At 40.2% G+C, this 57,671-nt stretch carries 49 protein-coding genes and 2 riboswitches (1 of these 51 running past the window's edge); of the genes, 31 read left to right on the top strand and 18 right to left on the bottom strand.

The window, feature by feature from the left end:
* The 12 genes from AAEZ18_RS01445 to adk all read left to right on the top strand — a co-directional run.
* On the top strand, window positions 1-192 hold a 192-nt coding region (locus AAEZ18_RS01445; protein ID WP_502935377.1), incomplete at its 5' end, for an HvfA family oxazolone/thioamide-modified RiPP metallophore.
* A 93-nt stretch (window positions 193-285) separates the two neighbouring features.
* Entirely contained in the window at window positions 286-1,143 is an 858-nt protein-coding gene (locus tag AAEZ18_RS01450; RefSeq protein ID WP_440589481.1) for an HvfB family MNIO-type RiPP peptide maturase, read from the top strand.
* A gap of 45 nt (window positions 1,144-1,188) precedes the next feature.
* Entirely contained in the window at window positions 1,189-1,941 is a 753-nt protein-coding gene (locus AAEZ18_RS01455) for an HvfC family RiPP maturation protein (RefSeq protein ID WP_011327882.1), read from the top strand.
* A gap of 72 nt (window positions 1,942-2,013) precedes the next feature.
* Window positions 2,014-2,136, top strand: a complete 123-nt coding sequence (locus tag AAEZ18_RS01460; protein WP_011327883.1) for a hypothetical protein — start codon at window positions 2,014-2,016, stop codon at window positions 2,134-2,136.
* Window positions 2,137-2,299: 163 nt separating this feature from the next.
* Window positions 2,300-2,845, top strand: a complete 546-nt coding sequence (gene apt / locus AAEZ18_RS01465; RefSeq protein WP_011327884.1) for an adenine phosphoribosyltransferase — start codon at window positions 2,300-2,302, stop codon at window positions 2,843-2,845.
* Window positions 2,846-2,848: 3 nt separating this feature from the next.
* Complete coding sequence (dnaX, locus tag AAEZ18_RS01470) at window positions 2,849-5,383, top strand: DNA polymerase III subunit gamma/tau (protein WP_089368031.1); 2,535 nt, start codon at window positions 2,849-2,851, stop codon at window positions 5,381-5,383.
* Between the two features lie 63 nt (window positions 5,384-5,446).
* Window positions 5,447-5,773: a YbaB/EbfC family nucleoid-associated protein gene (locus AAEZ18_RS01475; RefSeq protein WP_011327886.1), complete on the top strand. Its 327-nt coding sequence runs from the start codon at window positions 5,447-5,449 to the stop codon at window positions 5,771-5,773.
* Between the two features lie 6 nt (window positions 5,774-5,779).
* Window positions 5,780-6,388 (top strand): recombination mediator RecR, encoded by a 609-nt coding sequence (gene recR / locus AAEZ18_RS01480; RefSeq protein WP_011327887.1) that lies wholly within the window; start codon window positions 5,780-5,782, stop codon window positions 6,386-6,388.
* A gap of 980 nt (window positions 6,389-7,368) precedes the next feature.
* Window positions 7,369-8,538, top strand: coding sequence for an alginate export family protein (locus AAEZ18_RS01485; protein WP_089368032.1), 1,170 nt, complete (start codon window positions 7,369-7,371; stop codon window positions 8,536-8,538).
* A gap of 197 nt (window positions 8,539-8,735) precedes the next feature.
* Window positions 8,736-9,449, top strand: a complete 714-nt coding sequence (locus tag AAEZ18_RS01490) for an RluA family pseudouridine synthase (protein WP_011327890.1) — start codon at window positions 8,736-8,738, stop codon at window positions 9,447-9,449.
* Window positions 9,450-9,559: 110 nt separating this feature from the next.
* On the top strand, window positions 9,560-11,473 hold the full coding sequence (htpG, locus tag AAEZ18_RS01495) for a molecular chaperone HtpG (RefSeq protein WP_086993345.1): 1,914 nt from the start codon (window positions 9,560-9,562) through the stop codon (window positions 11,471-11,473).
* Between the two features lie 164 nt (window positions 11,474-11,637).
* Complete coding sequence (adk, locus tag AAEZ18_RS01500; protein ID WP_011327892.1) at window positions 11,638-12,282, top strand: adenylate kinase; 645 nt, start codon at window positions 11,638-11,640, stop codon at window positions 12,280-12,282.
* A gap of 73 nt (window positions 12,283-12,355) precedes the next feature.
* Here adk and tpx read toward each other — a convergent pair whose 3' ends face one another.
* Entirely contained in the window at window positions 12,356-12,937 is a 582-nt protein-coding gene (gene tpx / locus AAEZ18_RS01505; protein WP_011327893.1) for a thiol peroxidase, read from the bottom strand.
* Window positions 12,938-13,163: 226 nt separating this feature from the next.
* On the opposite strand from tpx, the gene AAEZ18_RS01510 reads away from it, so the two are divergent.
* Entirely contained in the window at window positions 13,164-14,168 is a 1,005-nt protein-coding gene (locus AAEZ18_RS01510; RefSeq protein WP_011327894.1) for a response regulator, read from the top strand.
* Between the two features lie 5 nt (window positions 14,169-14,173).
* Window positions 14,174-15,145: a sensor domain-containing diguanylate cyclase gene (locus AAEZ18_RS01515; RefSeq protein ID WP_011327895.1), complete on the top strand. Its 972-nt coding sequence runs from the start codon at window positions 14,174-14,176 to the stop codon at window positions 15,143-15,145.
* Window positions 15,146-15,223: 78 nt separating this feature from the next.
* Here the strand turns inward: AAEZ18_RS01515 and AAEZ18_RS01520 are convergent, their stop codons facing one another.
* The 4 genes from AAEZ18_RS01520 to AAEZ18_RS01535 form a co-directional block, all read right to left on the bottom strand.
* Window positions 15,224-16,738: a SpoVR family protein gene (locus AAEZ18_RS01520; RefSeq protein ID WP_041454394.1), complete on the bottom strand. Its 1,515-nt coding sequence runs from the start codon at window positions 16,736-16,738 to the stop codon at window positions 15,224-15,226.
* 19 nt (window positions 16,739-16,757) lie between these two features.
* Window positions 16,758-18,041, bottom strand: coding sequence for a YeaH/YhbH family protein (locus tag AAEZ18_RS01525; RefSeq protein ID WP_089368102.1), 1,284 nt, complete (start codon window positions 18,039-18,041; stop codon window positions 16,758-16,760).
* 30 nt (window positions 18,042-18,071) lie between these two features.
* Entirely contained in the window at window positions 18,072-19,994 is a 1,923-nt protein-coding gene (locus tag AAEZ18_RS01530) for a PrkA family serine protein kinase (protein ID WP_011327898.1), read from the bottom strand.
* 210 nt (window positions 19,995-20,204) lie between these two features.
* Window positions 20,205-20,786 (bottom strand): superoxide dismutase, encoded by a 582-nt coding sequence (locus AAEZ18_RS01535; protein ID WP_011327899.1) that lies wholly within the window; start codon window positions 20,784-20,786, stop codon window positions 20,205-20,207.
* 267 nt (window positions 20,787-21,053) lie between these two features.
* Between AAEZ18_RS01535 and AAEZ18_RS01540 the strand changes: the two genes are divergently transcribed.
* Window positions 21,054-21,392 (top strand): Grx4 family monothiol glutaredoxin, encoded by a 339-nt coding sequence (locus AAEZ18_RS01540; RefSeq protein ID WP_004335359.1) that lies wholly within the window; start codon window positions 21,054-21,056, stop codon window positions 21,390-21,392.
* A gap of 688 nt (window positions 21,393-22,080) precedes the next feature.
* Here AAEZ18_RS01540 and recN read toward each other — a convergent pair.
* From recN to nadK, 3 genes are all read right to left on the bottom strand, one after another.
* Window positions 22,081-23,754 (bottom strand): DNA repair protein RecN, encoded by a 1,674-nt coding sequence (gene recN, locus AAEZ18_RS01545; protein ID WP_089368104.1) that lies wholly within the window; start codon window positions 23,752-23,754, stop codon window positions 22,081-22,083.
* Between the two features lie 75 nt (window positions 23,755-23,829).
* On the bottom strand, window positions 23,830-24,387 hold the full coding sequence (locus tag AAEZ18_RS01550) for a hypothetical protein (protein ID WP_089368105.1): 558 nt from the start codon (window positions 24,385-24,387) through the stop codon (window positions 23,830-23,832).
* A gap of 77 nt (window positions 24,388-24,464) precedes the next feature.
* Window positions 24,465-25,349 carry an NAD(+) kinase gene (gene nadK, locus AAEZ18_RS01555; protein WP_086993357.1) on the bottom strand — a complete coding sequence of 295 codons (885 nt, stop codon included), beginning with the start codon at window positions 25,347-25,349 and terminating at the stop codon, window positions 24,465-24,467.
* A 167-nt stretch (window positions 25,350-25,516) separates the two neighbouring features.
* Here nadK and AAEZ18_RS01560 point away from each other — a divergent pair, with 167 nt between their 5' ends.
* The gene (locus AAEZ18_RS01560) at window positions 25,517-26,482 is read left to right on the top strand and encodes an HrcA family transcriptional regulator (protein ID WP_041454395.1); all 966 of its coding nucleotides are present in this window, start codon (window positions 25,517-25,519) and stop codon (window positions 26,480-26,482) included.
* 57 nt (window positions 26,483-26,539) lie between these two features.
* A complete protein-coding gene (gene grpE, locus AAEZ18_RS01565) occupies window positions 26,540-27,151 on the top strand; it encodes a nucleotide exchange factor GrpE (RefSeq protein ID WP_011327905.1) in 612 nt (203 codons plus the stop codon).
* A 27-nt stretch (window positions 27,152-27,178) separates the two neighbouring features.
* On the opposite strand, the gene AAEZ18_RS01570 is transcribed toward grpE, so the two are convergent.
* On the bottom strand, window positions 27,179-28,381 hold the full coding sequence (locus AAEZ18_RS01570; protein WP_089368106.1) for a Bcr/CflA family efflux MFS transporter: 1,203 nt from the start codon (window positions 28,379-28,381) through the stop codon (window positions 27,179-27,181).
* Window positions 28,382-28,782: 401 nt separating this feature from the next.
* Between AAEZ18_RS01570 and AAEZ18_RS01575 the strand changes: the two genes are divergently transcribed.
* Window positions 28,783-29,580, top strand: a complete 798-nt coding sequence (locus AAEZ18_RS01575) for a M48 family metallopeptidase (RefSeq protein WP_011327907.1) — start codon at window positions 28,783-28,785, stop codon at window positions 29,578-29,580.
* Between the two features lie 124 nt (window positions 29,581-29,704).
* Here the strand turns inward: AAEZ18_RS01575 and AAEZ18_RS01580 are convergent, their stop codons facing one another.
* Window positions 29,705-30,493 carry a nucleoside-binding protein gene (locus AAEZ18_RS01580; RefSeq protein ID WP_086993405.1) on the bottom strand — a complete coding sequence of 263 codons (789 nt, stop codon included), beginning with the start codon at window positions 30,491-30,493 and terminating at the stop codon, window positions 29,705-29,707.
* Window positions 30,494-30,609: 116 nt separating this feature from the next.
* Window positions 30,610-31,923, bottom strand: coding sequence for a Na+/H+ antiporter NhaC family protein (locus tag AAEZ18_RS01585; RefSeq protein ID WP_011327909.1), 1,314 nt, complete (start codon window positions 31,921-31,923; stop codon window positions 30,610-30,612).
* Window positions 31,924-32,231: 308 nt separating this feature from the next.
* Between AAEZ18_RS01585 and dapB the strand changes: the two genes are divergently transcribed.
* The 7 genes from dapB (at window position 32,232) to ribB (ending at window position 41,988) form a co-directional block, all read left to right on the top strand.
* The gene (dapB, locus tag AAEZ18_RS01590) at window positions 32,232-33,035 is read left to right on the top strand and encodes a 4-hydroxy-tetrahydrodipicolinate reductase (RefSeq protein WP_011327910.1); all 804 of its coding nucleotides are present in this window, start codon (window positions 32,232-32,234) and stop codon (window positions 33,033-33,035) included.
* 360 nt (window positions 33,036-33,395) lie between these two features.
* Complete coding sequence (gene carA, locus AAEZ18_RS01595; RefSeq protein ID WP_041454397.1) at window positions 33,396-34,532, top strand: glutamine-hydrolyzing carbamoyl-phosphate synthase small subunit; 1,137 nt, start codon at window positions 33,396-33,398, stop codon at window positions 34,530-34,532.
* 16 nt (window positions 34,533-34,548) lie between these two features.
* Entirely contained in the window at window positions 34,549-37,767 is a 3,219-nt protein-coding gene (carB, locus tag AAEZ18_RS01600; protein ID WP_179806695.1) for a carbamoyl-phosphate synthase large subunit, read from the top strand.
* Window positions 37,768-37,820: 53 nt separating this feature from the next.
* Window positions 37,821-38,297, top strand: a complete 477-nt coding sequence (gene greA / locus AAEZ18_RS01605) for a transcription elongation factor GreA (RefSeq protein ID WP_011327913.1) — start codon at window positions 37,821-37,823, stop codon at window positions 38,295-38,297.
* Between the two features lie 522 nt (window positions 38,298-38,819).
* Window positions 38,820-39,665 carry a magnesium transporter gene (locus AAEZ18_RS01610; RefSeq protein ID WP_011327914.1) on the top strand — a complete coding sequence of 282 codons (846 nt, stop codon included), beginning with the start codon at window positions 38,820-38,822 and terminating at the stop codon, window positions 39,663-39,665.
* A gap of 207 nt (window positions 39,666-39,872) precedes the next feature.
* Window positions 39,873-40,931 (top strand): S66 family peptidase, encoded by a 1,059-nt coding sequence (locus AAEZ18_RS01615; protein WP_089368110.1) that lies wholly within the window; start codon window positions 39,873-39,875, stop codon window positions 40,929-40,931.
* A 64-nt stretch (window positions 40,932-40,995) separates the two neighbouring features.
* A riboswitch (FMN riboswitch) is annotated at window positions 40,996-41,175 on the top strand.
* A 159-nt stretch (window positions 41,176-41,334) separates the two neighbouring features.
* The gene (ribB, locus tag AAEZ18_RS01620; protein WP_179806779.1) at window positions 41,335-41,988 is read left to right on the top strand and encodes a 3,4-dihydroxy-2-butanone-4-phosphate synthase; all 654 of its coding nucleotides are present in this window, start codon (window positions 41,335-41,337) and stop codon (window positions 41,986-41,988) included.
* Between the two features lie 72 nt (window positions 41,989-42,060).
* Here the strand turns inward: ribB and AAEZ18_RS01625 are convergent, their stop codons facing one another.
* Entirely contained in the window at window positions 42,061-42,717 is a 657-nt protein-coding gene (locus tag AAEZ18_RS01625) for a nitroreductase family protein (RefSeq protein WP_086993412.1), read from the bottom strand.
* A gap of 168 nt (window positions 42,718-42,885) precedes the next feature.
* Here AAEZ18_RS01625 and AAEZ18_RS01630 point away from each other — a divergent pair, with 168 nt between their 5' ends.
* Both AAEZ18_RS01630 and AAEZ18_RS01635 read left to right on the top strand, forming a co-directional pair.
* On the top strand, window positions 42,886-43,821 hold the full coding sequence (locus tag AAEZ18_RS01630) for a LysR family transcriptional regulator (protein WP_179806694.1): 936 nt from the start codon (window positions 42,886-42,888) through the stop codon (window positions 43,819-43,821).
* A gap of 120 nt (window positions 43,822-43,941) precedes the next feature.
* On the top strand, window positions 43,942-44,565 hold the full coding sequence (locus AAEZ18_RS01635; RefSeq protein WP_011327920.1) for a LysE family translocator: 624 nt from the start codon (window positions 43,942-43,944) through the stop codon (window positions 44,563-44,565).
* A gap of 62 nt (window positions 44,566-44,627) precedes the next feature.
* On the opposite strand, the gene AAEZ18_RS01640 is transcribed toward AAEZ18_RS01635, so the two are convergent.
* The gene (locus AAEZ18_RS01640) at window positions 44,628-46,298 is read right to left on the bottom strand and encodes a pseudouridine synthase (RefSeq protein ID WP_350551310.1); all 1,671 of its coding nucleotides are present in this window, start codon (window positions 46,296-46,298) and stop codon (window positions 44,628-44,630) included.
* A gap of 312 nt (window positions 46,299-46,610) precedes the next feature.
* Here AAEZ18_RS01640 and AAEZ18_RS01645 point away from each other — a divergent pair, with 312 nt between their 5' ends.
* Complete coding sequence (locus AAEZ18_RS01645; protein WP_011327924.1) at window positions 46,611-46,874, top strand: YkgJ family cysteine cluster protein; 264 nt, start codon at window positions 46,611-46,613, stop codon at window positions 46,872-46,874.
* A 55-nt stretch (window positions 46,875-46,929) separates the two neighbouring features.
* Here the strand turns inward: AAEZ18_RS01645 and AAEZ18_RS01650 are convergent, their stop codons facing one another.
* On the bottom strand, window positions 46,930-48,798 hold the full coding sequence (locus AAEZ18_RS01650; RefSeq protein WP_350551314.1) for a TonB-dependent receptor plug domain-containing protein: 1,869 nt from the start codon (window positions 48,796-48,798) through the stop codon (window positions 46,930-46,932).
* Between the two features lie 164 nt (window positions 48,799-48,962).
* Here AAEZ18_RS01650 and AAEZ18_RS01655 point away from each other — a divergent pair, with 164 nt between their 5' ends.
* Window positions 48,963-49,472, top strand: coding sequence for a peptide-methionine (S)-S-oxide reductase (locus tag AAEZ18_RS01655; protein ID WP_086993420.1), 510 nt, complete (start codon window positions 48,963-48,965; stop codon window positions 49,470-49,472).
* Between the two features lie 148 nt (window positions 49,473-49,620).
* On the opposite strand, the gene AAEZ18_RS01660 is transcribed toward AAEZ18_RS01655, so the two are convergent.
* The 4 genes from AAEZ18_RS01660 to AAEZ18_RS01675 all read right to left on the bottom strand — a co-directional run bounded on the left by AAEZ18_RS01660 (window position 49,621) and on the right by AAEZ18_RS01675 (window position 54,872).
* A complete protein-coding gene (locus tag AAEZ18_RS01660) occupies window positions 49,621-50,166 on the bottom strand; it encodes a DUF4136 domain-containing protein (protein WP_011327927.1) in 546 nt (181 codons plus the stop codon).
* 109 nt (window positions 50,167-50,275) lie between these two features.
* Window positions 50,276-53,050 carry an Mks condensin complex protein MksF gene (locus AAEZ18_RS01665; RefSeq protein ID WP_086993422.1) on the bottom strand — a complete coding sequence of 925 codons (2,775 nt, stop codon included), beginning with the start codon at window positions 53,048-53,050 and terminating at the stop codon, window positions 50,276-50,278.
* Window positions 53,047-53,595, bottom strand: a complete 549-nt coding sequence (locus AAEZ18_RS01670; protein ID WP_058373159.1) for a condensin complex protein MksE — start codon at window positions 53,593-53,595, stop codon at window positions 53,047-53,049. The genes AAEZ18_RS01665 and AAEZ18_RS01670 overlap by 4 nt, the downstream gene beginning before the upstream one ends.
* 5 nt (window positions 53,596-53,600) lie before the next feature.
* Window positions 53,601-54,872, bottom strand: coding sequence for an MksB family condensin complex protein (locus AAEZ18_RS01675; protein WP_086993437.1), 1,272 nt, complete (start codon window positions 54,870-54,872; stop codon window positions 53,601-53,603).
* A 231-nt stretch (window positions 54,873-55,103) separates the two neighbouring features.
* Between AAEZ18_RS01675 and nhaD the strand changes: the two genes are divergently transcribed.
* Entirely contained in the window at window positions 55,104-56,351 is a 1,248-nt protein-coding gene (gene nhaD / locus AAEZ18_RS01680) for a sodium:proton antiporter NhaD (RefSeq protein ID WP_089368114.1), read from the top strand.
* A 132-nt stretch (window positions 56,352-56,483) separates the two neighbouring features.
* A riboswitch (Lysine riboswitch) is annotated at window positions 56,484-56,656 on the top strand.
* Window positions 56,657-56,731: 75 nt separating this feature from the next.
* Window positions 56,732-57,671: the 5' portion of a lysine-sensitive aspartokinase 3 gene (lysC, locus tag AAEZ18_RS01685; protein ID WP_172459232.1), read on the top strand. Its footprint extends 452 nt past the window's final position; only the first 940 of its 1,392 coding nucleotides appear in the window; it begins with the start codon at window positions 56,732-56,734; the stop codon falls past the right edge of the window.

Below are 57,671 nucleotides of genomic sequence, written 5' to 3' on the forward strand. Positions count from 1 at the left end.
GAAGGCAAATGTGGCGAAGCTAAATGCGGCGCAGATGCAAAAGCTAAAAAAGAAGGCAAATGTGGCGAAGCTAAATGTGGCGCAGATGCAAAAGCTAAAAAAGAAGGCAAATGTGGCGAAGCTAAAAGTGACGTAGATGCAAAAGCCAAAAAAGAAGGCAAGTGTGGTGAAGGTAAGTGTGGCGGTCATTAAAATTTATTAAAGTAGAATAACTTTACTTCAGGTTAAATACTTTAATACCATATAGAATAAAGGGCCGGTTGGCCCTTTTTGTTGGGAGTGGTTATGACACAAATTATAAATACTGACTTAGGTATGGTTGGTTTAGGCTTACGCAGAGAAATGCTTGACGAGTTACTAATGCATGTACCTAAACAAGTCGATTTTATGGAAGTTGCTCCAGAAAATTGGCTGAAATTAGGTGGGCGTTTTAAAAAACAATTTAAAGCATTAACCAGTGCTAATAGTTTTGCTTGTCATGGCTTATCGCTCTCAATTGGCTCAACTGCGCCAATTGATATTGAATTTGTAAAATCACTTAAAAAGTTTTTTGATGAACATGATGTAAAAATTTACAGCGAGCACTTAAGTTACTGCTCTGGCACTGGGCATATGTACGATTTAATGCCTATTCCGTTTACTTTAGAAGCGATTGCTCATGTAGTGCCGCGTATCAAACAAGTACAAGATATATTAGGGCGCCAAATTGCTATAGAAAATGTGTCTTATTACGCAGCCCCAGGGCAGAAAATGTCAGAGCTGGCGTTTACTAATGCTATTTTAGAGCAAGCTGATTGTAAGCTGTTACTCGATGTGAATAATATTTATGTGAACTCAGTAAACCATGGTTATGACGCCGAAGCCTTTTTAACCGGATTACCTACACAGCGCATTGCTTACGGCCATGTAGCTGGGCATTACAATGAAGCAGATGATCTAATTGTAGATACTCATGGTGCAGATGTAATTGACCCAGTTTGGCAGTTACTCGATAAAGCGTACCAAACTCACGGTGTATTTTCGACGTTGCTCGAGCGAGATTTTAATATACCGACCATTAATGTATTAACCAAAGAGCTAGATATTATTCATAACCTGCAAGCAAAATACCTTGATAAATCATTAATCAAACAGCGAGCTTAATAAGCATGTCTGAACCTAGAGTGCCTGCAAAAGGAGTATTTAGTTATGAGCTTTATTGAAATACAAAACGAATTTATGGCGCATATTCGCAAACCCAGCCAAAATAAAAAGCCGCAAGGAATTGAAGATAGACGCATGGCGATTTACCGCGATTTATTTTTTAATAATATTGTTGGGTTTATTTCGTCAGGTTTTCCGGTGTTAAAAACCTTATACAGCGATAAACAATGGCAAATGCTTATTCGCCGATTTTTTAGTGAATATGATTGTCACTCACCGTATTTTTTAGATATAGCAGGGGAGTTCATTAATTATTTATCAAGTAATTATGAGATGCAAAAATATGATCCGCCATTTATGCTCGAGCTTGCCCATTATGAATGGATTGAATTAGATGTAGCTATTACACAGCAGGCTGAAAATGAGCAACTCATAGCGTCTGATCAGGTTGCTTCTGCGCGTTTGTACTTATCAAGTACTGCACGTAATTTAAGTTACCAATTTGCGGTGCAAACAATAAGTACACAGTTTCAGCCGCAACAACCATCAGCACAGCCAAATTATTTTGTTGTATATCGCGATGGCGATGATGAAGTTCAATTTTTAACAACTAATGCTATGACAGCCTTGTTATTATCGATTATAAGTGAGCATGATGGTTTGATACTCGATACTATTTGCGAGCAAGTAACCCGCCATGCTGTGCAGTTTAGCGCTGCACAAATTGCCCAAGGCGCACTTGTTACTTTACGTGCCATGGCTGAGCTTGGGATTATAGTGACAAAAAATCAAGCTTAAGCTCTTTATAGATTATTTTACATCGTTTATTATGACGCCCTTATGTGTCGTGCTTAATAAAAGGTTGTAAAAATGTCAGATGATAAAGAATTTAAAGATCCGTTCAATGCAGCGTACTTTTTTGGCTTCGTAGCTATATTTGTAGGTATTGGTTGCTTAAATGCAATTGTTGGCTGGTTTGCTGTGTTATCTTAATTATTTATCTCAAGGCTGTTGTTACCAACAGCCTTATTTATAAAACTTCCCCTCGACTGAAACGGTTAAAACACCTTTTATAATAACGTCAAACTCGCAATCAAAGGTCACTTAAGGTTATAATCAGCTGCTTTGTAATATAAACCATTGAGCAGTTAAAATTATGACTCAAGTAACACCAGCAATTATCAAAAACAGCATAACTACTATTGCTGATTACCCTAAAGCGGGCATTATGTTTCGCGATGTAACTACACTAATGGCAAACCCAGATGCATTTAAAGCGACTATCGATGCTTTTATTGCTGCATATAAAGATCAGGGCTTTACCAAAATTATTGGTACTGAATCACGAGGTTTTATTTTTGGTGCACCCTTGTCTTATGCTTTGGGTATTCCATTTATTCCAGTGCGTAAGCCTGGCAAACTGCCGCGTGAAGTTGTTCGTCAAGACTACCTACTTGAATATGGCGAAGACACATTAGAACTGCATGTAGATGCTATCGTTCCAGGTGACAAAGTATTGCTTGTGGATGACTTACTAGCAACCGGTGGTACTATTGAAGCAACCATTAAATTAGTGCAAAAATTAGGTGGCGAAGCCACTGATGCAGCATTTGTTGTTTCATTACCAGAGCTTGGTGGTGAAAAGCGTATCGCAAAAATGGGTATTAAAATCCTAAAATTGGTTGAATTCGAAGGCGAGTAATCGATGAGTTATCAGGTTCTAGCGAGAAAATGGCGTCCACAAACCTTTCATGAATTGGTTGGACAGTCTCATGTTAAACAAGCGCTGGTTAATGCGCTAACGCAAAATAGACTGCACCACGCTTATTTATTCACTGGAACCCGAGGTGTGGGTAAAACCACAATAGCGCGTATTTTTGCTAAAAGCTTAAATTGTGATGAAGGCATTTCGGCAAATCCGTGTGGTCAATGTAGTAGCTGTAAAGATATAGAAGCAGGACGTTACATTGACCTACTCGAAATAGATGCAGCTTCGCGCACTAAAGTAGAAGATACTCGCGAAATACTCGATAACGTACAATACGCGCCTACACGGGGCCGTTATAAAGTATACCTAATCGATGAAGTTCACATGCTTTCTAAGCACAGCTTTAATGCGCTACTAAAAACGTTGGAAGAGCCGCCTGAGCACGTGAAGTTTTTACTTGCGACTACCGATCCACAAAAGCTACCTGTCACTATATTATCTCGTTGCTTACAATTTAACTTAAATGCGTTATCGCAAAGTGAAATAAAAACTCAGCTTGAACACGTACTGACGTATGAAAAACTGAACTTTGACGACGATGCTTTGCGCATTATTGCCAAATCCGCAGACGGTAGTATGCGAGATGCACTTAGCTTAACCGATCAAGCTATAGCGCAAACTAATGGTGATATTAATAACCAAGCTGTACAAACTATGCTTGGTTTAATGGACACCCATTATAGCCAAAGTTTACTAGCCGCGTTACTTGCCCAAGATGGCGCAGCGCTAATGAAAGAAGTAGCTAATGTTGCTAGCAGAAATCCTAATTATGTGGCCTTACTAGATGATTTAATTGCATTAACGCATTTGACACAGTTAAGCCAATTAGTGCCTGAAGCTGCCGCCCTTGATGAAACAAATGCCGATTACATCACGCATGTTGCTCAAAATACAAATCCACAGCAAATTCAAATTTACTATCAGCTCCTGTTAAACGGTAAAAAAGATCTACAATGGGCGCCAGAGCCTCGTTTAGGCTTTGAAATGATTATGCTGAGGCTGTTAGCGTTTCAGCCAATTGATACACAAAGTCAGCAACCAGTAGCTGTAAATACACAGCCGGTGCAAAGTAATACGACAAAGGCCAGTGCCTTACGTGATATTTTAAATAAAAGTAAACCGCTACCAAGCACAGCTCAAATTAATGATACAACGCAACCACAAATTATTGAGCCAAAACCAGCTGAGGTCGCTAAGCTATCAGAGCCGCAAAACGTAGCGCCCGATCCACTTAATAATAACTCTAGTACAACGCAGCAGGTTTCAACTGCGGTACCAGCAGTTGATCAAGCAGTAGAGCCAACAATTGTGTCGGCTGTGCCAAATGAAGCGGCGAGTGAGCAATTAGTAACTCAGCAACATCAGCATACAAATGACGTTACTGACGAGCAAGCCCAGCGTCAAAGCGAAGATGAAGCCTACTTACAGCAAAGTAATTTAGAGCACTCATTAGCTGCACAGTTTGATGATGTTATTAGTAGTGCGGTTGATCAAGGGTTTAACCCTGCAACAAATACGGCAGCGCAAGCTCAGCAAAGCCAAGCAACAGACACCTCAATTAGCGAACAAGAAGCGCGAGCGCAATCTGCTATTGCACGTATTTTAAGAGATAGAAATATATCGGGTGCGGGTAAGCTCTCAAATGCAAAAGAGACGGAGCAGCAAAATACAGCAAATTTAAGCTCTGCTAACACTCGCCCGAGTCGTTTTACAGCTAATAGCAGTAACAGCAATGAGCAAAATGTTACAACAAATAGCGATGCAATTGATCACAGTAGAGCTAACAATAATGCGCAGCAAACACACGCAGATAATCCGCCGCCGTGGCCTAATGATTTCGCAGGTGAGAGCGAAAAAAAGCCACAGCTCCCACTAGCGGGGAGCCAAAACAAGGCAGCAAGCCAAGCTCAGTTTGAGTCAAAGCCTGAGCGAAAAATAGACTTTAAAGCAAAGCACCAAACAATTACCGAAAATTTAGCCCCTGAGTTACTTGAGCAAATTAACCCGCAAAAAGTACCCGAAGTTGTTGTAGCGCAGCCTAGCATTCCAGCGCCTGATGATTTTCAAAGCCCAATAAGCGAAATTCGCTTTGCGCATCAGCAAGACGAGTGGGCATATTTAATTAAACGCATGGGATTAGGCGGGCGTATGCGCCAGTTTGCGTTGCACTCTATTTTTACTAAGCAAGGCAATAATTTGCATATAGATGTTGATGAATCACAAAAACATTTAGATACGCCCATGCTACGCCAAAGACTTGATGCGGTGTTATCCAGTATTTATGAGCACAATGTAACACTGAGTATTAATTTTGCTAAAGGGGTGATTGATTCGCCTTACTTAATTCAGCAAAAAATTGATGCAGGTCGTCATCAGCAAGCAATAGATGTGATCACCTCAGACGATAATATAGTACAATTTCAGCAGCTATTTAGCGCCGAAATTGACGAAAACAGCATTCAGGCATTGTAATTTATTACAACAGCCCTTATTTAGTAACCTAGTTAATGTATTAAAAAAGAAAGAGAGAAAGTTATGTTTAAAGGTGGAATGGGTAACATGATGAAGCAGGCGCAGCAAATGCAAGATCGCATGCAAAAAGCCCAAGACGAAATTGCAACATTAGAAGTTGTAGGCGAAGCCGGTGCCGGTTTAGTTAAAGTAACTATGCTAGGTAATCACAACGTTCGTCGCGTAGAGCTTGATGAGAGCTTAATGCAAGACGACAAAGACATGATTGAAGACTTACTTGCAGCTGCATGTAACGATGCTGTACGCCGTGTAGCAGACGAAACACAAGAGCGTATGGGTAAAGTAACTGGCGGTATGCAATTACCACCAGGTATGAAAATGCCGTTTTAAGCCTATATGCAACTTTCAGCTAGTTTAACTCAGCTTATAGAAGCATTGCGTTGTCAGCCGGGCATTGGCCCTAAGTCAGCGCAACGAATTGCTTTTCACTTGCTAGAGCGCGACCGTAAAGGGGGCACTCAACTTGGCAATGCACTGACAAAAGCTATGACGGCGGTTGGTCATTGTGAGTCATGTCGCACTTTTTGCGAGCAGTCGCAGTGCGATATTTGTTTAAGTACTAAACGCCAAGACAGCGGCATATTATGTGTTGTTGAATCGCCAAGCGACGTACTTGCTATAGAGCAAACGGGTCAATATTTAGGGTTGTACTTTGTATTAATGGGGCATTTATCGCCTATTGATGGTATTGGCCCTAAAGAAATTGGCCTAGATGTTTTAGAGACAAAGCTGGCTCAAAGCGGTATAAGTGAGGTGATTTTAGCAACCAACCCTACGGTTGAAGGCGAAACCACCGCACATTATATTGCCCAGCTTTGTCATAAATACAAAGTAGGTGCCTCGCGTATTGCCCATGGCATACCGGTAGGTGGTGAGCTTGACTTAGTCGACGGGACAACGTTAATGCATGCCTTTAGTGGCAGACGAGCGGTAACACAAGACTGAACTAGCACGGCTATTTGAATAACTAAATCAGCCCACATAACTTATGTTGTGTCGGCTGATTAATTTTCGCTTTAATTAATAGCATTATAACCGCGTAAGACGCTTAGGATAAATTTTGGTTAAGAGATTTACTCACGTATTGAATCATAGTTATATTTAAGTTTATTATCCGGAGCTCAGGTTACATAGGCTGACTAAGCAACCGCTGAGATTGGACTATAACTAGAGTGACGAACTATACGTTTAATAACTCTCTCTGTTAATAGCAGTGTATCGGTTAACGCGTAATGGTGACGACTTTTCACTTGGGCAATCTGCAAACCTTTAGCAGCAATCATTGCCTCATTAATCTTAGTAAACCCATCAGATTTACCCTGTATATCGCTTGTACGATATACATCGTAACCAAGTAAACTTGTTCCTGCTGCAATACGATCTGCATTTTTATCGATTACTTAACGAGAAAACCCTGTGATCTTTAGCCGCTGGGTAGTTCACTCCATATCCATATCCATATCCATATGCGCTGCTCGCATTAGCCGTGGCTGAAACTAACGCCACAACGATTGCTGCACTTAATAAGCTATCGTTTTTATCATTTTATACCTTAAGGCTCTATTAGGAGTGCTCAGTGTTTAATGCTTTATTGGTAGGTGCTATCTGGGATGTCATTCGCTTTTACTAGCTGAAAACCTCGAGTAATTTACTGTTTGAGTAAGAACTATACGCACAATGGCATTACGTTCTCGTGAGTAGAGTGTAACAGGCTATTTTTTATAATATTGATCTTTTTAATAATCACTTATAATTTCAGCTGTGTTTGCAAAAAAATTAGTGTAAACAACACCGATACCGTAAATAGCTTGGCTGGAATAAATTAATATCCGTTTAGCTACACAATAAAGATAACCAATTATTGTGGTTCTTTAGGTTTAACTGATGAGCTAGCTTAGCTAGTCGTCGCGTGCGGAGAAAGTTAAATGACTCGATATGGTTTGTCTTTACTATTACTTTTACTTAGTAGTTGTGTTTTGGCTGAGGTTGCCGTTGAAGGACGTATTAAGTTTCAACACATTGAAAATAATGAGCTCTCCGATACTGATTTATCAACCAACTTCGCTCGACTGCTACTTAAGGCAGATTTGCCACTTAGTAATAATAGCTTATTTTATCTCGAAACGATTGCTGCGTATGATTCCTCTTTTGCACAAGGAAAATATTCATTTGAGCATAATGAATTTGATCTGCATCAAGGCTATCTGAGTGTTACAAGCCCTAATCATGCTATTAAATTAGGTCGACAAGTTTGGTCAGTTGCAGACCAAAGGTTGTTAGGTAAGCGCGAAGGTACCAACGTAAGAAGACGCTTCGATGGCGTGATGTATCAAAATAACGTCCTTAACCAGCTGCAAATTAATGCATACCATGGCTATGCTGTGGTTAGCAAAGCAGGCGTGTTTGATGATAAACATTTATCTTCTGAAAGAATAACAGGTGTGTACTTGAGCACAGCTGAATTACTGCTGCACAGCATGTGGTACCGCGATACCACGGCAGAAAATAACGAAAGCAGACACACTATTGAAGCCCAATATCGTAAAAAATCAGGCCGTTTTAGTAGCACTTTTCACGTGGCTCATCAAACCAGCATAGTAAAGAGTGAGCATACTAAAGCATGGTTTGCACAGTTTTCTGGGCTGTATTCTTTCGCAAACTTAAAGTTTGGCCCTACTTTAAGTTATGCAACGGGCGGTGAGGCAGGGCATGAAGATGGATATTTTCGATCTTTATATGCAAAAGCGCCGTATTATTCTGAGGCAGGTATATTTTCTACCACAAATATCAAACATATAGGCGCAAAATTGCAAGCTCAACTTACTGATAAATTTGATATTAGTTTGGATATGCGTCGATTATTTAGAGTGAACGAACAGGGCGATATTTTTGGTCCTGGCAGGAGTCTATTTATTGCTAATGAGCAATTAAAAGGCGCTAAAATTGCCGATACTTATAGCTTAACAACACAGTATTTGTATACAAAAAAAATCTCTTTTGAACTGATTACCAGCTATATAAATATGAGTAACAGAGCGAATTTAGAAAAAGATCAAAGCTTTTTTGTTGAAGCGATGCTGCATTTTGCCTATTAAGTCACACTGATTAACCAATTCATGGGTTATTTTACAGCGGCAAATGTTACTATCTGCTTTTAATAAATGGCCCTGTATCAAGTGTTATCCCTAGCAGAGCAGCTAATCAGCGCTCAGCTTTACCGGTGTAATTTACTCACTTTACTTTGAACCAGACACATGCCGCCTAGGTGGCGCTATGTGTTATTAGGAAGACTATGTCTGAATTTCATCACTTAACCCCCTGCGCTATTGATAACTTTGTCGCGCCGCAGTGTGATCAGAGCGTGCAGATTGTTTATCACGATGAAGACATTTTACTGATCAACAAACCCAGTGGTTTGTTGAGTTTGTCGGGTAAAAATCCGCTCAATTGGGATTCTGTGCATTATCGTTTGGTAAATGGGCAAACAGGTATTACGGCTGCGTACCCTGAGGCTAAGTTACCGCATAGGTTAGACTTAGGTACATCAGGCATTATGATTGTGGGATTAAACGCGGCGGCTTCTAAGCACCTAAATAAACAGTTTCAGGCGCGTACAATTAAAAAGCGCTATGTAGCCATGTTACACGGATGGTTAATTGACGACGAAGGGCAAATTAGTGCGTCGATAGCAAAAGATAAACTGCTTTTTCCGCGGGTTAAAATCTGCGAAACCACAGGTAAAACAGCCGTAAGTGAATATAAAGTGCTGCAGCGCCTAACGCAACCACAGCGAACCTTAGTGCAATTTACACCCATTACAGGGCGTACGCACCAATTGCGTATTCACAGCCAGTTTATAGGGCATCCTATTTTAGGGTGCGATTTATATAACAATGCACAAAGCGAGCATATGGCAGCGCGCTTACAGCTTCATGCAAGTGATTTGTATTTTCAGCACCCGGTAAGCAATGAACAAATTCATATGCAATGCGCTGGTACGTTTTAGTTTTAAGACAATATTGGTTAGGACTTTTTTTATTTTTTCCCTTGAAGTTCTAGCAGCTCCCCCCATATTAAGTGCATAACGCAGACACTTTGCAAATTGGAGATATATAAATGACTGCAGCACAAAAAGAAACATTAGGCTTTCAAACAGAAGTAAAACAATTATTAAACTTAATGATTCATTCTCTTTATTCTAATAAAGAAATATTTTTACGTGAACTTGTGTCAAATGCCTCAGATGCAGCAGACAAGTTACGCTTTTTAGCATTATCACAAGGTGATCTGTACCAAGGCGACGCTGACTTACGTGTGCGTATTAGCGCTGACAAAGAAGCTAACACCATTACTATTTCTGATAATGGTATTGGTATGACCCGCGATGAAGTAATAAGCTCTTTAGGGACGATTGCAAAATCGGGTACTGCTGAGTTTTTCAAAAACTTAACTGGCGATCAAAGTAAAGACTCGCAGTTAATTGGTCAGTTTGGTGTTGGTTTTTACTCAGCATTTATCGTGGCAGACTTAGTAACGGTTCGCACCCGTAAAGCTGGCGAAACAACTGCTTACGAGTGGGAGTCTCAAGGCGAAGGCGAGTACACGCTGCAAGAAATTGAAAAAGAAGGCCGTGGTACCGACATTATTCTACATCTTCGCGAAGAAGAAAAAGAGTTTGCTGATGAGTGGCGCCTGCGCAGCATAGTGACTAAATACTCGGATCATATTTCGACCCCAGTACAAATGTACAAAGCAGAAGTGCCAGAGTCTGAAGGGGAAGATGGCGAAAAAATCCCAGCAGTACCAGGTGAGTGGGAAAGTATTAACCGCGCTACTGCACTGTGGACTCGTGATAAGTCAGAGCTTTCAGATGACGAATACAAAGAGTTTTACAAGCACGTAAGCCACGATTGGGAAGATCCACTAAGTTGGGCGCATAACAAGGTAGAAGGTAAAACTGAATACACTAGTTTGTTATACATCCCTAAAAAAGCGCCATTCGACTTATGGAATCGTGATCGCCAAAGTGGTTTAAAACTGTACGTACAACGCGTGTTTATTATGGATGACGCTGAACAATTCATGCCAAGTTATTTACGTTTTGTAAAAGGCTTGTTAGATTCAAACGATTTACCACTTAACGTATCTCGCGAAATTCTACAAGACAACAAAGTAACGCAAGCTATTCGTAAAGGGTGTACATCGCGTATTATTAAAATGCTTGAGCGTATGGCTAAAAACAAAGCGGACGATTACCAAGTATTTTGGAATGAATTTGGTCAAGTGATCAAAGAAGGCCCTGCAGAGGATGCAGCTAATAAAGAAGCAATTTGTAAACTATTACGTTTCTCTTCTACGCATACCGATTCAGCAACGCAAGATGTATCGCTTGAGCAATACGTTGAGCGCATGAATGAAGGCCAAGAAAAAATATACTACGTAGTGGCTGATACGTTTACTGCTGCGAAAAACTCTCCGCATTTAGAGATTTTCCGTAAAAAAGGCATTGAAGTATTACTGCTAAGTGACCGTGTAGATGAGTGGATGATGAGCCACTTAACTGAATTTGCTGATAAGCAACTACAATCAATCACCCGTGGTGATTTAGACTTAGGTAAGCTTGACGACGAAGAGACTAAAAAAGCGCAAGAAGAGTCTGAAAAAGAAGTTGCCGGTTTAGTAGAGCGTATTAAAACTGCGTTAGGTGATGAAGTTAAAGAAGTGCGTTTTACGCATCGTTTAACCGACTCTCCAGCATGTGTTGTTAGCGATGACAACGACATGAGCTCACAAATGCAAAAGCTAATGGAATCGGTTGGTCAAGCCGCTCCTGAAGCAAAACCTGTGTTTGAGCTAAACCCAGAGCATCAACTTGTTAAGCATTTAAATGATGAGCAAGACGAAGATAAGTTTGCACAGTGGTCGCATGTATTACTTGACCAAGCGTTACTTGCAGAGCGTGGCACACTTAAAGACCCTACAGGGTTTGTAACTCGCTTAAATAAACTTATGCTTGAATTAAGCAAATAAGTTTAAAAAATTAAAGATTAAGTTAAAAGGGAACCTAAGTTCCCTTTTTTATACGCTATATGCCCGCTAATGACTTATCAATTAGTATAAGTTGCTTGAGTATCGGCGGCGCTTATGGAAGAATTCAGGCTTCAAAAAACAAACTATTACTAAGGGACAATGATATGCGCATTATTCTTTTGGGCGCGCCGGGTGCAGGTAAAGGCACTCAAGCTCAGTACTTGATGGATAAATACGGTATTCCACAAATTTCGACTGGTGATATGTTACGTGCAGCAATTAAAGAAGGCACTCCACTGGGTCTTGAAGCAAAAAAAGTAATGGATGCAGGCCAGTTAATTTCTGACGATATTATCATTGGTTTAGTAAAAGAGCGTATTACTAAAGCTGATTGCGAAAATGGTTTTTTATTAGACGGTTTCCCGCGCACTATTCCACAAGCTGATGCGATGAAAGAAAATGGCGTAGTGGTTGATCACGTTATTGAATTTGATGTTGCTGATGAAGTGATTGTTGAGCGTATGGGTGGACGTCGTGTTCATCCAGGTTCTGGTCGTGTTTATCACGTTGTTTATAATCCACCAAAAGTGGCAGATAAAGACAACGAAACAGGTGAAGAGCTTATTATTCGTGCAGACGATACTGAAGAAACAGTACGTAAACGCTTAGGTATTTACCATGAGCAAACTATGCCATTGGTTGATTACTACCAAGCAGAAGCTGCTGCGGGTAACACCCAGTATCATAAGCTAGATGGTACACAAGCTGTTGATGCTATTAGCAAACAGTTAGGTGAGCTATTAGGCTAATTTACAGTCCTCTATTAAATAAAAACCGCTAATGTAAAATTTAGCGGTTTTTTTGTGCAGAGTTTAGGTTAATTTAAAGTGCCTTTAGTTTTTCAATCACGCTGGCGTATTCTGGTTCAGTTGCAAGGTTACTCACTAATTGCTTATAAACCACGTTATGGTTTTTATCTAAAATAAGTACAGCGCGTGTTAGTAGCCCCATATCTTTAATTATAAATCCATACTTCTGACCAAAGTCGTGCCATACCGAATCAGAAAGCACAATTACCTTATCTATGTTCTCAGCTTTGCAAAAACGTTTTTGCGCAAAAGGTAAATCGCTACTAATGGTCAACATGGTTATGTTTGGAAATTGTTGTGCTACTTTTTCGTTAAAGTGTTTAGTTTGTAGGCTGCAAATACCGGTATCTAAACTAGGTACTACGCTAATCAAAACGGCTTGGCCTTTATACGCACTCAATGTAACAGGGGTAAAGTTAGCGTCGACCACTTTAAACTCTGGTGCGCTATCACCTACAGCAACTCCCTTACCTAATAAAGTAACAGGTTTACCTTGTGCGGATACTTTGCCAGCATCAAGCGTGTTTTCGGTATAATCGGCAGCAAAGGCCACAGAACTAAATGCACTTAATGCAAAAATTAACGAGCGAAACATAGGGTATTTCCTTTTAGATTCAGGCTGTAATAGCGTTAAGTGTATTATACTGCGAAGTGCTCACCAAGCAGAAGAAGTAGATGCTTTTATTTATTAATCAAAAATTGTAAACAAGGTATACTTTGATATAACATACATATGTAAAAAATATGTATATAAAAAACAATAATTAAACCTTTATTAATGCAGTTTGATACCTATAACAGGGTCAAAATAGAGAGAGAATATGTCAACATCGGTACTAATATGTGATGATTCAAAATTAGCTAGACGCCAATTAGCTCGATCTTTACCAGTGGATTGGGATATTAAAATTGAATTTGCGCATGACGGTGTAGATTGTATAAACCAAATAAAAAAAATACAGCCAGAAATTCTTTTTCTTGATTTAAATATGCCGGAAATGGATGGTTATGAAGTACTCATAGCGATACGAGAGCTTGGTCTTAATGTGCTCACTGTGGTGGTTTCTGGCGATATTCAGCCGGCGGCACATGAGCGCGTATTAGAGCTAGGTGCAATTGATTTTATTCAAAAACCTTGCTCCGCAGAAAAGCTAGCCACTATTATTGAACATCATGGCATTAAAGATAAAGCAATGCGAGAGCGCCTTGCGCACTCGTTAGGTGAGCAGGTAGACCCTGATGTACGAGATATATACCAAGAGCTTACTAACGTGGCCATGGGGCAAGCAGGCGACCTACTCGCAAGGTTACTTAATGTATTTGTTAAGCTGCCCATACCTAATGTTAATATTCTAGAAGTAAATGAGCTTGATATGGCGCTGCGCTCAATTGATAACAGCACCTCAACCTCGGGTATCTGCCAAGGCTTTATAGGCGGCGGTGTATCAGGGGAAGCATTACTACTTTTAAATGACTCGAGCTTTAAAGAAATAGCATCGCTAATGAACTACGACGGTGAGCTCAATGAAAAAGTAGAGCTAGAGCTGTTAATGGATATCAGTAATATACTTATTGGCGCTATTTTAACTGGACTCTCTAAACAACTTGATATGACATTTAGCCAAGGGCATCCCATAGTACTGGGTCAGCATAGAGATGTATCAGAGCTGGTTAAATCTAACAAACCACGTTGGCAACGTACCTTAGCAATCGAGATAAGTTACGGTATTGAAAACCACAATATAAATTGCGATTTGATGTTGTTATTTACCGAAGACTCACTAAAAACTTTGAAGTACAAAGTTGCCTACCTATTAGAAGATTAACGATTATGTCAGCTGATTTAAATATGAATGAAATCCATTGGTTAATGGATATGTTTAATACTGTTGATGTGGGCCTAGTGGTGCTCGACAGAGAATATAAAGTGTGTGTATGGAATGGTTTTATGGAAAATCATTCTGGATTACTGCCAAGCGCAGTTAAACACAAAGACTTATTTGATTTATTTCCCGCAATAGATGAAAAGTGGTTTAGAAGTAAATCTGAATCCGTGTTTGTACTAAAAAACCGCTCGTTTACAATTTGGGAACAGCAACCTTATATCTTTCGTTTTAAAAACTATCGGCCAATTACCGGCAAAGCTGATTATATGTACCAAAATGCCACCTTTATTCCACTAACAAATACCCGTGGTGATGTTGAGCATATATGTATTATTATTTACGATGTAACAGATGTAGCCGTTAATAAAAAAGAACTCGAACAGTTAAATAAAAAGCTTGAGCAAGTTAGTCAAACCGATAGCTTAACGCAGCTAGCTAACCGAGGGCACTGGGAACATACGTTACGCCAAGAGTTTTTGCGTACTAAACGCAGTGGTGGTTGCAGTACTTTATTAATGTTTGATATTGACCACTTTAAAAAAGTGAACGATGAGTACGGCCACAGTTGTGGTGACGAGGCATTGCGTCATATTGCAAAATTACTAAAAGGCACATTGCGCGAAACAGATATAGCAGGGCGCTACGGTGGTGAAGAATTTGCTATCACCTTACTCGATACTGATAAACAAGGTGCGATGATAATAGCCGAGCGTTTACGTGAACTAATTGCGGCAACCCCGGTGGCTTACAAAGATCAGCTAGTGAGTATGACGGTTAGTATTGGCATTGCCTCTTATAGTAATGAATTTAAAAACCATGAACGCTGGATTGAGGCTGCCGATAAAGCACTTTATAATTCAAAACACAATGGTAGGAATAGTATTACTATGTTTGATGATATAAAAAATGACGCCTAAGCGTCATTTTTTATATCGGTTAGTTAACGCGAGTATGCAGCGTTGCTTAATAAATCTATTATCCATAACCTAGATTATTTACTCCGTGGTATGGCGATAATCATCTATTGGACATTGACTAAGAATAGAAACCTCACCGCTACTCGACTCTTGTTCTAGCTTTACTTTAAATCCCCATAAACGGTAAAGATGTTTAAGTACTTCATCGTGTGAGTTAGCGAGCGGAATATTATTGTGCGGCACATAACGTAATGTAAGAGATCTGTCGCCTCTAATATCAACATTATAGATTTGAATATTAGGCTCGTGATTACTTAAATTATATTGCGCCGATAACGCCTCTCTCACTGCTTTATAGCCATTATCATCATGAATAGCACCTATTTCTAAATGAGGGTTATTTGTATGATCAACAATAGTAAATAATTTAAAGTCACGGATCAGTTTAGGTGATAAAAACTGGCTTATAAAACTTTCATCTTTAAAGTTTTGCATAGCAAAGTGCAGCGTGTCGAGCCAATTACTGCCAGCATACTGCGGGAACCAGCGTTTATCTTCCTCTGTTGGCTGCTCACAAATACGGCGAATGTCTACCATCATATTAAAGCCCAGAGCATAAGGGTTTATACCCGAGTAATATTGGCTATTATAAGGTGGTTGATAAATCACATTAGTGTGGCTTTGTAAAAACTCCATCATAAATGAATCAGTCAATTTTCCTTCGTCATATAAGTGATTCAAAATAGTATAATGCCAAAATGTAGCCCAACCTTCATTCATCACCTGGGTTTGTTTTTGCGGATAAAAATATTGCGATATTTTACGTACAATCCGAATGATTTCACGCTGCCATGACTCTAGCAATGGCGCATTTTTTTCAATAAAGTATAAAATATTTTCTTGTGGCTCTTGTGGAAAATGACGCTCATGCTTTTTAGCTTCTTGTTGTTGAGCTGGAATAGTGCGCCACAACTCGTTTACTTGTGATTGTAGATAGTCTTTTCGTTCTTGCTGGCGCTTTTGTTCTTCAAATAATGAAATACGTTGCGGGCGCTTGTATCTGTCTACGCCGTAATTCATTAGCGCATGACAAGAGTCGAGCAGGGTTTCTACCTCAGTAATACCGTATTTTTCTTCGCAGCGGCTAATGTACTTTTTAGCAAACAGTAGGTAATCGATAATTGAGCCGGCGTCGGTCCAGGTTTTAAATAAGTAATTCCCTTTAAAAAAAGAATTATGCCCATAACAAGCATGCGCCATAACCAGTGCTTGCATGGGCAGGGTGTTTTCTTCCATTAAATAGGCAATACATGGATCGGAGTTAATGACGATTTCGTAGGCTAATCCCATTTGACCGCGTTTATAATTTTGCTCAGTTTGAATAAACTTTTTACCGTATGACCAATGGCTATAGCCTATAGGCATACCAACGCTAGAATAGGCATCCATCATCTGCTCAGCGGTGATCACTTCAATTTGATTAGGGTACGTGTCTAAGCGATAGTGCTGTGCAACACGGGCTATTTCATCACGGTACTGGGCCAATAACTCAAAAGTCCAATCTGGGCCATCACTTATATGTTTATCCTTCATATTTACTACCTCGCTTAGGCTATGCAGCCCCTTGCTGCTGACGACCTTTTTTAAATAGCTCTCTAAAAATAGGGTAAATATCCTCAACGCTTTGAATATGTTGTATGGCAAAATTAGCATGGCTTTGGGTTATGTCTTGATACTCGCGCCATAAACTTTGATGCGCCCGTGTGGTTATTTCTATATAGGCAAAATAGCGCACTGCGTTTAATAATTTATTACGCAAAATTTGTCCACATTGCGGTGTGTCGTCTGCCCAGTTATCACCATCAGACGCTTGCGCGGCATACACATTCCATTGTTCAGAGTTGTAGCGCTCTTTAATTATTTCGTCCATGAGTTTAAGGGCACTCGAAACAATCGTGCCGCCGGTCTCTTGGGAGTAAAAAAACTCTTGTTCGTCAACTTCTTTAGCTTGCGTGTGATGGCGAATATATACTACTTCAATGTCTTTATAGCTGCGTGTTAAAAACTGATATAGCAAAATATAAAAGCGCTTAGCCATGTCTTTTGTGGCCTGATCCATAGAGCCAGACACATCCATAATACAAAACATCACGGCTTTGCTGGTAGGGTGAGGGCGCTTTTCGTAATTACGAAAACGTAAGTCGTAATTATCAATAAAAGGCACTGCCTTAATTTGCTTTTTAATTAGTTCAATTTCACTGTTTAACAGCACAATAGCAGCTTTATCAGGATGTGCTTGTGCAAGTAAAATAACTAACTGAGCTTCAAGCTCTGCTAATAAACGCTTTTTACCTGCGCTCATGGCCACGCGCCGTGCTAACGAGCCTTTGAGTGAGCGTACAATATCAATATTACTTGGCATACCATCGCTGCAAAAACCAGCGCGATGAGTTTTCATTTGTACTAGTTTGTCGAGCTGATTTTCTTGCAAGTTTGGCAGCTCTAAATCCTCAAACAATAAATCTAAATATTCATCCTTTGAAATCGAAAATACAAATTCGTCTTGGCCTTCTCCCGAGTCGCTCGCTTCACCGCCTCCTGCGCCACCACCTTGCCCACCTTTAGGGCGCTCTACTTTATCGCCAGTAGAGAACTGATCGTTCCCTGGATGTATTTGTTCTCTATTGCCGCCTTTTCCTTGATGAAATGTAGGTTCGCTAATATCGCGTTGCGGAATAGAAATACTCTCTCCCGAACTTGCGTCGGTGACACTGCGTTTATTAATCGCATCAGAAACCGCCTCTTTAATTTGTTTTTTATAGCGCCTAATAAAGCGCTGGCGATTAAGCGTGCTTTTATTCTTTGCGTTTAATCGCCTATCTATAAAATGCGCCATTAATTACCTCCTAAACTACCAATATGAAGGTTATTGCGATTTTCTAACCCGTAAATACCATTCAGATAACAACCGCACTTGTTTTTGTGTGTAGCCTTTTTCGACCATACGATTAACAAAGTCTTCGTGTTTTTGCTGATCCTCGGCAGAGGTTTTGGTATTAAACGAAATAACGGGTAGCAAATCTTCGGTATTAGAGAACATTTTTTTCTCGATCACGGTGCGCAATTTTTCGTAGCTGGTCCACAGTGGGTTTTTACCATTATGGTGCGCTCGAGCCCTAAGCACAAAGTTTACTATTTCGTTACGAAAATCTTTTGGATTAGAAATACCCGCTGGCTTTTCTATTTTTTCAAGTTCTGCATTAAGGGCATCACGGTCAAATAGTTGGCCAGTATCGGGGTCGCGGTATTCTTGATCTTGAATCCAAAAGTCGGCGTAAATAACATAACGGTCAAAAATATTTTGTCCGTATTCAGAGTACGACTCTAAGTATGCGGTTTGCAGCTCCTTACCAATAAACTCCACATATTGCGGAATTAAATAGCCTTTTAAAAAGCTCAAATAACGCTCTTCGGTATCAGATGCAAACTGCTCACGCTCAATTTGTTGTTCTAACACATAAAATAAATGTACTGGATTCGCAGCAACCTCTAGGGTGTCAAAATTAAATACTCGCGATAAAATTTTAAAAGCAAAACGGGTAGAAAGTCCTGTCATACCTTCATCAACCCCAGCATAATCTCGATACTCTTGATACGATTTAGCTTTAGGGTCGGTGTCTTTTAGGGTTTCGCCGTCATACACTCGCATTTTTGAAAAAAGGCTCGAGTTTTCAGGCTCTTTTAATCGTGATAGCGTTGAAAACTGCGCTAAAATTTTAAGTGTTCCCGGGGCGCATGGCGCGTTGTACAACTCACTGTGTTGAAGTAGCTTATCGTAAATTTTAATTTCTTCGGTAACACGTAAGCAATAAGGAACCTTAACAATATATACCCGGTCTAGGAATGCCTCATTGTTTTTATTGTTTTTAAAAGTTTGCCACTCAGATTCGTTAGAGTGGGCTAGTATCATGCCGTTAAAGGGCAGAGCACTAATACCTTCAGTACCGTTGTAGTTACCCTCTTGGGTGGCTGTTAGCAGAGGATGCAGTACCTTAATAGGCGCTTTAAACATCTCAACAAACTCCATTAAGCCCTGGTTTGCTAAACATAAAGATCCAGAGTAGGCGTAAGCATCGGGATCATTTTGTGCAAAATGTTCTAGTTGGCGAATATCTACTTTACCTACTAATGCCGAAATATCTTGGTTGTTTTCATCCCCAGGCTCAGTTTTGGCAATCCCTATTTGATTTAAAATAGAAGGGTAGCGCTTAACCACTTTAAATTGACTAATGTCGCCATTAAATTCTTTTAAGCGTTTTCCGGCCCAAGGCGACATAATAGTTTTCAAATAGCGTGGTTTAATGCCGTATTCTTGTTCAAGTAATTTAGCATCTTCAATCGGATCGAATAATGACAGCGGGTGGTCGTTTACAGGGGAGCCTTTAATAGAATAAATGGGTACTTGTTGCATCAAGTATTTCAGTTTTTCGGCAATAGATGATTTACCACCACCAACCGGACCCAATAAATAAAGAATTTGTTTACATTCTTCTAGGCCTTGAGAGGCGTGTTTTAAATAAGAAACAATTTGTTCGATGGCATCTTCCATACCATAAAAATCAGCAAAGGCAGGATAGCGTGCTACTACACGATTAGAAAATAATCGACTTAAGCGTGCGTCTGTTGCTGTGTCTATCATTTGTGGCTCGCCAATTGCCATTAGTAGGCGCTCAGGGGCACTTGCGTAGGCAGATTTGTCGGTTTTACAAATATCTAAAAACTCAGCAATACTGTACTCTTCTTCTTGTCCAGCTTCGTATCGTGCTTGGTAATGATCAAAAATCGTCATAAAGACCTCCAAAACCCACTTTAAAAATAGCTTAACTTCTTAAAGTCTAGTCACGATTTTGAATTTTTGTGCAATAAAATTAAAAATTTATATTAAAAATTATGATCTTGACTTTTTAATATAAGAGGTACTTGTACAAGGAGATGGTAATTTACCAAGCATAAAAAAAGACGCCGCAGCGTCTTTTTAAATTTAGCTTTTAAGGGCTAATTAAGCGAAGTTAGCGTTCGCGAATTCCCAGTTAACTAGCGACCAAAAACCTTTAAGGTAATCTGGACGAACGTTACGGTAATCGATGTAGTAAGCGTGTTCCCATAAATCCACAGTTAGGATTGGAGTAACGCCATCATCAGTTAATGGTGTAGCAGCGTTAGAAGTGTTAACTATGTCTAGTGAACCATCAGCTAGTTTAACTAACCAAGTCCAGCTAGAACCAAAGTTATTAACTGCTTTGTCGTTTAATGCTTCTTTAAATGCATCAAAAGAGCCCCATTTAGCATTGATTGCATCAGCAACCGCGCCAGTCGGTGCACCACCGCCATTTGGCGATAAACTGTTCCAGTAGAACGTATGGTTCCAGATTTGTGCAGCGTTGTTAAACACGCCACCGTCTGATGAACATACGATTTCTTCAAGAGATTTGTTTTCAAACTTAGTGCCTGGGATCAAACCATTAAGTTTAACAACATAAGTGTTGTGATGTTTACCATGATGAAACTCAAGAGTTTCTTTTGAAATATGCGGCTCAAGTGCATCAATTGCATATGGTAGTGACGGTAGTTCAAATGCCATTTTTTATCTCCATCTTCTTTTAGTTAATAGTCGATTTAGTAATACGTAATGCCTGTTGGAACAGGCCAGTTATCTATACCAAACGGGAATATAGTGTTACTATAATTGTTGAGTATTCTACTCAAGTTTTAGCAAACAGCAATGCTATTGCTAAAGACTATTTCAATTGCGGCTTTATTTGCCCATTTTAAGTTATAGATCTATGGTCTCACTGAGTTATTTTCAAGGCCTTAGGTATATTAAATTATCGTCATTTTGAGGTTGTAGATGGAAACCATTGATAAAATTAAACAGCAAATTTCAGAAAACCCAATAATCCTTTTCATGAAAGGATCACCTAAGTTGCCTAACTGTGGTTTTTCTTCACAAGCATCGCAAGCGTTAATGTCATGTGGTGAACCATTTGCATATGTTGATATTTTACTTAATCCAGACATTCGTGCTGAGCTTCCTGCTTATGCAAATTGGCCTACATTCCCACAGTTATGGGTAGATGGCGAATTAGTTGGTGGTTGTGATATTATCATCGAAATGTTTCAGCGTGGTGAATTACAACCATTAATTACTGAAACAGCAGCTAAATATAAAGAAGCTGACGCAGAATAATATCTCGATAAGCACGCTTTTTAAGGTGTATTGATACAAAATTTTGCTAAAACAATAAAACCACTTTTATAGTGGTTTTATTGTTTTTTATTAATCGTTTCTTATCGATAAATTAATCATTAAAAACTTACCAGCCAAACCAAATTAGACGTGCGTAAATGCTGCAACATTAGCTTTTAGACTTAAAAAGTTGAGTAGCTCAGCAATAAAATACCTACTAAAAGCCAACATCAAAGCAGCACATTAAAACGCTTTACTACACTGTAAGTTCTTTATTTATTGCTTGAATAAAATGCAGGAACACTTAGTCCATAGAAAAATGATCTAAAGAGGGTCTGCCTTTTGCTTTTGCGCGTTTTAAACCTAAATAACAGGCTAAATTACATAGCAATTGCAATGTAATTATTACCCCACAACTAATAATAAAATTGTTTAAAGTGGCTGTTGTATTATTCATTATAAAAACCAGCGTGACCAATAACTGCCATACCAATGCTGTATTTAAATAGCGCAATAAAATCTGCTTAAAGTGAGTATGTTTAAAGGTACTCAAAATTAGAAAAACAAGGCTAACGATTAACACTAACCAGCCCGAAGTTAAACAAAAGTAGGCAACTGTATTTTGCATTTTAATCCTTAACTCTTAACCCTACTAACCACATATTAAAATAAACGTATAAAAGTAATATTAAGCGTGTGCCATTATTAGCTCTTTAGCATTTGCTTTTGCTGTTTTACTTATATTATCACCCCCTAATAGGCGTGCTATTTCGTTAACTCTGCCATCTTTGTTTAAAGGCTGCATATGGGTAAAAGTTTCTCCATTTGCTATTTCTTTAGCAACAAAAAACTGTTGATGCGCACTGCTGGCTACTTGCGGTAAATGGGTAACACAAATCACTTGGGTAGACTTACCTAATTGACGCAATAACTTACCAACAGCAGAGGCCGTTGGGCCGGAGATCCCCACATCAACTTCATCAAAAATAAGGGTAGGTGTTGTGACTTTTTGCGCAATAATTACCTGAATAGCTAAACTTATACGCGACAGCTCACCACCCGATGCAACCTTTGCTAATGGTTGTAATGGTTGTCCTGGGTTAGTTGATACTAAAAACGATACATTGTCGTAGCCTAAGCTATTTGGTGCGCGTTCTGTTTCTTGAGTTAGGGCAATTTCAAATATACCGTTTTCCATTGACAGGTTTGCCATGCTGTTACTAATTAAGCGGTTTAGTGTATTAGCATACTCACGGCGGCTTTGGCTTAGCTGTTCACTAGCATGTTGATAATGGCTAAGTGTGTTTTCAATTTCAGATTCTAACTGCTCTAAGCGAGAGCTGTTATTGCTAATAGACTCGAGTTCTTGACTAATAGCTTGATGAAACTCAACCAATGCCTGTGGTTTAATATGGTGTTTACGCGCTAAATCCATAGCGCCGCTTAATCTGTTTTCTACCTCCACCAAGCGAGCAGGATCTAAATCGGCCTGCTCAGTGTAACTGCGCACTTCTCGGCTAGCTTCTTCTACTTGTACTGCGGCCTCTGCAAGCAATGTAGCTACACTTGCTAATGTTTCGTCATATTGTGCCAGCTCAGAAAACTGTTGCGCGCTGTGTTGCAATAACGAACAAGCATTTTGCTCATCACTTTCGTATAAATGCTGTAACTCACGCTGACACGTTTCTAAAATCGTTTGGCTATTACTTAACTTGTAATGCTCAGCTTCTATTTGTTCAAACTCACCTTCTTGTAGGGCAAACTCGTTAAGTTCTGCTACTTGGTATTCTAATAGTTGTTTTTGCGCAGCTTGCTGCTGCTGTTGTTGTTGTAAGTGTTTAAATTCTTTTTGTAAATTAGCAAATTGCTTATAGCTTTGGCTAACGCCACTGACCAAATTATGATGTCCGGCATAGGCATCTAGTAGCTGCAGTTGATGCTCGGCTTTTAACAAGTGTTGGTGGGCATGTTGGCCATGAATCGAAATTAAATACTGGCCAAGCTCTTTTAGTTGCGCTGCTGTTACAGCGCTGCCATTAATGTAGCTTTTGCTGCGGCCATTTTTACACACCACGCGGCGCAATAAACATTCGTTATCGGTGTTACTCAACATATTTTGTTCTAAAAAAGCATGAGCGAGGGGTAAATTACTTAAATCAAATTGCGCGCATACTTCCGCTTTATCTGTGTTTGGGCGCACAGCTGAGGCTTCGGCGCGCTCGCCTAAACATAGCGAAAGGGCATCAATAGCAATCGACTTACCCGCACCCGTTTCACCGGTAATTGCGGTCATGCCGTTTTGCCACTCTGTACTTAAATTACTTACAATTGCGAAATTTTTAATTTCTAAACCAATTAACATACTGTTTATCCATCCAGTCAATTGACTGTTAATTTATACAGTGTTTTGGTTTTTTGCAAATTAAATTTTTATGACTTACGCAATTTCTTCATCTTGAATAATTTTAGAATGGCTATTAGTTTCGCTTGTTTCGTCAGCATTATTAATATTATCAGCGAGTTGTTCTATGTCTTCTGTTTTAATATTAACAATAAGGGCGGGTAAAATAGTTTGATAAAAAGTCTTGTTATATAAAATACCTTGCAAGGGAAGTTCCGCTACAAAGTACTGGATATTATCGACTAAATTTTGAGAAACATTGCTTTGATAAGTTTTAATTAACTCGTTCGACAGTATATTAATAAGTAAATCGGCAGTACTTTCTAACTGGTTTAGGTTTTCATCCGTGTGAGCTTGCACCACAAAAAAATTGCTTACAATGGCTTGTATACGTGGCAGGTATTTGGGTCGGATAAGCTTAGCGTCAAGTAACTCATTGAGCTTTAGCTTTAAGCGAGTATTAACTTGTGATACTCGAGCATTAAAAAGCTTTTTTTTCGCTTCGATTGCTTTTTTACGGTTATTTTCAACAATTAAATAACTAGCTAATAATGTAATTAATAATAATAAAGCAAAAAAAACAATATAAGTCATTGCCGCACAATCCTGATTTGGTTAGCTATTTTATAAAAAATATATTTTGCTCTAAAGCACGATACTTAGCAATAAAATTAGTATAAACGACTGCCCCAATTGAGCTTTTGGCGTAATACGTTGTAATAAGAGTAATTTTTAGGATGAATAAGGCGCAGCTTTTTATCGGCTTTTTTAATGACCACCTCATCACCAGGTAAAACGGCGAGTACCACATGGCTGTCGCAGCTAACTTGCAAACTATCGGTGTTCTCAAGGCTTAGTTTTAAGCGTACTTCGTTATCGGCATCAACTACCAGAGGTCGGCTCGATAAAGTATGTGGAAACATAGGCACTAGTGCTATTGCGTTAAGCTCAGGAGTAAGAATAGGGCCGCCCCCCGATAGTGAATAAGCAGTTGAGCCGGTAGGGGTAGATACAATAAGTCCATCAGAGCGCTGAGAAAACACAAAGTCGTTATTTATAAAGGCTTCAAACTCAATCATATGCGCTACTTTGTCGGCATGTAAAACGGCTTCGTTTACAGCCGAGTTTGCACTTTTAAGTTCGTTATGACGATACACTTCTACTTCGAGTAAGAAGCGCTTTTCTTCAACATACTCACCGCTGAGTACCTGCTCTAAACTGGCTTCGAAACCTTCGGGGTTTAAATCGGTTAAAAACCCAAGATTGCCTCGGTTTACACCTATAACGGCTATATTAAAGCGTGCTAATACACGCGCTGCGCCAAGCATATTGCCATCGCCACCTACTACAATGGCTAAATCAGCTTGTTCACCTAAGTCGACCAGTTTAACTAACTTATTTTTTGGTATATCAATAAGTTGGCTTCCTGTGCGTTTTTCTACAATAACTGTAAAACCAAGCGCAAGTAAAAATGTATGCAGGCGCTGCAAGGTTGCCGCCGCATCTGGATGATTTGGTTTACCAATAAGGCCGATAGTGCGAAAAGGAGAATCCATAATAAATACACAGCAAGTTTTAATATTTGTAGAGTAACCTAAAACAGAAGTGTTTGAAAATACAGATCGTTAGCAATACTGCAATGAATTAATCTTGCAGCTCATTAATTTACGTGCCGTGTAGCTAATCACTTGAAATTAAGAAGCTCTGCCCCGATATAAAGCACATGAGACAAGATGCAGTAACCATGAAACTAAACCCACGAGATCAACAAATTTTTGCGGCTGTAATGAGCACGTATTGTAATGGTGAAGGTTTACCTGTGCCATCAACAAAAATTGCCAAGCTAAAAGGTATGGCAGTTTGCTCAGCTACAGTACGTAATGCCATGGCACGTTTAGAGAAAGTGGGCTTGCTCTACTCACCCCACACATCAGCGGGGCGCGTGCCAACAGACTACGGATTTGATTATTGGTTTGAGGAATTTTTTGCACTCGCCGACATAGCTAATTACTGGCAACCTGCGCAAACACAATTAGTTGAATTAGCGCATGGTTTAAGTCAGCGTTATCAGGTGTGTTGTTGTGTTGGTTTGCCACAGGTACGCTCGCAACAAGTATTTAGAGTGGAAGTGCTCGATTTTGATTCCACGGATTGGTTAATCTTATTAATAGACAGAGCAGGGCAAAGTCATAACATTTGTATTAATAAGCCCGATGATGCAAGTGATACTGTGCGTTATCAGTTTGCCACGTGGTTAAATACGGTATTTAGCCAACAAACCTTAATAGAAGGCTTGTACCGTATGCAGGCAATGGCTAATACTGCACCGCGTAACTGTCATGATTCACTAAACCAATGGACGCGTGAACTAAGCCAAAAGCTTGGCTCTGATAATAGTATTGTGGTTGGTGAAAACTATTTGTATAAACAAATAGATTGCGAGCAAAGCCTAAACATTGGGGTGTCTTTTTTAAATTTTGTCGAAGACAAGCTAGTATTTAAAAATGGGGTGTCGGTACTTAATACTGAAAACCTACCTTTTTCAGAGTGTAACGAATTGATTGTGATTAGCTTGCCGTACTTTCAAAATCAAGAATATCAGAGTCGTTTTTGTGTAATTTGTCCAAAATCAGCGCCAATCGAAAAAATAATCCAAGAATTTAAATTAATTGAGACATCTAACTCTTGAATCTTTTAATTCAATCCCCATAATTACCGCAGTTGTAAAGAATTGGAGCACATATTTATGTCTGAGCAGAGACAAAACCCAGAACAAGAAGTAGAACTAAACGAAGACCTAGCAAAAATGGAAGCTGATGTTGAAGCCGCTGTACAAGCAGCAGAAGAACACGCAGAGCAAGAGCAAAGCCCTGAAGCCGAAATTGCAATGTTATATGCAGAGCTTGAAGTAGCAAAGCAAACAATAGCAGATCAAAAAGACGGTGTAGTTCGCGCCGCTGCTGATGTTGAAAACATGCGTCGTCGTGCAGCACAAGATGTAGAAAAAGCACATAAATTTGCACTAGAGAAGTTTGCTAACGAATTACTCCCGGTTATTGATAACTTAGAGCGCGCAATTGAGTTTTCTGATAAAGAAAACGAAACGCTAAAACCTGTGCTAGAAGGTATTAGCATGACGGTAAAAAGCTTTAACGATGCTGTTGCAAAATTTGGCGTTGAAATTGTTAACCCACAGGGTGAGCAGTTTAATCCAGAGTTTCATCAAGCTATGTCAATTCAGCCAAGCAACGATGTATCGCCAAATACAGTATTAGCGGTAATGCAAAAAGGCTACACCTTAAACGGACGTTTATTGCGCCCAGCTATGGTTATGGTATCTAAAGCAGCTGACGCTTAAGTTGTTATTAATGATTTAAAAAATGCCTCAATTTGAGGCATTTTTTTTGCTATTTAAATAGTGAACCAATTGCACTAAAACAGTTAGTATTACAGCACCAAACATCAAGCTTGAAAAAGGCACGGCACTTTTAGCATGTAGTATAGCTAATAGGGGGCCGACCAAAGCACCGCTACCAAAGCGTAACGTACCAATAACTGCGGTTGCTGTGCCTGTATTTGCTTCAAACTTCATTAAAATAAGTGAGTCAGCATTACTGGCTATTATGCCTAAGCTCATCATAAGTGGTGCAATAGCACCAACAATAAAGTAAAGCGACAGCTGCATAATACTAAAAGTAAGTAACGCAGCGCCCGAAAGTAAGCCAAATATTAATCCGTAGTAGAGCATTTTACGAGAGCCAATTCGCGGCACAATACGAGTATTTAAAAAATTCCCAAACATGAGTGCTATAACGTTAAATGCAAACAAAATGCCAAATAACTGCTCTGATACTTTAAATAAGTCTAAATATACAAACGGTACTGAGGTTAAAAAACAAAAAAATCCAAACGATACAAACATAGAGCTTAAAATGTCGGCACGTGCATCTTTGTTACTCAGTATTATTTTATAACTATTAAAAAATAATGGCAGCCCTTTAAGGTCATTTTTAAAAATAGGAATGTCGATTAAATACACATGCACAAAAGCTAAAATAATAAAGCTGTAGGCCGCTAAAATTAAAAAGATGGTAGACCAAACAGAAAACCCTAAAATAAGCGAACCAATTGAAGGTGCAAGTAATGGCGCTACCATCATAATCATCGATACATAAGACATACCTTTGGCGGTGTTTTTTTGGTAAATATGCCTAATTATCCCAGGAACTACCACGGTTGCCGCTGCACCGGTAAATGCCTGTACGGTACGCAAGACCCAAAATGCATATATATCGGTAGTAAAGGCAAGTGCTAATGACGTTATACCAAATAAAGTTAAGCCAATTTTAGCCAATTTACGGCGACCAATTTGATCGGCAATAGGGCCAAAAAATAACATCCCTAATGCATAGCCCGCTAAATAAATACTTAACGATATTTGTACGTTAGGCATACTGGTTTGTAAGTCGTCCGCAATAACTAACATTGCCGGTAAATACATATCAATAGCTAAAGGCGTAATTGCCACAATACTAGCTAGTAAAGGCAATAAAATACGGGTGTTAAAAGACGAAGCCGATGCAGGCATGTATAAACTCAATCATTACTAAACAGGATGTATAGTGTAACAGGGCATGCTGATTGGATAAACTTAGTTTGCCTGCTAAGTTAATTGTAATGGGTAAATAACCTGAGATCCGGATAATAAACCTATCTCGAGCAGCTATTTTCAGCGCTAACTGCGTTGAATTTACTTGCAATAGGCCAGCTATTGACGCGTAAATTTGCCTTATTTTCACTGAAAATCTCTGGCTAGAGAAAATAAAATTAAATATAACTATGATTCAATACGTTAGTAAATCTCTTAACCAGAGTTCAGGTTAAATAAACAACAAAATTTTATTGTTACTTGCTAAAAAGCAATTATTTTAAACTGCGGTGGTATTTGCTATTCTAGCGCTAACAAAAAATATGATTTGAGGGAATATAATGAAAAAACTCGTGATAGCTATATTAGCTACTGCAGTGCTGGCTGGCTGTAAAACATCACCAACAGGGCGCACCCAAATTGCGCTTTATTCTGATCAACAAATGAGTGAAATGGGCACAGCCAGTTTTGCTGAGATGAAAAAAAATCAGCCAATCAATAAAAACCCACAAACTAACGCGTATGTAAATTGTATTGCCGAGCAAGTAGTGGCTGTTTTACCTAAGCAGTACGCTTCGCAAAAATGGGAAGTAGTGGTATTTGAAGACGACTCAGCGAATGCGTTTGCATTGCCAGGCGGTTACATTGGTGTGCATACGGGGCTGCTAAAAGTGGCTACTAACCAAGACCAAGTGGCTACAGTGCTTGGCCATGAAGTGGGGCATGTAATTGCAGAGCATTCGAACGAGCGTGTATCGCAAAGCTCAATGCTACAAACCGGCATGCAAATTGGCGGTGCAGCTCTTGAAATGGGTAATGTTGGGTATCGTAACGAAATTATGCAGGGTTTGGGCTTGGGTGCACAATACGGTGTTGTATTACCGTTTAGTCGTTCGCACGAATCAGAAGCTGACGAAATCGGCTTGGATTTAATGGCGCAAGCTGGTTTTGATCCAAAAGAGTCAGTTACTTTATGGCAAAATATGAGTAAAGCGGGTGGTGGCGCAACACCTGAGTTTTTATCAACTCACCCAGCACCAGCAAGCCGAATTAAAGACTTGCAAGCACAAATGAGCCAAGCTTTAGGTGAGCAAAAAACAGCAAGAGCACAGGGTAAAAACCCACAATGTAAGCTGTAATTTAGTTTAACTACAAATAAAAACCCTGTAAGTAATTTACTTACAGGGTTTTTATATTCAGTGCTAATCTTTATTTATTGAGTAAAGAGCTATTAGGGAGTCCATATAAGACCCTAGTTAAAGCTTAAAAAGTCCACTCAACATGAAGTTGTGGTACCGATTCTGTAACATTAGTGCCAAATTTGTTATGCCAATATTGCCACTCCATCCCTAGCAACAGAGTGTTTTCTTTCATTTCAAGGGCATGGCCTAAATCCCAGGTAATAATAGGCTGCGCTAAAAACCACGCACGCACATCTTGACCAAATTCATTTTCACGCTCAGCAATGTACTCAACATGGCCCTTTACATTAAACTTTTGCGTGCCGATCATAAAAGGGTAATCAAACGCAACATCAAACATCCAGCTATTAGTTTCTATAGGTGCACCACCTTTTGCTACGCCTTCACTGTCATCAATGTAGGCAGTTACCAATGTCTGAAAAAAGTTAAAACCAGGTACATCCCAGCTTAATTTAACACCCGGTAAATATTTCATTACCTTGGCGTCTCCTGCTACGTTAATACCGGCGGTTAAACCAACATCAATTAACGCGCCTGAACCAATCTGTTGGCCGGTAATAGCTGATAGGCTAACGGTTGAATACCATTCGCCATAAAAATCACGGTCTTGAAAACCGTCTTCAAGGTCGTCTTTACTGTAATCAATAAAGAAAAAATTATCGCCGTAATCATAACCAGATGCGTGCTGAATTGAATACACAGCGGTATCTGACTCTTGCTCTGTGAATGGATTTGTTTGCTCGCCATAATTAATGTGTAGAGCAGTACTGCTCCAGTTAGCAGCAATAGCAGAGGTAGATAAAGCGCAAGTGCTTAAACATAAAGCGGGAAGTAATTTTTTTAGTTTCATAATACTAATTAGTGTAACACGCGGGAGCGCTATTATAAGCAAAGGGGAGTGGTTTGTTAATTATTATATTACTGTGTTGTAGCTTAATCACTAAGCTACAACACAGTAACGTTAATTTATGCTTTATTTCTGCGCAGACAAATAACCGCAATAGCACTAAAAGCTAATATAAAACAGTAATAAGAAGAAGTTGATACTTCCCATGGGCTAATTTTAAATGTAGCTCCAAGTAGCAATGCTTGCGCGCCATAAGGCAGTGTCCCTTGCGTTACGCAGGCAAATATATCGAGCAAACTAGCCGAGCGTTTACCAGTAATATTACCATCATCAGCAAGTTTTTTAGCAATTGGGCCGGTAACAATAATAGACACGGTATTATTAGCAATACACATATTGCTGGCCATTACTAACGCCGCTATACCGAGTTGGTCAGCCACTTTTCGATGCCACTTAGCAATCACTTTAGTAATTGCTTGGATTTTTTGCGCTATGTAATCCAGGCCACCATTAAGGCGAATAAACTCAGAAAGACCACCTATAAACATCGACAGCAAAAATATTTCTTGCATGTCGGTAAAGCCTTTATAAATATCTTTTACAAAGCTGGCGCCTTCATAGCTACCAGTAAAGCCCATAAGTGCAGCAAAAACAATACCGCTAAGCAAAACTACAAATACGTTAAAGCCCATTACCGCAAGCACTAAAATAAAGGCATAAGGCAACACTAATAAAATGTCGTAATCTTTGGTTTCAACAACTTGTGCAGCGGGTGTTAAATATAACAACAACGCAATTGTGACAATGGCGGCCGGAATAGCTATTTTAAGGTTTTCTTTAAACTTATCTTTCATTTCACAGCCCTGAGTACGGGTGGCCGCAATAGTGGTATCTGAAATAATCGATAAGTTATCACCAAACATCGCGCCCGATACTATAGTACCGGCCATGAGTGCTGGATCTATGCCGGTTTTAACCGACACTGCATACGCTATAGGGCCAATGGCACCAATAGTTCCCATTGAAGTACCCATGGCGGTGGAAATTACGGCGGCAATTAAAAATAATCCAGGGAGCAATAAAGAAGGTGGAATAATTGACAAACCAGCGTTAACAACCGCATCAACGCCACCTGTGGCACCGGCAACAGCAGAAAACGCACCCGCTAATAAGTAAATTAAACACATGGTAATTATGTTGTTATTACCTACGCCTTTAATAAAGGTTTCGACGCTTTGGTTTATTGAGGTTTTATTTAAAATGAAAGCCAGAATAATGGCGGGTAAAATAGCAACAGGTGCAGGTAATTGATAAAAAGCGTAATCAACCCCTTGTGATTGTAAATATAAGCCTGAGCCTAAAAATATCGCTACAAAGGTAAGTAGGGGAAGCAAAGAAAGTATTGCTTTATTTTTGTTAAATGATGGCTGCATCATATTCCTCGTATTATTGAAAAAAGATCACAGCCAAAAACTCCTCTTTTAGCTGTGTTTAGCGAATCCTCCACTGTACTTAAACTAGGAGACCACTGCGCCCGCAAGCCAAAGACCAAATCGACGCTGAAAAGAAGTTTAAATGTATAGACGGCTAAAGTAAACTGGTATTATTACTTAAATTAAAAGTGTGACCTGACTATTACATGCTATTTAGGTAATATCTAGCCTAGTAAATAGTGTTAATTGACCAATAGTATCTTCGCGCGAGCCACAAGGTGCTGCAAATTAAAATATTAGGTAAGGTAATGACAAAAAATAAAATCGGTGTTTTTGGTGCCAACGGCAGAATGGGCTCAGCCTTATTAGAAGCAGCAAGTACAAAAGAGCATAGTGAACTTGCAGCCGCTTATGTACGCAGTAGTTCACCGTTATTAGGCATTAATGTTAATCAACTCAACAGTGCTGCAGATAAAACAGTAACCTTTAGCGATGAAGCTAATATTACGAATGTTGATGTATTAATTGATTTTACTTTGCCAGCCGGCATGCGCACACATTTACAAACAGCGGTTAAGCAAGGTGTCCCTATGGTAATTGGTACCACCGGGCTAAACGAAGCCGATATGACATTGCTACACGAGGCTGCAAACCATATTCCTATTGTATTTGCGCGCAATTATAGTGTGGGGGTAAATGTATTACTTAATTTAGTGCAAACAGCAGCTACAAAGTTTGGCGATGATATGGATATTGAAATTTTTGAAGCGCATCATCGCCATAAAATAGATGCGCCGTCGGGTACTGCGCTGGCCATTGGCGAAGCCATTGCAGATGCAAAAGGCTGGGATCACGACAAAGTTGCCGTATACGACCGCAGCAAAGTTGAGCAGGCTAAGTCGCAAAATGAAATTGGTTACTCGGTGCTCAGAGGCGGCGACATAGTAGGTGAACACACCGCATACTTCGCAACAATGGGCGAAAGACTCGAATTAACCCATAAAGCAAGCTCAAGAATGACCTTTGCATTAGGTGCTATAAGAGCTGCAGGCTGGTTAATAAATAAACCCGCAGGACTTTATGATATGCAAGATGTGCTAGATTTGAAGTAGTTAACTTGTTCTTTCAGCTGTTTGGGTCTGAATAAAGGTACAAGCAGTTATTTATTATAATTTACTAAATAGCGTTAGATCTAAAAGAAAACTTAATGTAAAATGCAGCCAATTTGCCAAAAATTAATAATCGCGTGTTTCCAATTATACCCAAGTGGCTTGAAAAAAGCAGGGTTCAGTGGGAATAAAGTCGTTTTAAGGCAAGAAAAAATGATTAAGGTTTAAAGCTCGTTATCGGCGTCATTTAACACTGTTTATAAAATAACTTTATCCACAAAAACTCGCTTTAACAATCGCCTGGGTATTGGCGGGGCGTTAAGCATTTTGCTTAGCCTCGTTTTTTACTGTTAGGAGGTTAATTTGACTAAATCCGCTCTGTTAGTCCTAGAAGACGGCACAGTGTTTCGCGGTACTGCAATCGGCGCTGACGGCATGTCAGTAGGTGAAGTAGTATTCAATACGTCTATGACTGGTTATCAAGAAATTTTGACTGACCCATCATACGCGGAACAAATCGTAACTTTGACGTACCCACATATAGGTAATACGGGTACTAATAGCGAAGACGAAGAAGCGAATCAAATATGGGCCAAAGGCCTAGTGATCCGTGATTTGCCACTGCTAGCAAGTAATTTTCGTAGCGAGCAATCGTTAGATGATTACTTAAAACAACGTAATATTTTAGGTATTGCGGACATCGACACCAGAAAACTAACGCGTATTTTGCGTGATAAAGGCGCTCAAAACGGGTGTATTATAGCCGGTGACGAATTAGACGAAAACAAAGCGCTTCAAGCCGCGCAAGCCTTCCCAGGCTTAAAAGGTATGGATTTAGCAAAAGTAGTCTCAACCAAGGAAATGTTTGAGTGGCGCGAATCAAGCTGGACATTAGGCGAAGGTTTTAAAACCTTAAACGCGGCTGATGAAAAGTTTCATGTTGTTGCCTACGACTTCGGTGTTAAGCGTAATATTTTACGTATGCTTGTAGATCGTGGTTGTAAATTGACTGTAGTACCAGCGCAAACCTCTGCCGCTGACGTACTAGCATTAAACCCTGATGGTATCTTTTTATCTAATGGCCCGGGCGATCCAGCACCGTGTACTTATGCCATTGATGCAATTAAAACCCTTTTAGAAACCGAAATCCCTATTTTTGGTATTTGTTTAGGCCATCAATTATTAGCGCTTGCCTCAGGTGCTAAAACAGTCAAAATGAAGTTTGGCCATCATGGTGCCAACCACCCAGTTAAAGATTTAGAACGTGATGTAGTGATGATCACCGCACAAAACCATGGTTTTGCTGCCGATGAAACTACGCTACCTGATAACCTGCGTGCTACGCACACATCGTTATTTGACGGTACTTTGCAAGGTATTCATCGTACAGATAAGCCAGCGTTTAGCTTCCAAGGTCACCCTGAAGCAAGCCCAGGCCCGCACGATGCCGCCCCATTATTTGATCACTTCATCGATTTGATGCAAGCGCGTAAACACTAATTTAACCGGAGTAATAATGCCAAAACGTACCGACATAAAAAGCATTCTTATCTTAGGCGCAGGCCCAATTGTTATTGGTCAGGCTTGTGAATTTGACTACTCTGGTGCACAAGCGTGTAAAGCACTGAGAGAAGAAGGCTATCGAGTTATATTAGTTAACTCAAACCCAGCAACAATTATGACTGACCCTGATATGGCAGATGCGACGTACATCGAACCAATTCACTGGGAAGTTGTAGAAAAAATTATCGAAAAAGAAAAGCCAGATGCAATCCTACCGACTATGGGTGGGCAAACAGCATTAAACTGTGCGCTTGAATTAGACAAGCACGGCGTATTGGCTAAGCACGGCGTTGAGTTAATTGGCGCAACAGCAGATGCAATCGACAAAGCAGAAAACCGCGAACGTTTCGATACAGCAATGAAAAACATTGGTTTAGAATGCCCACGTGCTGAAATTGCTCATTCAATGGATGAAGCAAGAGACATCATTACTCGCATTGGCTTACCGTGTATTATCAGGCCTTCTTTTACTATGGGCGGCACCGGTGGTGGTGTAGCGTATAACTTAGAAGAGTTTGAAGAAATTTGTGAGCGTGGCTTAGACTTATCGCCAACGAACGAATTGCTAATTGATGAATCACTGATTGGTTGGAAAGAATACGAAACAGAAGTTGTACGTGATAAAAACGACAACTGTATTATTGTTTGTACCATTGAAAACTTTGACCCTATGGGTGTGCACACGGGTGATTCGATCACAGTTGCACCAGCGCAAACATTAACCGACAAAGAATACCAAATTATGCGTAACGCCTCTATGGCGGTATTACGTGAAATTGGTGTTGAAACCGGTGGCTCTAACGTACAGTTTGGTATTAATCCTGCAGATGGCCGTATGGTTATCATTGAGATGAACCCACGCGTATCACGCTCATCAGCATTAGCGTCAAAAGCAACGGGTTTCCCAATTGCTAAAATTGCTGCAAAATTAGCTGTAGGCTACACACTTGACGAGCTACAAAATGATATTACTGGCGGTAAAACACCAGCGTCGTTTGAGCCGGCAATTGACTATGTAGTTACAAAAATACCTCGCTTTAACTTTGAAAAATTTGCCGGTGCGAACGACCGTTTAACCACGCAAATGAAATCAGTAGGCGAAGTAATGGCGATTGGTCGTAACCAACAAGAGTCATTACAAAAAGCATTACGTGGCCTTGAAGTGGGTGCAACTGGTTTTAACCCAATTGTGGCGCTTGACGACCCTAAAGCAAAAGAAATTATCATTCGTGAACTACGCGAGCCAGGTGCAGAGCGTATTTGGTATATTGCCGATGCAATGCGCCATGGTATGAGCGTTGAGGATGTTTACGAGCTAACAAAAGTTAACCGCTGGTTCTTAGTACAAATAGAAGACATTTTAAAAGACGAAGCAAAAATTAGCGACGTAGGCATGGCTGGTTTAAATGCCGACTTCCTACGCAAGTTAAAGCGTAAAGGCTTTGCTGACCCACGTATTGCAGAAATTGCTGGCGTATCAGAAGCTGAAATTCGTAAAAAGCGTCATTTGCTCAATATATTACCAGTATACAAGCGTGTTGATACCTGTGCTGCAGAGTTTAGCTCAGACACAGCCTACATGTACTCAACTTACGATGAAGAGTGCGAAGCTAATCCAACAACCCGTGACAAAATCATGGTGATTGGTGGCGGTCCTAACCGTATTGGTCAAGGCATTGAGTTTGATTACTGTTGTGTACACGCCTCGCTTGCACTGCGTGAAGATGGTTATGAAACCATTATGGTTAACTGTAACCCTGAAACGGTATCTACCGATTACGACACCTCAGATCGTTTATACTTTGAACCAATTACCCTTGAAGACGTGCTAGAAATTGTACGTGTTGAAAAGCCAGTGGGTGTCATTGTGCAGTACGGTGGTCAAACACCGCTTAAATTAGCGCGTGAACTTGAAGCGAATGGCGTGCCTGTGATTGGTACATCGCCAGATGCAATCGACCGTGCAGAAGACCGCGAACGTTTTCAACAATTAGTTGAGCGTTTAAATCTACTGCAACCAGAAAACGCTACGGTAACATCAACTGAAGAAGCAATTTTAAAATCAGTTGAAATTGGCTTTCCATTAGTAGTACGTCCATCGTATGTACTAGGTGGTCGCGCCATGGAAATTGTATACGACGAGCAAGACTTACGTCGCTACATGACCGAAGCAGTACAAGCCTCAAACGAAGCACCAGTATTATTAGACCGCTTTTTAGATAACGCGATTGAAGTTGACGTTGACGCAATTTGCGACGGCGAGCAAGTAATTATTGGCGGCATCATGGAGCACATAGAGCAAGCGGGTGTTCACTCAGGTGACTCAGCGTGTTCATTACCTGCTCATACGCTATCGCAAGAAGTACAAGATGTAATGCGCAAGCAAGTTACTGATATGGCACTTGAGCTTGGTGTGGTTGGTTTAATGAATACTCAGTTTGCTGTTAAAGATGGCTTAGTGTATTTAATTGAAGTTAACCCACGTGCTGCACGAACTGTACCGTTTGTATCAAAAGCAACCGGTGTTGCACTTGCAAAAGTAGCTGCACGTTGTATGGCGGGTCAGTCTTTGGCAAGCCAAGGTATAACTAAAGAAGTTATTCCTCCATATTACAGCGTAAAAGAAGTTGTTTTACCATTTGCTAAGTTTCAAGGTGTGGATCCAATCCGTGGCCCTGAGATGCGTTCAACCGGTGAAGTGATGGGTGTTGGTGATACTTTCGCCGAAGCGTTTGCAAAAGCACAATTAGGTGCAAGCAATACTTTACCACGCGGTGGTCGCGCGCTATTATCCGTGCGTGATAGCGATAAGCCACGTATTGTTGAACTAGCTAAAATCATGACAGACCTTGGTTTTGAAATAGATGCAACAGGTGGTACAGCTGCTGCACTTGAAAATGCTGACATTGCGGTTCGCCGTGTAAATAAAGTATTTGAAGGGCGCCCGCACATTCTTGATAGAATCAAAAGTGGCGAGTATAGCTATATTGTTAATACCACAGAAGGTCGCCAAGCGATTGAAGATTCGAAGGTGTTACGTCGTGGTGCTTTACAGCACAAAACCAACTATACTACGACCTTAAATGCGGCGTTTGCAAACTGTACAGCAAACCAAGCAGATGACCGTGGGAAGGTGACGTCAGTTCAAGAACTACACCTGCGATTGAACTAAGGAAATGTGCCAAGGCCGTTAAATTGCGGCCTTGGGATTAAGTGAGAAAAAGTATGCAAACAATTCCGATGACAGTTCGTGGTGCAGATTTACTGCGCAAAGAACTTACCGAATTAAAAACAGTTACCCGTCCTAAAATCGTCAGCGATATTGCAGTTGCACGAGAGCATGGTGACTTAAAAGAGAATGCTGAGTATCACGCTGCGCGTGAGCAACAGGGTTTTTGTGAAGGCCGAATTCAAGAAATTGAAGCTAAGCTTTCAAATGTACAAATAATTGATGTAACTAAAATGCCTAATACCGGCAAAGTTATTTTTGGTACAACAGTTACTATTGTCAACGTTGAAACTGATGTTGAAGTTAAATACCAGATTGTTGGTGATGACGAAGCAAGTATTAAAGATAATCGTATTTCGGTTAATTCACCGATCGCACGAGGTTTAATTGGTAAGCAAGCAGATGATGCTGTGAACATTGAAACCCCTAAAGGCACCGTTGAATACGAAATCATCGAGGTTGAGTATATTTAATAACTCACTTTACGTATAAATAAAAGCCAGTGTATTAATACACTGGCTTTTTTGTTTTAAAGTGTTTAAAAGTGTTAAAACAGCCCTTATAAATTGGCCTTAAAAATTTTACTTTGTTACCATATACAGGCTGCAAATTAAGCAGTTTACTCGGAGATATTTATGAACGATACCGACCATCCCTCTAGATTGAGGGCAGAAAAATAACCCGTATTGGTATTTATCTTCTATAAATCTACCTAAGCGGTAGAGTAATTTTATTCTTTCCTATTTTTCTTCTCTCAGACACCTAGATATAAATAATGAAATTAGCCTTATTAAAGTGCTGATTATAGTTACTAGTACGCTGGTATTTTAATCAGTCATATAGTTTCATTATTTGATGGTCGTTACCTTATGCTAATGTGTTTTACTCCTAATTAATGGCTATTAGCTAAGCAGTAGTTTTAACTGTTTGAACGCCATGTTATTAATTTAAATAAAATACAATTAGCCTAGCATTAGCCAATCGGGAGATTCGCCATGACGGTAATGAGCAAAAACTACGTAGAAAATAACCCACACTTTTCTCAAGCAGAAATAGGGGCGGCTAGAAAAGTGTTTTTAGCGCACAGCTATAATAAACAAGTGCACTTATTAACAATAATGGATGTTGAAGAAGCGGTTGCTATTTTACAGCACTGTTCAATTACTTATGTACAAGACTTAATAAGTCGTTTAGAAAAAGACGGTTACGACAAACTCGCTCGACACTATGCGCATCAGTTGGGTTTTATTCACTCAGAAGTTGAAACAGCGCAAAGTTATTTAAATACCTCGGCACTGGGGCATGTGCAGCAGCGTATTGGCTGGATCATAGTATTAGCGTTATTAGGTATAGTGTCTGGGTTAATTATTACTCAATACGAAGACACATTAAGCCAGTTAGTATTGTTGGCAGTGTACATGCCGGTTATTGCGGCTGCGGGCGGTAACACAGGCTCACAAGCGGCTACTTTGGTAATACGGGCGTTAGCAACAGGCGAGCTGAAAAAAAGACAATGGTTTGCTGTGTTTCTTAAAGAAAGCCAAATTGCAGTGTGTCTTGCGTTAGCGGTGGCGGGCGTAATGGTTATTCGCATCTTATTTTTTAGCGATGTTAAATCTGCCGGTGGGTTCGATTTAAATATAATTGCGATGGCCATCGCAGTGGCATTGTTTATTCAGGTAACTATTTCTACTACGCTAGGGGGGTTATTACCTATTTTAGCGCGGGCACTTAAGCTAGACCCCGCGGTATTAGTGAGCCCTGTATTGGCATCAATTGTTGATATATCGGGGATGTGGATTTACTTTACCGTAGTTAACTATTTTTTAGAAATTGGTTAAATCAAAAGTTTTAGGTTTATATGTTTTGCGCTAATCACTTAACACTCAGTAATTAGCGCAAAACTTAGTTTGAATTTATTCTTGCACATTTCCCCCTCTACCAATTACTTTTAACTAAAATTTCTTTAGGTTATTCATCTGCCATCAATTTGATCTATGCTGATATGGAGCAATACGGTTTAACGTCCTCTCAAATAAGGATAAATAATGGCTAATATACTTTACCCGGCACCTTTAAAAGTAGGTTCTAAAATTGCGGTGTGTTCGCTTTCAGAAGGGATCGCGGCTAAATATCATGCTCGTTTAGAGAGTGTAATAAACGGTTTAAAACAGCGTGGCTATGAAGTAATTGAGGGGGCGTTTTTACGGCGCAGCGAAGCAACAGCAGAATTAGCTACCAAAGCCCATGCAGAGCAGTTAATGGGCTTTTTAGTTGACGATAGTATTGATGCAATTATGCCTCCCTTTGGTGGCGAACTTGCGATGGAAATACTGCCGCAACTTGATTTTAATGCTATTAAACAGGCTAAACCCAAATGGCTTGTGGGGTTTTCAGATGTGAGTACTGTGGCCTGTGCACTCACTGCTAAATGCCAATGGGCAACGCTGCATTGTGCCAATTTAATGCAATTGCACCCAAACGAAAAAAGCCCGTATTGCTTACAAATATTTGAAACCCTAAGTTATGCAGCAAATAGTGAGTTTACACAGGCACCATCAACACATTATCAAAAAGTAGCCCCCGATTATGCACAGCACCCAGAAGCCTTATTTAATTATACCGAGACGACTCAGTGGCAATGCTTAAATTACTTTGATCAGCGTACTATCGAAATGTCGGGGCGTTTATTTGGAGGCTGCCTAGATACCGTGGGTTTATTACTCGATTCACCATTTTTAGACCTGCATGAATTTAAAAAGCACAGCGCGCCCGAAGGGCTAATTTTATACTTAGAAAATTCAGAGTTAACCCCCACTACTGTAGCGCGATTTTTACTGTCGTTAAAACTAGCCGGTATATTTGACGACATTAACGGCATAATTATCGGCCGCAGTGAAATTACACAAGGCAAAAACCCCGAATTTGACTATCGCCACGCATTAAATGTAGCGCTTGGGGGCTGTATGTTTCCGGTTATTATAGATGCAGATATAGGCCATATTGCACCTAACTTAAATTTAATTAACGGTGCTACTTGCACATTAATTGCCGATATAAACGAAGGCAGAGTAATAAAAGCATCATTAAATACGTCGCTCTCTTAATTGGCTTTGAATAACGTGCCGATACAGGGGTATAATAAGCTGGCTTTTATAATTCGTTATTTAAGTACATTCTCAGGGCGGGGCGAAATTCCCCACCGGCGGTATGTTTAATTACTATTTTAATTACATTTGTAGTGTTTAAATAAGCCCGCGAGCGCTTTGTTGTTTTATATAATATCAAAGGTCAGCAGATCTGGTGAGATGCCAGAGCCGACGGTTACAGTCCGGATGAAAGAGAATATGGCTTAAATATAGCGTTAATAGTGCGTGGCTTTTGGCTGTGTGCTATTTATGTTTTTTAATTTAAGTTATTGTTGGTACTTATACTTTAATGCTTTTAGAGTTTATTTTATCGATCCTTTCAGTGTCCTGAATCTATTTATTTTTAATCAGGAATATAATGATGATTCAGTCTCTACTTACTCAATTTGGCGAGCCGTTAACGCGCGTCGAAAATGCCATTACCGCACTACAGCAAGGCCAAGGCGTATTGGTTGTTGATGACGAAAACCGTGAAAACGAAGGTGACTTTGTATTTTCAGCCGAGCATTTAACCACCGCCCAAATGGCTGAGATGATCCGCGAAGGCAGCGGCATTGTGTGTTTATGCATGGGGGAGGAGCGCATAAAACAGCTCGACCTACCGCAAATGGTTACTCATAACACCAGTCAAAACAATACCGCTTACACCATAACCATTGAGGCCAAAGAGGGCGTAACTACAGGCGTTTCTGCAGCCGATAGAGTTACAACGATTAAAGCCGCCACAGCCGACAATGCTAAACCTGAGGATTTATCGCGCCCAGGGCATGTATTTGGCTTAAAAGCTAAAACGGGTGGAGTACAGGTACGCCGTGGTCATACCGAAGCATCTGTAGATTTAATGCAACTTGCGGGTTTAAAGCCGTTTGGCGTTATTTGCGAGCTAACTAACCCCGATGGCTCAATGGCGCGTTTACCTGAGGTGAGCGGTTATGCAAATAAGCATAATATGCCAGTGGTATCGATAGAGGATTTAGTGCAGTACATTCAAATTGCACAACAAAAAGTAAGTTAACTGCAATAAAAAACCCCTGTTTAATTTAATTAAACAGGGGTTTAAATTATTAAAAACGGGCGATAAACGCGATTATAAAACCTGAATTACTTGCTCAGCGTCTAAACGCGATTTAGGTAACTTAGCATTATAGTCCTCAGCGCTATCGTGATAGCCCAGCGCTAATGCGACATCACATACGTAACCATCTAATTCTTTCGCAAAAATTTCACCAAGTAACTGCGCATCTACGCCTTCCATTGGGGTTGAGTCAATGCCTAAACGAGCTGCTGCGTGCATGGTATTACCAAGTGCAATGTAAGTTTGCGCTTTAGTCCAAGTTGCATTATTGCCTTGCTCATCGGTATTCATATCTACAAACGCAAACGCGCCAAAAGCTTGTTCACGGTTTTCGCTTTGCGTGCGACCATTTTTAATATCTGTGTCTATAACGTGTGCGTAATCATCACGGGTATAGTTAGTTTTGTGAGCAAAAAGCACAATATGCGATGCTGTTTTTGCGTGCTTTTGATTAAACTGAAACATATTTGCAAAGCTGTCATGAAAACGTTGCTTAGCTTGATCAGACTCAATAACAATAAACTTCCACGGTTGCGAGTTAATTGATGAAGGCGATAAACGCATAGCTTCATAAATTACGTTAAGGTCGTGATCGCTAATACGTTTAGCTGCATCATAATGTTTGGCCGTGTGGCGTTTTTCTAAATCGCTAATAATAGGGTGAGTCATGGTTTTCTCCGGGTAAATTTAACTTTAAAACAATCATACTTAACAGATAAAAATTAACGATTGGTTAGAGTAATAAGTGCTTAGTGCGAATGGCAGCTAATATACGCTTTGCTTTGTGAAAAATAAACAGCATAATAATTGAAACATTATCAAATAAAAATAGATAATATGCAGATAGACGATCTTAAACTTATTTTAAAAGTTGCAGAATTTAGAAGCATTACTTTAGCCGCAGCAAAATGCGATATGCGCACCGCAACCGCGAGTGCTGCCATTAAACGTGTAGAGTTAGCCCTTGGCAGTGAGCTGTTTATAAGAACAACACGCCACTTACGCCTTTCGGCAGCGGGTGAGCGTTACATTCCTCAGTGTGAGCAAGCACTTGCAGTGCTAGAGCAAGCAAAACAAAACCTCAAAGGCGAACATGATGAAATTGAGGGAGAGCTGCGCGTTGCACTGTCATCAGATTTTGGGCGTAATTTAGTGATCCCCTGGATTGATGAGCTTATGGATAATTATCCTAAACTCAGTTTAAGAACGCATATAAGCGACAGTAACGTTGATTTTTATCGTGATTCGGTCGATATAGCGCTGCGTTATGGATCTCCAAGCGATACTAATATGTATGGTTTTAAAATTTGTAACGTACCACGGCTCCTTTGCGCCACTAAAGAATACTTAATAGCACATGGTAGCCCCAATCACCCAGACGAATTGAATCGTCATCAGGGCATGTTTTATCAACTACAAGACATTATAAATAACAGCTGGGAATTTACCGACGGGCAAAGTAAGTTTAAAGTTAAAATGCAAGGTAAGCGTGCCTCTAACGATGGCGATTTAGTTAGACGCTGGTGCGTTGCCGGTAAGGGGCTGGCGGTTAAGTCAGCGCTCGATATAGCAGATGATTTACTGGCCGATAGGGTGGTTACGGTGATGCCAAATTATCAACATGTTAGCGGTGAGTTATGGCTTATTTGCCCAAGCAGGCAGTCAATTACTCCCGCGGTGCGTTTACTGCGCGATGTGTGCCGTGAAAAATGCCGCACAATTATAAAACAGTTAATTGCCAAAGGTATTATTGATAAAAGTGTATTGGACTAGCCATTTATTTACGCTTGATAATTTTAAGTGTAGGGTATAAATATAAGGCTTTAGCTTAAGGTGGTAAATATTAAGTCGGACAGTTAAATTTAAATAAAGGACTTTTAATAAGGTGTGCTTATGGATTATTTAGTTGCAACCGTATTTTTTGCTGTATCAGCTTCGGTCACTCCTGGGCCAAATAACATCATGCTTATGACCTCAGGGGTAAATTTTGGCGTGCGAAAAAGCCTACCTTTACTTACGGGGATCTGTATTGGTTTTGCCTTAATGATACTACTGATAGGCTTAGGCTTTGGGCAATTATTTGCGTTGTTCCCTAATTTGCATTTAATTATTAAGTGCTTAGGAACACTGTACTTGCTGTATTTAGCATGGCTCATTGCTAAATCTGGCAGTGTAAACTCAACAAACAGTCAAACCAAGCCGCTTACTTTTATAAAAGGAGCACTATTTCAGTGGGTAAATGGTAAAGCATGGGTTGTAGCCACTGGTGCTATTGCGGCGTTTACAACCGTTGGCGCAGGTTATTACGGGCAAAGTTTTACATTAGCGCTGACGTTTTTGTTGGTTGCTTTTCCGTGTGCAGGAGTATGGTTGTTTTTTGGTACATTATTAAAGCAAGTATTAAAGTCTGAACGTTATAGACGCTACTTTAATTATACTATGTCGGCGTTACTGGTTTTATCGGTAGCACCTGTGGTGAAAGAAATTACGCTGCAGGTATTCTCCCAAGGCGTTTAAACAAAACACCCTGAGAGCAAATTTAAACAATAAGAAGTCAATGGGCCTAGGCTCGACCATTTTTAAAAGTCGGGCGCTACTTCAAACTCTAACTGCTGATGATAAATCGGGTGGCAAAACGATAAGTACTCGGCATGTAAATGTAATCTATTGGCTTTTTCACCGTAGTGATCATCACCAACTATGGGCATATTTAAGCCTAACTTATGCGCGCAATGTACTCTTAGCTGGTGCGTACGCCCCGTTTTAGGGTAAAGGTGCAAGCGGGTAATATTATCTTTTCGCTCTAACACCTGCCAAGTAGTAAGGGATGCTTTACCGTGTTGATAACACACTAATTGGCGCGGTTTGTCATCAAAATCTAAGCGCAGAGGTAAATCAATTGTACCACTGTTTTGAACTACATTTCCGGCAACTAAAGCAACGTAACGTTTTTCTATGGTACGCTCTATAAACTGTTTTTGCAGGGCTTTATGCGCTCTTTTATTGAGTGCAATAATTAATAACCCTGACGTTGACATATCTAAGCGATGCACAATGAGCGGGCCGGTAGCGTGTGGAAATTGTGTTTTAATGCGCAAATAAACCGAGTCTTCAATATTAACCCCAGGAACGGACAAAAATTCAGCAGGTTTATTGATCACTAATATATCGTGATCTTGGTAAATAATAGTTAAATCTTTACCAATAGCAGGGTTGATCAATAATGGATTTTCTTCTACATGTAAGCCTTTGAGCATATGCCCTAAAATAGGTTGGCATTTACTATAACAAGACGGGTAGTAATGTTTATGATGCCTAATAGCTGATTTAGGCGCAGCGCCCCACCAAAATTCTGCTAAAGCTAAAGGTTTTAAATTATGTTGATACGCATATTGCAATAACTTAGGCGCGGCGCAATCTCCTGCGCCTGCTGGTGGCGTATGCTCAGGCAAGGGTGCAAAAATAGCGTTTAGATCTTTAGTTTCGTTATTAGCATTTAAAAATTGGTATTGCGCAAACAGCTTTTTTTGTAAGCTTTTAGAAAGTGTTTTACGACGTTTTTTTAAGTGTGCAATTTCATCAGTAATATTATTTAGAGCTTGCTGCAGGGTGTCGAGTTTACTTTGCCATTGCTGCTTTAGTGCTTGCAGTTGCTTTTTTTCGACAATACTTTGCCCAGCTAACTGAATTTTTAGCTGCTCAAAGTCAGTTGGGGATAACTGAGTGCTTGCATCAGTGCGTTGTTGTTTACGCATTCGGCGGCTAACTTGCATTAACGCTTGCTGCGCTTCTAACTGCTGCTGATAAGTGGCATTGGCTTGGTTAAATGCGTTATTAAGAGTGCTAAATTGCTCACTATTTTCTAGCTGCTCAATTTGGGCGTTAATATTATTAATAATGCTGCTTTGTGCTAAATACTCAGCATCGTGTAGCTGCATATCGGCCACGGCAGGTACAAAGTTAATTTTACTGCTTACGCCCTCAAGTTGCCCCGAGTAAGCGGCTAAATAACCAAGCTGTTGCTGATTATTTTGCACCACTAGTACGCCAAACATTTTACCCGACTCTTCATTATTAGCTGGGTTTGCCAAGTACTCTAACTGTGTTTCGAGCTGTTGTTGCAACTGCTCGGTTGCTGCTACAGCAATTGCTTTAGGCTCATAGTAAAAAGGAAAAGTAAATTTATCTGGTAGCGCCATGTGATTTACAGGCGCTGAAAATGGCGTAAAGCAAGTAGCAATATTTGGCATGGGCAATATAATAATGAAGTTTTTAACGAAATAATTAGCCAATATAATAACATAGTCGCTGCTATGTCACTAAGTGTGTTGTGTTATTAGTATGTGCCTTAATTGTTTGATGTAACGGGTTGCTGCAAAGTTTTAATTAAATGAGTAGCGCCATTATTTATCGTAATTCGTGTTAAAATATTAGCCCGTTAAAAAATCAATGTTTTAGTGAGCTAGGCTGGACTTTAATTTTACAAAACGCTAAGCGTTAATATCGTGTGTGTAGCATCAACTAGATTACTAATAAGCAAATGCATTTAAACAGAGGTTATTATGAAAACACAGCCTATGGCGTGTCGGTTAGGCTGTGGGGCATGTTGTATTGCGCCAAGTATTAGCTCGCCCATACCAGGAATGCCAAACGGTAAAAAGGCCGGAGAGCGCTGTATTCAGCTAGATGAGCGTAATTTATGTAAGTTATTTGGCGACGCCAGTCGGCCAAAAGTATGCAGCGATTTTAGCGCCACATTAGATGTATGCGGTACAACTAATGCGCAGGCTTTAGCGCTTATTACTGAGCTTGAGGAGTTGACCTGAGCAAGCCTATCATCTACAACCACCTGGTAAATAATAAGCTTGCTTGTGTAGTGCGCTACCAACTATACGTTGCGCTTAGCGTATATTGCTCGCCCCGTCCAGGAGTGCCCGGGATCTCTTGAAACGATTCATTCCACAGGTTATCTGCGGCCAATGTAATAAATAAGTTTTTAATCTGCGGCGGCATTATTTTTAAGGTTAAATGAGTAAATAACGCATCATCATCGCCACTGCGCAGCGTATTTTCATGTTGTTTGCGCCACTCGTTATCTATACGAAACTCTAAAATATCTGTTGGGTTCCAAATAGCCGCAAGGGTTAGCCTATGGTCTGGGTAGTTTAATGCGTAAAAGCTGGCATCTATATCGGCTGCGCCATAATTCTCTGATTTTTTTAAAAAGCTATAACTGGCAATAATTTCTGCGTTATCAAAATGCTTAGTTGCAAGAAACTCAACCCCCGAGGTATTAATATCTACCGGATTGGCAAAGCGGGCAGAAGTGGCATCAAAACTATAAGTCCAATCGGTTAAGTTATCATCTTGACGATAAAAAACAGCAGAATTAAAACGCCAACTTTGTCGCTCTAATAATAAACCCAGCTCAAGGTTTTTAGTACTTTCGCGCTCAAGGTTATAGTTACTTCTAAACAAACCGCCAGTGTCACTGCCGCCAATTGCGGTATAGCCTGCTACTTGGCTTGCCTGTGCATACGATAAATAAACAGTGCGCTCAGTGCCGTCACTATTTTGTGTATTTAAAGTTATATCACCAATAAGTGAAATTTCAGAATCGTCACGATTGGTATCGTCAAAAGCCGCACCAAGGCGAATAGTAAGGTGTTGATCGCTCTCAAGTGCCATTTGGTACTCTGGCAGCACACTTACTTTATAATAATTACGTGTGGTAAAATTATTTTCAAGCGTGGTCGATTCAATCGAATCATTAATAAATTGCGCAGAATAATTGAGAGCAAAAGACGTGCTGTGCGCATGGCGCCCTGAAAGTGCTAGTGATTTAACGTCGGTTTGATGAAACGCTTCGAACGACATTGGGTTTTCACGAGAATACACATAGTGATCCTCGTGTTTACGATAATATGTAGATACTTCAAACGAGCTCTCGGCGCTATAGTTTTGCTTATGGTTGAGCATAAATAGCTGAGTTTTAAGATCTTCAGTTTCGTTAACCCCAAAAGGAGTATACAAATTTGGCCAACCAAAAAACTTTTCTTGAGAGCCAAAAAATAGATCGGTTTGTGAGTCTGGCCCCACTAATTGAACACGGCTTGAGGCGCGGGTAAAGTCATGATCGCCATAATCAATAGAGCCATCACTTTGTGAGTGAGAAAACTCGCCTTCCACACCCAGCTGCCAATCGGTAATACCATCTAATGGTATATTCACGCCCGCATGCAGGCTTTGTAAATTAAAATCATTGCTACCAACCCCAAGTGATACGCTACCACCTGTACTAATTGGCTTCCAAGCAAATGATACTGTACCAACTGAACTGTTAACGCCATAAAGTGCATTATCTGCTGCGGTGAATATAGCTGGGCCGCGTAGCATTTGCGGCGCTATAGGAATTTCGGCAAAATAATGTCCCGACTGCGGATCGAACAAAGTGGCGCTGCCAACCCTAAAACCAGTATTTTCGAAAATACCACCACGAATGGTTACATCTGCTTGTGCTTCGGCCATATTACGCGATTGCACATCAACACGCGGATCATACTCTAAATTAGAAACCGGTGAGTCGAAAGTGCCCACGGGTTCTTTATTTGCAGTAGGGGAGGCTTCAACCGTTATTTGCTCTATTGCAGTGGCATTTTTAGTTTGCACTTCAGCGTAGGCAAAGCTAGTAACACTGCATAGCAATGTAGGTAATAATACGGGTAATATAAGGCGCGGGGCACGATTCATGTTTTTCTCATTTTTGTATATGTAATTGTGCTAACAATTAAATCCGAAACACGCCTGTTAAGGCGTGATAAAGTAGTCAAATAATTGTAATTTGGCTTGGTATTGTATATTAATCTTAAAAAATTGCATTTGATAATCATTCGTAAAGTAGGGTAATTGATTTTATGAGCACAGTACAAACAAGCGAAAATTCGCATCTAGAAAGTATTTACTTTGCCGGAGGCTGCCTTTGGGGGGTACAAGAGTTTATTAAGTACTTACCCGGCGTTGTTACCACTGAGGCTGGGCGAGCTAATGGCACAAATAATAATACACAAGGTGAATACGACGGTTATGCCGAGTGCGTGAAAGTAACCTTTGATATAACAGCCGTGACACTCTATAAACTGATTGAATACTTTTTTGAGATTATTGACCCTTACAGTGTTAATAAGCAGGGTAACGATGTTGGTTTAAAATACCGTAGTGCTATTTATAGTAAACAGCAATGTCACTTAACAATTGCAAACGACTATATAAATCAACGCGCTGATGCAGATAAAATAGTGGTACAAGTTCAGTTGCTAACCAATTATGTTCCCAGCGATGCAGAGCACCAAGACCGGTTAACTAATTTTCCCGATGACTATTGTCATATCCCACCTGAGTTATTACATAAATATAAATCGAAATAAAGTTAAAGTCTGCTATATCAATTATGCTAAGAGCAACTGTTTCTCTCATCAGTAAGCTCTGTGGCTACAACAAAAGATTTAATAAAAAATAATCAGCCACAAAAAAGCTCACAAATTGTGAGCTTTTTATGTGCTTTAAAACCTGCCGCTACTTTTGTGGCGGGAAGTTATTTAAAATTTTAGCGACTGTTTTTCTAACCGACAGTTCACGTTGCTCAGGAGATTGGTTTTTCTTTAATCGACCATCTTCAGCGCCGCGCCATACTAACTGGTTTGATTCACGGTCAATAATATCAATAACTAAAGTACCTACTTCGTATTCACGAGCAGATATATCGTTTTGATACCCTAAACCCCACGAGCTCCAACGAGCGCCGTAGCCAATATTAAAAGAACTTACGTCTAGCTCTTTATCTACCGATGCATGGTAGTTTACCAGCACGTCTGCTTGAGCAGGATCGGCTAAGCTCATGCCCATTTTTTGATTAAGCTCACTGCTTATTGCGCTGCGTACACGTTTTTCCATTAACGCATTAATTTGATAATTATTGGTGTCTTTTGTTAAATCTGCATTTTCTACCCACGCAAACGTTTTATAGTTAGCAAAGTTTGCTGACTTGTCGTAATCCCAATCTGCGGTTTGCGTACAAGCAGTTAAAAACGCAAGTGCGGCTACAATAAAAATATTTTTCATACAGTTTACTCCTAATCTTTTTTATAAAATAACACACATTGTTAGGCAGTGTGATATTTAAGCGCTTAACAACAGTTTAGCTGTTATAGCTGAACCATTGATTAATTACTTAATGTTCAACTTCTATCCAGTCTTTTTCGTCTACCCAGTTTTGTGCACCGTCTTTAACTGAGCGAATTGGCACAATATAATCGCAGCTTGTTTGCGGTTTAACTGAGGCAAATATAGGGACGAAGCCAAAGCTAAGCGCGGTTTCAATAATTGCCTTTTGATTTTGCGGATCAATGTCGGCGGCTTCATCTATGTATATAGGTATACGGTATAAGTTTTGTTCTTGTGAGCTTAACAAATAGCGAATAAACAACATACCACATAATAACTTAATAGTTATTCGCGTACCGTTTGAACCCGCCGAGTCTATTTTGTCAAAGTGTTCGGTATCGCCTGCGCGATTGACTACTTCAAAACGAATATCAAATAAATCCGTGAGGGTAAGGCCAGCTTTGTCGGAGGCGAGCTTAATTAAATGATCTTTCGCCTCGTTTACTGCGCTTTCGCTATACGGTTCTTGGCTGAGTAAATCCAGCGTGTCCCCTTGCTCAAACTGATGCGAGGTACTAATTATAGTATCTATACTATCAACTAACATTTTGCGCGGTATTACATTAATTTTAAATGCTTGCAGGTTCGAAATACGATGCTGGCTAATGCCTTTATTAAAGCTGTTCATTTCGCGGCGCAGGCGGTCTAAATCTTCGCGTAGGCCTTTAATGGTTGCGGCTACTTCTGTTAGGGCCACACGGCCTTGACGCTCAACGGCATCGCGTTCGTTATCAATGTTATGAAACGCACTAATGAGTTTTTGATACTTACTAAACTCATCGTTTTCGTTATCAAACTTGGTAATACCGGCATTATAAATATGCAAATAGGTATTGCGTACGTTTATCTCAAAGTTACGCAGCTCTTGGCAGTCTTTATTAAAGTGGTGCACTAGGTCGCTTAAATTATCAAAGTCTATTGTTACCTCTATCATGTAAGGGGTAACTTTGCCGCTGTATAAATCAAGCGTGTGATCAATTCGTTCGCTTTTCACTTGGCGCAGACGATCTGATTGGCGATTAATTTGCGCCTGTTTTGATTTAATAATTGAGCGTCTGTCGCTAATTGAGCCGCTATTTTTTTGAATGTCTTGTAGGTAGTCGTCAACCTGATCGCGCTCAGCTAACAACTGCTCTTTTAGCATGGTTTGTGCTTCAGCCGATTGCAGCATAGTGTCAAACTGCTCTAAACGTTTAAGGGCGGCCTCGGCGCTCATTAGTTCATCGTACAAGGTGTCTTTTTCTTTTTGCTTATCGGCCACATTTGCAGCTACATCGCGCTGTTGCTTAAACTCTTTTAAAGCATGCTCAAGGGCACTTAATTGAGCGGTTAGCTGCTCTTTATTTTCGCCGCTTTGCATTTGTACAGGGGAGAGCTTTTTAAGCTTAATACTCGCGCCAGGTAAGCTAAGCACGCCGCCTTTTACGTTTTCGCTTAAGTGCGATAAAAACGCACTAAATGCGTCTTCGTCATCAATGCTTATGTCGCCATTGCTGGTGGTTGCAAACGAGAGCATGTCGGGGTTTAAAATGCGCGAAATTTCTTCCACTTCTTTTAACGACAGCTCTTCGCGCATGCGGGTAAATAAATTAAACTCCAAGTTTTTAAGTTGTAGCTTTAAGCTCTTAATTTGTTTTTGGGTTTCGGTAATACGGTAGTCAAGTGTATGCAGGCTTTGCCCTTGTGCGCTGGTAATAGAGTGTGAAAGCGACTCGTAGTCTTGCTTTAACTGGGTAAGGCTCGTTTTAAGCGTGGCTTTGTTAACCAGTTCAAATTCGTTTTTAAGTGCGTTAAAATCTAAAAACCATTGCTCTATTTGCGTTTGCCTGCGCTCTATATCGCGCGACTGCTGTACGTACAAACTTTGCTTTTGTTCAAACTCGTGTTTTTCGTGTTCTATGTTTTCAAGTGCTATTGCTAGCTCTTCTAGTTGCGACTCTTGGTAGTTGTCAAAATCAATCAGTGCTTGGTCAATTTTTGGAGCATAAGCCGCTAATTTACCTTTTAGAACGGTTTGGTTCTCTAGCATCGACTCAAGCGCCGCTATGGGCTCTTGCATCGATTCAAGGGCGTGCAATTCACGTTTACTGCGGTTTACTTTATCGAACGAGCGACGCCACACTTCATAAAAGTCGACCTTAGAGTTAGACATGTGGCGCTCAAATACACGTAGCATAAATCGTTTTACATCGGCGGCACCGAGTTTATGTAAGTTAAGAATACGGCGAAATATTTCTTTATAAATAGTCGAATCTTGAACGTTATTAAGCGGGATCATTTTTAAGTTGATCTCGTCGTCAAACGGGGTTGCGCCGCCGGTGAGTAGGGCGTTTAGTTCTTGCGCTTTTAGCTCTATGGGGTTGTAACCAAGCTGTTTTAAATGGCTGAACAGCTTAGTGTATTTAATAATGGTTTTACCTTGGGTGTACTGCTCTAAATCAAGCTTGCCTTGGTAGCAAAAATATTGATGCGCATAACCGGCAATTTTCCCCAAACCCGCTACACCAATCACTACTGAGCCATGGGGCAAATTTGCTTCAAGCAAAATGTAGGATTGATCTGACGAAAAATAAAACTTTCGGGTTTCGTCTAAATCGTGGCCATCCCATTCGGTTAGGCGTAAATCGTTAATAAGCGGAAATTGCAGGGCATTTATTACTGAGCTTTTACCCGTATTGTTGGGCGCGCAAATAGAGCTGCTTTTATCCAGCGGGATCACACACTTTGCGTAACCTGCGGTATTGAGTAGGGCGAGTTTACTTAGTCCGTATAAATTTTTCATTGCTCGTCCTCTGTTAGGTAGGTTTCTTCGTTTACTTCCATTAAGGCATCTATATAGCGATGGATAGGGGCTTGCAGCATAAAGCCTGCTTCTACTTCGCGTGCCAAACCTAAGCGTACCATGCGCAGGTACACGTCTTTGCGCAGATCTGAACCCGAAAATATCTCTAGTTGATCAAACAAGTGTTTGTTAATTTGCACTAAGGTTTGCATTAACTCTAAATCGTTTACTTCGTCGAACAAGGCGCGCATTGGGTCTTTGCCGGTGTTGGCGTAGTGCTCAATTAAAATATAAATAGTGAGCGCAATAGCACGGGATATTTTGCCCATATTGGGTGTGCTTTCGTCGCTGCTAAAGTAATAAAAGCCACGGCTGTCGTGTTTTAGCTCATTACCTAGGGCGCTAAATAGCGCGCTGTACGCGTCTATGTTTTGATCCAGCTCTTGCCACATTAGGTTGTCTTGTTCGCAAATATGATAACCCGCCACTAATTTTTTATTAATTGCTTGTAAGTGGGTAAGCTCGTTTAAGTTTATTTGTGTCATGGTGATTACTCATCTGCCTTACTAGGTGTTTGCGGCTGTGAATTATAGGGATAAAGAGAAAAATACTGACCGGCAATTTTAAAGCGCGCTTTTTCATCGCTTTGGCTTTTTTCAAGCTCGTTGTCACTTACTAATTTTTGATACAAAAACAGCATTTCTTCGGCATCTAAATCGGGGTAACTTTCGTCTAAAAATTGCAGCAATGGTTGCGGCTTTTTACGTTTTGTATTGAAGCGTTTTGCAAAGCTGCTTTTAACATCGTTGTAATCGGGAATATTAGGCGTTTGAAAAGGCGGTACATCTTGCTGATCAGGCAATTGATATTCTTGATGCTCAAACTCAACCAAACTTGCCATATAGGCAACTATATGGCGTTGTTGCCCCAGCGAGTAACGCTGTGCGTCGCTCACAAAATGCGGTTGCACCGCAGTTAGCATGTTGTCTACGCCATTTTTACGCACTAACCCAAGCACTCTTGCAGCTTGGCGGGTAATTAAGTTATTACGGCGTAGTTCTTCACGCAGTGGCATAAGCATGTCGGCACTTTTACGCAGGCTTTCGCGGCCGATTAAATGCATTTCGAGAATACGGGTACGTAATTGCTCTAGCATGCGTTTGTCGGTATATGCTTTACCCGATTGCTCAATACGCTCTATTTGCGTACTAATTTGCTGCTCTATAAGATTAAAGCAGGCATGAAAATCGCCTCGAATATCAACCATTTCTAGCATTGGCTCTATGTATTCGTCAAACGCTTCTATTACCGCTTTATAACGCTTTTGCAGCGATTGCACCGCGTTATTAGATTTAGCTTGCTCAACAATATTTAAAATGGCGTTTTCGTTGTGTGCGTACAGTTTCATTATTTTGCGCACCCGATCATCCATAATACGGCTAAAACGGCGTAAGTCGTCAAAGTCTTCCACTTCGCCCGCGTTAGCTAAGCGATCGCCAAGGCGGGCTAAATCCTCTACTAATACGCTAATTTCTTGTGCTAAACCTAAATGTTCTTCTTGCAGTAAAAATGTAGCAAAGTCGGCAATGGCACGGTTTATTTCAAGCTGCGAAGATTTCGCTAAAGGAATTATAATATCTTGATTTAACAAGCGATTAGTTTCTTTATAAATACGCTCGTTATGCCATGTAGGTTGTTTTTGTTTAATGGCATTTTGCAAATCTTTAATACTAAAGTCTGCCATTTTAAAACGTTTAAATAATAGCTCTAGCACCCCCCAATGTTCGCTAAGGGTATTTAATAGCTTTTTAGCTGGGATCATAAGGCGTTTATACATCCTAGTATGTTGTTAAATAAGTAGCTAAATAAGCTAGTTATTCGTAATTTTAATAGCGCTGATAGCTATATGGTATTCGTTTTTACAACGATTTAATAATAGTTTTTACCAGGTCATAGTGATAACATCCGCACCGAAAATAGGCACACGAAATGTGCGGCTCTATTTTCTTCATAGGTTCAATTTTTACATTATTCCAAAGGTTGTTCAATTATCATGGTTTCCTCTATTATCCTGACTTTAATAGCGATTGCATTTTTGCTGATCGTTATTGAGGATATAATCCACGTAAACAAAGCTAAAACGACACTTTTTTTTGGTACGCTCTGCTGGATTATCTCTTTTATCTTCCCTATTAATGGGCAAAGCCCTGATACGATTCAATCACTCCTTAATCATAATATTTTAGAAATTGCCTCCTTATGGTTGTTTTTAATGGCGGCAATGACCTTTGTTGCCTATTTAAACTCAAAAGGGTTTATCGAAAATATTGTTAACCGGATTATGCCAAAACGAATTAGCGAACGTAAGTTAATGTTTTTGGTTGGTGTTTTTGCATTTATATTCTCTTCTATTTCCGATAACGTAACCGCTACGCTTATATCTTTAGCGGTGGTTTTATCATTAAAACTTGAAGCCAAAAAGCTAATTAGATACGCCACGCTGATTATCTTTGCGGTTAACTCCGGTGGTGTGTCGTTAATTACCGGCGATGTAACCACGTTAATGATATTTTTAGATGGCAAAGTAACTATTAGCAATTTGTTATTGTTAATTGGGCCAGCATTTGTAAGTGTGATGCTGTTAGCCGCACTGTTGTCAATTGGCTTAAATGGCCAGCTCGACTTTACTAAAACGAAGCAAAAACGCATTGAAAAAACCGATATTACAATTGCAGTTATCTTCTTATCTACGGTTATTGCTACCTTAACACTGAGTGTTTTATACAGTGTACCGCCATTGCTTACCTTTTTGTTTGGTTTGTCTATGATGTTTTTAGTAGCGCAATTTTTAATGCGCAAAAAAGACATAAACAAAGACATGATAGATTTCATTCGTGAAATAGAATACGACACCTTGTTGTTTTTTGTAGGTGTATTATTACTGGTAGGAGCGCTAAAAGAAGTTGGTATGTTAAGCCACTTTAGCGACCTGTACACAATAATGGCACCTGAATACGCAAACTATTTAATGGGTATATTGTCGGCAGGCGTTGATAACGTACCACTTACAGCCGCGTTATTAAAAGCAGATATAGTAATGACACAACAGCATTGGCTGTCGTTTACTTATGCCACAGGCGTAGGGGGCTCTATGTTAATTATAGGCTCAGCGGCGGGTATTATTGCCATGAGTAAAGTTAAAGAACTGACCTTTATGAACTACTTACGTTTGTCGTTTTATTTATTAATTTGTTACACCGTAGGCTATACCGGCTCATATTTAATGGCTGGTTTTGTTTAATATTAGTTATTAAAGTGCTTGACAGCTAGATGTCTAAACGATAACTTTCAAAGCCCCAGTAAAGTATTGAGCTTTTCAATATATTGCTGGGGTTTTGTTTTATTAGTGATTGCGAAAATAGCCATTAATACAACATTCAGAAGAGGTGCGATACTTAGGTATTTAATGTGAGGTGACGAACGCCGTTGAGCATTAAAGAGGGAAGTACTCGCCGAGAAAAATAACACGTCGTCGTCGTTGTTTTTCGGTTTATGGGGCTGAATCCTCAAAACTGTCACCAATATAGGTGGAGAGCTTCTGGCAGTGAATTTTCTTACCTTATATTTGCTGCCAAGTTCTTCTTGTTTTATTACGGTTTGGATGCCGTGAAAGGAGACGAAATGACAACCCAATCAGTGCCACATGTAGTATTAGGCAACAAATCAAATTATACCGTTGCTAAATTTGGCGGCACCAGCGTAGCTAACTTTGCAGCTATGGATCACAGTAGTAAAATAATAGTAGCAGATAAAAGCGTGCGTATTGTTGCACTAAGCGCCAGCGCAGGAGTCACTAATCATTTAGTTGAGCTGTGCAATAGCAGCCTTAGCGAAGATGAGCGCCAAGCGCATATTAACGGTGTGCTAGCGATTCAGCAGGCTATTTTAGCTGAATTGAGTTTAGATACCGATTTAGAGCAGGGCTTTGCCCAGACGTTAGCGGCATTTGAAAAACTAGCCAGCCAAACGTTACAAACAAAAGCGCTACATGACGAGCTATTAAGTTTTGGCGAGCGATTATCAACTTATTTATTTACCCAAGTGCTGCGCTCAAAAGGTTTAAATGCAATACGCTTTGACGTGCGTCAAGTGCTTAAAACCGACAGTCAATTTGGCAAAGCAACCCCTAATGTTGCAGCTACTGCACAAGCGGCAAGCGCATTACTTGTTCCGCTGTTAGACGATCAAGTAATTGTTACACAGGGCTTTATTGGCAGCGACGAACACGGCCAAACGACCACTTTAGGGCGCGGTGGATCAGACTACAGCGCGGCATTACTGGCCGAGGCTATTCATGCTAAAAGTGTACATATTTGGACTGATGTAGTGGGTATTTTTAGTACCGACCCGCGTTTATGTGTAAAAGCCACGCCAATTGCACGCCTCAGCTTTGACGAAGCCGCCGAAATGGCTACCTTTGGTGCAAAAGTATTGCATCCGGCAACTATTTTACCCGCCAGCCGCAGCCATATTAATGTGTTTGTAGGGTCGAGCCGTGAACCTGAGCGTGGTGGTACTTGGATTGAGCGTGAAAAGTCGCAACTGCCAGGAATCCGCGCAG

The organism is Pseudoalteromonas sp. 19-MNA-CIBAN-0066 (assembly GCF_040308705.1).
Lineage (GTDB): Bacteria > Pseudomonadota > Gammaproteobacteria > Enterobacterales > Alteromonadaceae > Pseudoalteromonas > Pseudoalteromonas nigrifaciens.

Coding starts and splice junctions, on each gene's coding strand:
- AAEZ18_RS01525 (WP_089368102.1), bottom strand. CDS start 18,041: ATGGCGCATTTTATAGATAGGCGATTAAACGCAAAGAATAAAAGCACG.
- carB (WP_179806695.1), top strand. CDS start 34,549: ATGCCAAAACGTACCGACATAAAAAGCATTCTTATCTTAGGCGCAGGC.
- grpE (WP_011327905.1), top strand. CDS start 26,540: ATGTCTGAGCAGAGACAAAACCCAGAACAAGAAGTAGAACTAAACGAA.
- nhaD (WP_089368114.1), top strand. CDS start 55,104: ATGGTTTCCTCTATTATCCTGACTTTAATAGCGATTGCATTTTTGCTG.
- htpG (WP_086993345.1), top strand. CDS start 9,560: ATGACTGCAGCACAAAAAGAAACATTAGGCTTTCAAACAGAAGTAAAA.
- AAEZ18_RS01510 (WP_011327894.1), top strand. CDS start 13,164: ATGTCAACATCGGTACTAATATGTGATGATTCAAAATTAGCTAGACGC.
- AAEZ18_RS01650 (WP_350551314.1), bottom strand. CDS start 48,798: ATGAATCGTGCCCCGCGCCTTATATTACCCGTATTATTACCTACATTG.
- AAEZ18_RS01540 (WP_004335359.1), top strand. CDS start 21,054: ATGGAAACCATTGATAAAATTAAACAGCAAATTTCAGAAAACCCAATA.
- AAEZ18_RS01560 (WP_041454395.1), top strand. CDS start 25,517: ATGAGACAAGATGCAGTAACCATGAAACTAAACCCACGAGATCAACAA.
- AAEZ18_RS01535 (WP_011327899.1), bottom strand. CDS start 20,786: ATGGCATTTGAACTACCGTCACTACCATATGCAATTGATGCACTTGAG.
- AAEZ18_RS01645 (WP_011327924.1), top strand. CDS start 46,611: ATGAAAACACAGCCTATGGCGTGTCGGTTAGGCTGTGGGGCATGTTGT.
- AAEZ18_RS01640 (WP_350551310.1), bottom strand. CDS start 46,298: ATGCCAAATATTGCTACTTGCTTTACGCCATTTTCAGCGCCTGTAAAT.
- AAEZ18_RS01455 (WP_011327882.1), top strand. CDS start 1,189: ATGAGCTTTATTGAAATACAAAACGAATTTATGGCGCATATTCGCAAA.
- recN (WP_089368104.1), bottom strand. CDS start 23,754: ATGTTAATTGGTTTAGAAATTAAAAATTTCGCAATTGTAAGTAATTTA.
- AAEZ18_RS01675 (WP_086993437.1), bottom strand. CDS start 54,872: ATGATCCCAGCTAAAAAGCTATTAAATACCCTTAGCGAACATTGGGGG.
- AAEZ18_RS01580 (WP_086993405.1), bottom strand. CDS start 30,493: ATGAAACTAAAAAAATTACTTCCCGCTTTATGTTTAAGCACTTGCGCT.
- AAEZ18_RS01450 (WP_440589481.1), top strand. CDS start 286: ATGACACAAATTATAAATACTGACTTAGGTATGGTTGGTTTAGGCTTA.
- AAEZ18_RS01485 (WP_089368032.1), top strand. CDS start 7,369: ATGACTCGATATGGTTTGTCTTTACTATTACTTTTACTTAGTAGTTGT.
- AAEZ18_RS01655 (WP_086993420.1), top strand. CDS start 48,963: ATGAGCACAGTACAAACAAGCGAAAATTCGCATCTAGAAAGTATTTAC.
- AAEZ18_RS01460 (WP_011327883.1), top strand. CDS start 2,014: ATGTCAGATGATAAAGAATTTAAAGATCCGTTCAATGCAGCGTACTTT.
- AAEZ18_RS01550 (WP_089368105.1), bottom strand. CDS start 24,387: ATGACTTATATTGTTTTTTTTGCTTTATTATTATTAATTACATTATTA.
- dnaX (WP_089368031.1), top strand. CDS start 2,849: ATGAGTTATCAGGTTCTAGCGAGAAAATGGCGTCCACAAACCTTTCAT.
- ribB (WP_179806779.1), top strand. CDS start 41,335: ATGATTCAGTCTCTACTTACTCAATTTGGCGAGCCGTTAACGCGCGTC.
- AAEZ18_RS01630 (WP_179806694.1), top strand. CDS start 42,886: ATGCAGATAGACGATCTTAAACTTATTTTAAAAGTTGCAGAATTTAGA.
- greA (WP_011327913.1), top strand. CDS start 37,821: ATGCAAACAATTCCGATGACAGTTCGTGGTGCAGATTTACTGCGCAAA.
- dapB (WP_011327910.1), top strand. CDS start 32,232: ATGACAAAAAATAAAATCGGTGTTTTTGGTGCCAACGGCAGAATGGGC.
- AAEZ18_RS01670 (WP_058373159.1), bottom strand. CDS start 53,595: ATGACACAAATAAACTTAAACGAGCTTACCCACTTACAAGCAATTAAT.
- nadK (WP_086993357.1), bottom strand. CDS start 25,349: ATGGATTCTCCTTTTCGCACTATCGGCCTTATTGGTAAACCAAATCAT.
- AAEZ18_RS01490 (WP_011327890.1), top strand. CDS start 8,736: ATGTCTGAATTTCATCACTTAACCCCCTGCGCTATTGATAACTTTGTC.
- AAEZ18_RS01515 (WP_011327895.1), top strand. CDS start 14,174: ATGTCAGCTGATTTAAATATGAATGAAATCCATTGGTTAATGGATATG.
- AAEZ18_RS01575 (WP_011327907.1), top strand. CDS start 28,783: ATGAAAAAACTCGTGATAGCTATATTAGCTACTGCAGTGCTGGCTGGC.
- AAEZ18_RS01475 (WP_011327886.1), top strand. CDS start 5,447: ATGTTTAAAGGTGGAATGGGTAACATGATGAAGCAGGCGCAGCAAATG.
- tpx (WP_011327893.1), bottom strand. CDS start 12,937: ATGTTTCGCTCGTTAATTTTTGCATTAAGTGCATTTAGTTCTGTGGCC.
- AAEZ18_RS01530 (WP_011327898.1), bottom strand. CDS start 19,994: ATGACGATTTTTGATCATTACCAAGCACGATACGAAGCTGGACAAGAA.
- apt (WP_011327884.1), top strand. CDS start 2,300: ATGACTCAAGTAACACCAGCAATTATCAAAAACAGCATAACTACTATT.
- AAEZ18_RS01585 (WP_011327909.1), bottom strand. CDS start 31,923: ATGCAGCCATCATTTAACAAAAATAAAGCAATACTTTCTTTGCTTCCC.
- recR (WP_011327887.1), top strand. CDS start 5,780: ATGCAACTTTCAGCTAGTTTAACTCAGCTTATAGAAGCATTGCGTTGT.
- AAEZ18_RS01615 (WP_089368110.1), top strand. CDS start 39,873: ATGGCTAATATACTTTACCCGGCACCTTTAAAAGTAGGTTCTAAAATT.
- AAEZ18_RS01635 (WP_011327920.1), top strand. CDS start 43,942: ATGGATTATTTAGTTGCAACCGTATTTTTTGCTGTATCAGCTTCGGTC.
- AAEZ18_RS01660 (WP_011327927.1), bottom strand. CDS start 50,166: ATGAAAAATATTTTTATTGTAGCCGCACTTGCGTTTTTAACTGCTTGT.
- AAEZ18_RS01665 (WP_086993422.1), bottom strand. CDS start 53,050: ATGAAAAATTTATACGGACTAAGTAAACTCGCCCTACTCAATACCGCA.
- adk (WP_011327892.1), top strand. CDS start 11,638: ATGCGCATTATTCTTTTGGGCGCGCCGGGTGCAGGTAAAGGCACTCAA.
- AAEZ18_RS01520 (WP_041454394.1), bottom strand. CDS start 16,738: ATGAAGGATAAACATATAAGTGATGGCCCAGATTGGACTTTTGAGTTA.
- AAEZ18_RS01625 (WP_086993412.1), bottom strand. CDS start 42,717: ATGACTCACCCTATTATTAGCGATTTAGAAAAACGCCACACGGCCAAA.
- AAEZ18_RS01570 (WP_089368106.1), bottom strand. CDS start 28,381: ATGCCTGCATCGGCTTCGTCTTTTAACACCCGTATTTTATTGCCTTTA.
- AAEZ18_RS01610 (WP_011327914.1), top strand. CDS start 38,820: ATGACGGTAATGAGCAAAAACTACGTAGAAAATAACCCACACTTTTCT.